Below are 57,671 nucleotides of genomic sequence, written 5' to 3'. Positions count from 1 at the left end.
TACCAATCGTCAACGAAAATGGAATTAACGATGAAGGCAACATAAAATTCAATAAAGGAATAAGAATAAGGCTTGCTACCCCTCCACATATGGCACTGATCCAAAAAGCGACTATGGTACTTAAAAACAGGACAACTAAATTTATCATAGGATTTCAACAAAAAAACTACTTCACTGTAGCCTCTGACAAAAATGCACCGACTTTCTGTAGAAATTTAGAATTGATATCCCTAGCCTCTCCATATAATCTACACCATTCATCTGCTCAATGCTCAACCTTGTTTTTGTATAAAAACTAAATGCTTTCGTATAATATAGGTTGCGTGAAGCAATGAAGAATATAGATTTGTAACGATATCCCATACGTTAAGGGTATCAAATAATTTTGAACACATATAAATTAGTCGGGATGAAAGTTAGGCAAGTGTTGATTTTTAAAAGTTCTGTAAAGACCAAAAGCAAGAAAGAGTTTTTGATGCAATTGGTCAAAACCCATCTTCCACAAGTACAAGATGCTACTGTCGATCTAGATGATGAGGATGCCATATTCAGGTTCGAAACAGAAGAGTGCTCCATCGACTACCTGACGAAGTTCCTACATGGTTATGGTATCCAAGTTGATTTCCTGGATCGCTTTGTAGTTGCCTAAGCCGCCAGTAGATTACAGCAGTCCTCCCGTGTATTGTTTAAAGAAAGCTTCTCGATAGATTTCACCGATCGGAATTTCAAATTTGTCGATGTAAACAGTATGGTTGTCAAATGAATCAATAAAGGACAAATTAATCAGATAGGATTTACTGGTGCGTGCAAAGAGGCTCACCGGAAGTTTCTGGTGAATTGTCTTCAAATTCATTGCAGTAATCAGTTTATTGTTCCGGGTATAAATAACCACATAATCTTTGAGTGCTTCTATAAAGCGAATATCAGTAAATGCAATTTTATAGTATTTCCTATCCGATTTAATAAAAAGTGCATCCTCACTGGCGTTCTCAACCGTACTTTGATTTTCTTTTAACGCTAGTAATTTTTTATAGGCTATTGCTTTATCGATCGCTTTGGCTAAGCGGTCTTTATTGATCGGCTTCAACAGATAATCTATTGCATCCAATTCGTAACTTTTCAGTGCATATTGCGCATAGGCAGTCGTCAGGATAACCAGCTTGTCATTGGGAAGAGACTGTGCAAAATCGAGTCCATTAACCGTTGGCATCTCAATATCCAGAAAAAGCAAATCCACCGAATTTGTTTTAATACATTCTAATGCTGATATCGCGTTGGAAAATGTACCGACTATCTGAATGGACGAAATTTCTTCGATTAAATTTTTCATTTCTTCCCTAGCCAGGGGTTCATCGTCTACAATAATGCAATTCATAATGGAATAGTAAGTTTAACGCTATACAATGTTTCAGTCGTTGACACCGACAGTTCATAATCATTTCTATATAGGAGATCCAGTCGTCTTTTGGCATTAGCCAATCCCAGTCCGCTGTATTTGCTTCGGACAAATAAGCTGTCGGGATCTTTCGAATTTTCACATTCAAAACAAAGCTGCTGATTAGCTTCAGAAAAATGAATTGTAATAGAGGTATCACCAGCGCCTGCGCTTAGACTATGTTTAATTGCGTTTTCAACAAAGGCTGTAAAAAGATGTGGTGGTAGGAATATACCTTTCTTTTCCAATTCTGCTGGGCAGGATATACGCGTTGTGAGGTTATCACGGCGTATTTCCTCCAATTTTAGAAAATTGGAGATAAAGTTGATTTCAGACCTCAAAAGCGTCCTATCATCATTATTTTCATAGAGCTGATATCTTAGAAAGTCTGATAGTTTCATGATGACCTCCGTAGCCATATTCGGATCTTTTCGAATTAAAGCCTTAACATTGTTCAGCATATTGAATAAAAAATGTGGCTGAATCTGGTTCTTCAAGGATATAAGCTCTGTGGTCAGCGCCAAATTTTTCAGTTCAGAAATGCGCTTATTGTCTTCCAACCAACGCTTAAAAAGCTTAAATGTCGTCGTCGTCAGAATAATCGGAATACAGATAAATAATGCGGCGACTAGCCCCATAGAGTCCGACTCCGGTTTTTTTATAGCGGGAATATGAATGGAATAGATGTAATTTGCAATGTACATGACCACCAGCAAACTGGCCGTTACCAGCAGTATCAATGCTAAGACATATAGCTCATATTTAGCCTTAAAGAAAAACTTGGGTATCAGTACATACATATTAGCGTAAAACATGCATACAAATACAAGCCACAAGATAATAGAAAAATAAAACCGATAACTACCCTGAAAATGAGAACTCGAATTTGCATTTGCAAAAAGTAAAAGTAAACCGATCAGAAAAAACACATGTCGCAGTGGCCTGAATTTATTTTCTGTAAAATACCTTAAAACAACGCTATTATTGAAGTCCTGCATACTTTAGAACAATTTTTAACCTGAATAACAAAAATAGCGCTTTTCTTGGCAAGTACCCGATCTCTTATACGAAGGCCTGTTTTTTTTATACCAAAACTAATGGATGATTTTTAACTTTTCTTTCCGCTGTTCCCCCAAAATGGACTTTTGTATAAAAAGAAGACCTGTTGGTCTAAAAAAAGAATCCCACCTACAAATTTCGGCTATTCTTACAATGATTTTAATCATATATTTATGCAAAAAATACTTTCAATGTTTGTGCTGTTACTTAGCCTATCCACGTCCATCGCACAGACTAAAGATAGCGTGCAGCAAAAAGTGAGGGCTGTGGTTACCGACAAATTTCCCATAACACGGGTCCTCAATTTGACCTATGAATCCAATACAGGATACCGTTATTCATCAAAGCTCCAAGGTCAGGATTTACCTAAAACAAAAGTAGAATCGATGTACCAAGCCGGAGGTAGTATCAACATTAATTTTTTAAAGAGCAGAACCTGGAACTTGGGTACCAATATTGGCTATCAGTTCACTTCTGTAAACTCCAATCGTTTAGACCCCATCGCACAATCCACCATACAGTCAACCCATCAATATCATTATCATTACGAATCACTTAATCTTACCCGTTATTCACGTTTGTGGGGCAAGGTAGCATTTTATACCGCAACGGTTGCTGCCAATGGGAGTGAAAAAGCAATAGAACGCATTAATGGGATATTATCTGCTACTGTGGTACTAAAAGCTACGCGGGAGATTCAAATGGCGGTGGGCCTCATCGGCTTTATAGATCCGGCAGCAATTATTCCGGTTTTACCAACCTTTGCCTACAAGCAACAATTTGCCAATGGGATGATACTTGATGTCATCTTACCTAAAGGAGCCTACCTTCGAAAAGAGGTCTTGCGGAATGGCCGCGTTTCAATAGGTTCCGATTTAAATAGTACGATCTTTTACCTCTATAACTTTCAGGGCGCTGAAAAAGTATATACCTTCAGTCAGATGGAGATCAATTCGGGTCTGACTTATGAACATAACCTGGGCCGATCTTTTATTGCCACCCTTAAATCAGGACTAAAAACCATACCCCGTGCACGCGTATTTGAAAAAAACAAAACCCAGCGCGATTATGTATGGGAAGCAAATCCCGGTCCTTCGTTTTATATTAATGCGGGGCTTTCCTTCAATCCCTTTGCTAAGAAAAGGAAATAATATCTTTTTTTCGGGTTATCCACCCCATATAAATCGATGATTGAAAGAATCGAACAGGAGGTTCAAATCCGGCTTCTTCACAGAGCTCGACTAATCGTTCTTCCGAGACATGCAACAATTCGTGCTCGATTCTTCGCAATCTTTGAGCGACCTGTGTTTCATCTATCCCCTTGGGCAGAAGAAGCCGCAACAACTGCAAGTTTTGTTGAATCTGCTCCTTATTGCCCGTAATATCTAATAATAACAAGGGTGCTTGCGACATCATTCTCTTGGAAATATCTTGGAGCATAACCAATTTTTCGCCATTGTCTTCTAAAAAGTGTAATACAAGCAAAAGCGTCGCAGCACCAAATTGTTTCTCTTCGTCCAAATCACCTACCACACCTTCGACAAGATGAACATTCTCATCCGCTTCAAATTTTTCCAGGGCCTGGCTAATCATCTCAGGCGACGGATCTACCCCGGTTATTGTCCAAGATTCTGCTGTGTCGACAAAACGTTCTATTTCATTTCCAGTACCACATCCTACCACCAGTAAATCCTTGTTTTCAGTTTCTCGGAGGAGCTTTGGCAACTGATCTAAAAAATAATGGTAATTGGGAATCCAGCTCTCAACAAATTGATCATAGCCACTTGCACGCTCATTTTCAAACAGTTCTACTTTATTCATTTATATAACAATAATCATTCAATATAAAATTAGCATTCAATTGAAAGGGTGCCCTTCTGTATTTCAAATATACATGGAAAACCAGTAATTTAAAACAATTCTAAATAACATACTAATATTCTGACAATCCCGTTACTAATTTCACCCCTTTGATGCGTGAGCAAGTTTTATCTTTAGACTATCAGTGCTGTTTTTTTGAAAGTCTATCAATTACTTTTTCAGATCAATTCCTTTCACCACCCCAGGTTTAAAGATATTACCCAGCGTATGCATGCGTTCAATTGCATTCAAGTTAAGCCTACTCTTTTTTTGATGCTTTTTCAGTATTGATTTCGGTATAAAATTAAACCTTTTAGGTATTATTAAAATCAAGCACTCTGCTCATTGTTAATTATATCATGCATAGTGACTATGATTGTTCCTCAACTATACTGTTCTTTTACCATGACATCTTTGCGATGACTCTTTGAAATTTTCGGAATCATAAAGATGATCTTCGACCATCATGATTAAGCGTTTTAGGGATAGATTTCTATATTTTTAATAGCGCGATTGATGAAGGCTTATAACCGTATCTTGATAACATCTGGCAAATCAGTATAAAAAAGGCCAGAAAATTAATTCTGGCCTTCGAAAAATACAATATCTAACCTACATTACTTACTTTTTTAACCGATGCCGATCACAAATGGTTTTAAATATTTTTAGGAAATTCGTCTTTCCACCAAGTAAAACGCCAGTCGTCGCCTTCTTCTTCGGTCAATAGGCATTCTTCAAGCTCCGACAGATATTTTTCTTTATCTAGATGCTGACCTATAAATACCAATTCATTTTTTCGATCTTCCCACTCCGGGTGCCAACGTTTAAGAAGTTCAGCGCTGATTTCGGCATAACTGGGATACTGATAACGCTGCTCTTCGGGCATGCTACTCCACCATGAGCCTGCACTTTCCAATCTTACGCTGCCACCTGCCTGACTAAAACTAATCGCAAGATTCGGCCGGGATGCCAACCAGAGGAGACCTTTAGCGCGTATGATATTATGTGGGTACCGCTCATTGAGATAACTGTGCAGTCGCTGGGGATGGAAAGGCCGTTGCGATCGAAAGACAAAAGATGAAATACCATACTCCTCTGTTTCGGGGCTATGTTCATTTTCAAGTTCTCTGATCCATCCAGCCGAAGAGGAAGCTTCATCAAAGTCAAATGAGCTCGTACCCATAATTTCCTTTGGATCAACACGTCCAAATTGTGTACGGATTAATTTGGCTCCAGGATTGAGCCGCCCAATAGCAGACTCGAGAGTGCCCAAAGTTTCCTCAGATACCAGATCGGCCTTATTCAAAAGGATAACATTGGCAAATTCGATCTGATCAGTCAACAGATTTACAATTGCCCTATTGTCATAGTCGTCATCCGTCAGTTTCCGATCTAATAAGGTATCGGCGCTTCCAAAATCTTTAGCAAAATTGAAACAGTCCACCACAGTTACCATAGTATCAATGTAACTGAACGTAGACAGATCAATCCCATTGTCAGCACTACTATAACTGAATGTCTGCGCTACTGGAATAGGCTCCGAAATACCAGTACTCTCGATAAGAAGATAATCAAAGCGATTTTCTTTCGCTAGTCGCTCCACCTCCACCATCAAATCCTCCCTTAAGGTACAACAAATACATCCGTTGCTCATCTCCACTAACTTTTCTTCTGTTCGCGAAAGCACATTTTCACGTTCAACAGCTTGTGCATCAATGTTCACTTCACTCATATCATTAACAATAACAGCAACTTTCTTGCCTTCCTTATTGTGTAGAATATGATTCAATAGTGTGGTTTTTCCCGCACCTAAAAATCCACTTAAAACAGTGACAGGTAATTTAACTTTTTTGGAAATGCTGCTCATAGTAATTTCGTTTAAACAAATGTAAAAACAAAACAACACAAATGCAACATTGTTGCTATATAAAGATATACGCTAAAACAATAACAGGTGAACTTCCTTAAAAACTTTCGCATGATGAAGTACAAACCTCGTTTAACATGATCAGCATCCCCTTGTCGTAACGTACGTTCACGATCAGCATCCCGGTATTTGCAGTCTAGTTTGATAAACGGGGAAAATCCTTCAGCCCTATAGGAGCTCCATCCTCCATCAGCCCGTTACAAGTACATCGATTGGTGTATCGAGCTAGTCCTGCAAATATCCATGATATCCAGCAATAAACATCTCCACAACAAATCGTAAATCATTAATAAAATTAAAGCCGCCTGATGTAGCAAAATCAGAGCGGCTCAGCTTACAGCACAGGAAAGTCTGTAAAGGTTACCTACCAGTGGAACTATTAGCTTAAAACAAACGCACTTTAAATCCCAGTTGATACTGGTCAATATGTGCATCCCAATTGTCTACAATTTTATTATTCTTTTTGAATTGTCGGTATCTAAAATACAGCGCGCCAAGATCTATCCCTAATGCGTAACCTATCCGTGTACGACTGTTGAACGCTGGTTTTCCATCATTAAGTTTATACCTGTCGTCGTTGAGCAACATATTCAAGTCTAGGCCACCCAAGATTGAAAATTTTCTCGTAAAATTAATTTTTAGGTATACGGGTGTATTGAGATATTTCAGCGAACGGGTCCCCTTGGATAAGCCTTCAGCAAGAGATGCCGTGTTACCATTGACACGAATTCTGGTTAAGTTGTAACTAGGCTCAACTTGAATATCCATCTTGCTATTAAGTCCAAAAATCAAATCCCCTCCCAATTGATATCCCATTCTATTGGCGCCAAATGCATTGCCACTTGCACGCGAAATATTACCACCCACCCGAAGTCCAAACCCCATTTGTCCGTAACATGCGGTCTCGAAACATAACAATCCCATGATCAAAAAACTAACTAGTGTACAATGCTTCAACTTTAATCGATCTATCTTTATCATTTTTATCATAAAACACACCATTACATTAGACCGATGACTGTTTTCCTGCAATTTGCAACTTCACAAAATAGGCAATATTATTCTTCTTTATACCTTCCTTCAATAGGCGTGCTTCCTCTGTAAAGTACGTATGGTTTCGTAAGAAGACCAGGGTCAGTGCATACCATATGCGTTCATCGATCACCTGATTCTTTCTATAATTTACCTCCAGATACATCCTTTGGTTAAGGTCAACAAAGCTTTTACTTCCCAAATGAAATGAGACCGCATCCGAAACCACAAATCTATCCTCGGCCGTCAAGGCATATTTTTCACTTAGGGTCATTACTGCGTTTACAATATCTCGAACCCTTTCAATGGTGTGAAAATATAGCTGTGGGTTGTGGTTCTTGCGGTAACTATGCACTAAAAAAAGATCTGCCTGCTCAAGTAAGTTTGTGTAATCCATTTAAACAAAGCTAAAATTTCGTAAAAAATAGATTTAACATATTATACCAAAGGGCTTATTTTTTATACCAAAAGCCCCCTTTAAACAAAAAAGGCTAGGTGTGATTACCTAGCCTTTATCCTTAATTTTCCTTTTTCTATCAATTATCCTAAGCGCCAAATCGCTTTAGATCGTTAATTGCTTTTATTTATTAAACTATTTGATCGTTACAGCAAAAGCATATTCATCTGGAGGAAGACATTGTGAAGCGTCACAAGCTTGCCATTCCACGGTACCTTTTACTGTTGCTGTTCCTTTCTTGAGCGAAACCTTTTGCTGAAAGATCACTTCATTGGTGAAGTATCCCACATCCATTTTGAAAACCTCTTCGTGTTTGATCTTCGGTTTTGGTTCAGCCGTCTTACCGACCAAAACGTAGTCAGCAGCTTTACCGAAATTGAAAGATGTTGGAATTGGGCCACCGTCTTTTACATTTTGGGAGTAAATGTGCCAACCATCTTGAATAGTGGCCTTCACATAGACCATAGCTTCCTTGTTGTTCAATTTTTTGCTGGCCACAGTCCATTTAACAGGCTTATGAATCTGAGCGAATGCGCCCGAAACGACGAACATAACCACGGTTAGTAACAATAAAATCTTTTTCATCTTTGTATCAATTTTTCAGTTTATTATTTCATTGGCAGTACATCTTAGACAGTATTTCCCCTATGAAAGATCCTGTCTAAATACTTACAACAATATTCGTTATAAACAGAATAAAATACAACACCACTTTAATAAAACAATAAATTTTACCAAAAAACACACATAAAACCATATTTTTTACAATTTAAAGTTTATTGTTTTTTCAATTACAATAATATATTCAAAAACCCTATCAGACTAAAACAAAAGGCGTTGTCAAACATTGTCTGCTGTGGGCTTGTGAACACGTTCTGCTCTACAACTTCCATCCCAAGCTAATCAATTATACATAATTATCTGTATCTTATGTATAATTCACATTTATGCCATGGCTATACCAACCACAAAAGACGAACTCCTTCAAGCTATCCGTATAAATTACAGCAAGCTTGTCTGTGAACTTTCCGATATTCCGAACGATCAAACTAATCTTCTTATACTCCAGGGTCATGCTAAAGGAACAGTAATGAGTATAAATAACCTAATTTCCTATTTAATTGGCTGGGGTGAGCTGGTTCTCAAATGGAATAAGAAAAGTGAAGATGGCAAAGAGGTTGATTTTCCGGAGACTGGTTTTAAATGGAATGAGCTAGGCAAACTGGCTCAAAAATTTTATCAGGATTATAACAATCTAGATTTTAATACTTTGTGCGCAAAACTAGACCAAACTGTTTTAAAAATTGTGGAACTCATTGAGCAAAAGACAGACATGCAGCTTTATGGTGTATCGTGGTATGAAAAATGGACCTTAGGCAGAATGATTCAATTTAACACCGCTTCACCTTATCAAAATGCAGTCGGGAGGATCCGTAAGTGGAAAAAAGAGAAAAAATACTAAACCATCGCTGGATAAGTATTGTTATTCAATAAACACATATATATTTATTACTATGGGAAATCTATTATATACTATCGCTGTTATTTTGGTCCTGATATGGGCAATCAGTTTTTTTGGAGGCTTTGTTGGCGGAGGGCTAATTCATATTCTTTTGGTAATTGCAATCATCGCAGTACTTTTACGTGTGATCAAAGGAAACGCGTAACAGATTTTTTCGATAAAAGTTTGGTTAGAAAAAAGGTCCTCATTTTGGAAAAGAGGACCTTTTTAGGGTGCTAATTACTGTGTTGATATTATAGATTCCGTTTATATTAAATATTAAGATCTCCTTCTTTACCTATATCTTGTGTATTGCCTGTAACAGCCGCTTTCAACATTTTAAACAAGTTGATGACCATATTTGAGTTTGAATCCCAATAATGCGCTTCTTCAGGTGTGATCTGTAGCAATTGGATATTGGGATCTTCTTTTCCTTTCTTAAACCAGCCTTCCATCATTTTGTTCCAATAACGGTCTATCCTTTCCTGATCCCGCGAAAGACTTGCTTTACCGTTTATACTCAAAAAGGTGTAGGTTTTGGGATCGGCATAAAATAGGGAAACTTTGGGATCCTGTGAAATATTTTTAAACGTCTCACTTTCTGCCGAACAGATGTACCAAATGTCACCATTTGCATCCACTTCCTGTCTGCTCATCGGAACACCATGGGGATAGTCAGAATCCGATGGAAATGAACAGACTGTTCCCACATCAATTTGATCGACGATCCCTTTTAGCTTTTCTAGCGCTTCTTTATTATTCAAATTATTCTCTGCCATAATATGTAGTTTATTCATGAACAAAATCCCGTCACAAATCGTTTATTTTTTTAGCAAATTTGGGCATCCTCCCGCAGTTGAAGATGAATAGTACGAACCTAAAAAAGGCAAATCAAGTAATTTTACGGGTATTTATTACTAATAATATTAGTAATTTTACAGCAAATTATTGGAGAACATATCATGTTTGGTTTTGATGATAAATTGCAAATATTAGCTGATGCCGCTAAATACGACGTAAGTTGCAGTTCAAGTGGAAGTAAACGAAAAAATAGTGGTGGAATAGGCGATTCATCGGCTAGTGGCATTTGTCATACCTACACCGAAGATGGCCGTTGCGTCTCTCTACTAAAAATTTTAATGACCAATTACTGCATCTACGACTGTTCCTTTTGTGTTAGCCGACGTAGCAACGACGTGCAACGCGCAGCATTTTCGGTGAAGGAAGTTGTCGAATTGACCATGAATTTCTACCGTCGAAATTACATCGAAGGTCTTTTTTTAAGTTCGGGTATTTTCAAATCTGCAGACTACACCATGGAACGCTTAATGTTAGTCGTCAAGAAACTTCGGACGGAAGAACGTTTTAATGGTTATATCCACCTCAAAGCCATCCCCGGAGCAAGTGAATCATTATTAAAAGAAGCAGGTTTATATGTTGACCGAATGAGTGTAAACCTCGAAATTCCTACTGAGGAGGGACTCAAACTTGTTGCTCCGGAAAAGGATCATCAGTCCGTTCGCGAGCCTCTGGGGATTATTAAAAATGAAATTCTCAATCTTCGTCAGGATCGAAAAAAAGACAAGAAAGCACCCTTATTTGTACCAGCAGGCCAAAGTACGCAGCTGGTTATTGGAGCAACTCCAGAGAGCGACCTACAGATTATGCAGGCGGCCAATACATTCTATAAAGATTACAATCTCAAACGGGTGTATTATTCGGGTTATATTCCCATCAACGCGACCGATTCCAACCTTCCCCAAATTGGAACAACACCGCCTCTTGTACGTGAAAACAGACTTTATCAGACAGATTGGCTACTTCGATTTTATGGTTTTTCGCTTCATGAAATACTCAACAGCACGCATCAACATCTCGATCTAGAAATAGACCCTAAGCTTGCTTGGGCGCTACGCAACCCGCAATTCTTTCCTATCGACATCAACAGCGCTACTTATGAGTGGATTATCCGAATCCCGGGTATTGGCAGGCAATCTGCCAACAAAATTGTACAGTCGCGCAAATATGGAAAATTAAAGGAATATCAACTTCGAAAAATGGGAATTGCCTATAATCGCGCCAAATATTTTATGGTTTGCCAGGATACACTCATCGCTGGAGGCTTCCACTATCCCGAAAACATCAGAAAGTCTATTCTTGAAAGTAATCCTCGTACACAAGCCAAGGCTTCCAATACACAGCTAACACTTTTCTAATGGACTATATTTTTGACGGAAGTTATTCCGGTTACCTCTGTTGTGTATTTGAAGCTTTTGAACGGAAAGAATTTGATAGCATTCCCACAACAGAAAAGTCTATGGCAATTAGTATTTTTTCGGAAAAGCGACAGGTTCATACTGAGGTTAAAAAAGCCATGCGCATTTTAGTGGGAATGGAAAAAATACTTGGAGCACAAGAAACAAAAATCTTTTATCATAATTTTTTGTCCGATAATCAATCTGAATGGCTCAATGGATTTCAATTGATTGTTGAACTTTTTCGAAGGGGAAAATTAGATATACGCAATTATGGATACCCACCCATACTCCGTATCCATCAGACAGTCAAAAAGATAAGCCGCGAACGACACCGCATGAAAGCTTTTATCCGATTTGTCAAGTCTAACGATAATCTCTACACGGCCATCGTTGAACCCGATTTCAATGTGATTCCCCTGGTTGTAGACTTCTTTAAAAACCGATTCGCCGACCAGTGCTGGTTAATTTATGATATACGGCGAAACTATGGCTTCCATTATGATGGCAAAAATATCTTGGAGGTATACAACAACAATAAAGACGAGGTTCAAGATCCATATCAGCTAGAAGTGGATCTCGATCCTCAAGAAAAAGATTATCAGCATCTCTGGAAGACTTATTTTAAAAGTACCTCTATTGAATCACGCAAAAACCTGAAGCTTCATTTAAGACATGTTCCCAAACGTTACTGGAAATATCTCGTCGAAAAACAATAAGTACCTAAATACAATAAGTCCCAAAATAGCGAAAACCCCGTTCATAAAATCATTTTGATCCACCAAACAACTTGCTGATCAACCAAATGACAATTGCGACTACGACAACAACCAATAGGATACCCGACCATACGCCTGCTTTAAATATACCTTCAATTGCTGCACAACTCGACACGAGCATCAATAAACTCGACATGAGCGCAAATGGAATTATCTTTTTCATAAATACCTGTTTTTATTATTAATCGTAAGTATGACAATGCTGGCATAGAAAATGTTTTACAGCAAAGACGTTCATGTACTTTTTACTTCTCATTGCCGATTCATCTGATATTTTCACTGTATTAAATACCTGAGCAGTCCGTATTTTTTTGTCAAATAATGAACGCTCTACGTTATTTATGCCCTAAAAATACGGTTAGCGAGCCTCGGGAAAGTTTTGGGTACAGCATTTGATTCTGTTTACACAAATAGCAAAATAAAATTTAAACAACAATTGACTAAAGATATGGATACGATACACCAAAAAGCACAAAAAATGGGATTGGAAAAAGGTTATTATCTATTACTAATGGCTATATTGGATTTACCTGTTGATGATAAGGAAAAATCGGAAAAGAAAAAATAAGGTTGCGTAGGCTACAGGACATTTTTTTTGAAAAGTAAAGCCTTTTTCAACTACATGAAAAAGGCTTTTAATCATATTTACATCAACAATTTTTCCTAAACTCCTCAGGACTCATTCCTTTATTTGCTTTAAAAAAAGTACTGAAATATGGTACATTTTCAAAACCGAGTTCAAAGGCAATTTCTTTTACCGTTTTAAAGGTATGATAAAGCAATCGCTCGGCCTCCAATAGTATCCGTCCGCGGATAATAGTGCCGCAGCTCGTCGATCTGTTTTTTCGACAAATCCGATTAAGATAGTTGATCGATATATTCAATTGCTCTGCGTAAAATGACGGATAACGCTGCTGTGCATAATGACTATCAACCAAAGATTCGAAACTCCGGATTTTATCGTCATCTTCCTCCTGCTTTGCAGCCACATGATCGACCACGATTTGCCGTCCCAAAATCTGGAGCAGCATGGTTAAATAGCGGCTCAATACACCGTGAGCACTCAATTTAACTGAATTATAAGCTGTTTCCATCAAACTTACTATATGTAGACAACTGATGATATCTTCTTTCGATAGCACAAAAGCGTGTTTACATCTACTCCTTAAAAAATGAAAGAAGTTTCTTACAGCAGTGTTCTGACTTTCCATGAGAAAGGATGCTGTAAATAAGACACTGTATCCTTCTACAGACGAACCTGCATGAAAACTACACACACAATTTGAATTTATGCTGATTATATCATGGGCAGCTATAATCTGTACGCTCTGATCCGCTACCATAGACAGTTCACCACTATTGATAAGCAAAAGGGTATAAAAAGACCTTAGGTGGAGCGTATTTTGATTTGCTTTAGCTTGTAAAAAAGCTGCTATAGGCATAATAACGATTCCCTGCGAAGTGGAATCAATATCTTCTAATTTTAGAAAATCTAGTTTCTCTTTTCGTATTACCATTTCTTTATGATTATTCTGTGAAAAAATATTTGTGGAATAATCAAATGATTGGCGGTCTAAAAACTTCAGGCAGTATACCTCCGAAGGTATCGGAGACAAAGTCTTTCGGATAGACAGTTTTCACATCAGGTACTATTGGAGAGTACAGCAAGACTCCCTTCACATACTGCACAAAGACCAATATTTCCATCCCCTTCATTTTGGCGAGCACATTGTTCACATCCTTTTGTTCAACCGTCTTTTCGCTAAGGAAACAGAAGCCTTTACAGCTCACTGCCGGTTCAAAACGATTGACACAGAGGTTTTGCTCGATATAGGTACGATTGCACTCAAATTCAATAAATGCCCACAACAGATTGGTTGCCTGCACACATATTGCCCAAGCCATTGTCATACAAAACCACCATCTACAGTGTTGAGACTTCATTGATCCGATCTATTTTGTAGTGCTATTACGTTCGCGCAAATATTCTAAAATGGCACGTGCCTCTTCTTGCTTCAAGCCCAAGCTAATCATTGGCGACCCATACTCCTTACTCAGTGCTTTCGCGTCGGCATCTTTCTCCAGCATGGTTGCCGGATCTAGCATCATGTTCATAATCCACTCCGGGGTACGACGTTTGATGACAGCGTCCAACGATGGACCTACCAATGTACGATCAAAACTATGGCACATTGCACATTTCGACACAAATAGTTCTACGCCCCTATTTGCAAGCTGCGCATCAAAAGGTTTGTGTTCGAAGGAAGAAATAGTTCCCACCCCTTTGGGCCCCTCGGTTTTATAATCGAGCATGGTCCCAGACTCCGCTGCGGAAGGTTGCTGGGCACTATTTTCCTTCTTGACTTTTGTCGCCTCATTTCCGCTACACGCCAGTATAACTACAAAACCGAAACAGCCTAGGATTACGTTGATTCTCTTTTTCATTTTTATTGTTTAAGTATATTGGTAAAATAAATTCTGTTTGTATTAAGTGACCTGCACTAGATATTTTATATCATCCTGATTTGATTTTTTGCCCGCTTTCCATAGTTCGACAATGACTTCCCAACGACCAGGCATAGAAAAATTAACAGTGCCTTCATAGTAACCATTACCTGTACTTTCAGCAGCAAAATTTTCCGAAGACCCCGTTTCCGTAGTAGGCCTATTGGTCTTTAGTTTAATGACATAATGATCTAATACCGGAAAATGATGACCATCCATTTTATTCATTAAAAATCGGATGGGATGCCTTCCCTGCTTTACGCTATCAGGCAATAGGCAGGAAATAAATACGCGGCTATCGTCTCTGGTTCCAGAGCTCATTGTTCGCATGGTTGCTGCTGCAGTAACCGGAATCTTGATGGCAAGTGTATCTTTTATGCGATTGTGACTACGTATCGTATGTAATTGCCAGCCCTTCCCCATCTGCGGGATATCCGCCATAATAAAAACCATTGGGCTGCTATACCAGCCTTCGCCGAGCGCGACGGGATGCTCAAAGGGGCCTCCATGCTTCATACGTCCCATACTCATTTCTGGATAGAAATCAAGGGATTTGTCATTGATCGGAATTCCCGAGGTATCTCTTAAACGCAGATAAATGGTATGGTATTTATTGTTGAGTTTGGCATCCGCATATATGGTATAATTGGTAACATCCCAAACAGTATCCGCTATACGGACCAGATCGGATTCCTTAGGCAAGATAAAATCCGTAGCTTTCTTACCGTTCTTTTTTGAATGATCGGCAGTACAGGATGAAGTTGAAAAAGCAACTGAAAATGCGAGTAGCAGTAAGATTACGCCCCCGACAGTCCCGACACGGGAATATAAATTCATATGTATTAATTTAAATCTTTTGAAAATAGACAGTACCTGCCATCAGTCAATATGCCGACAGCCCGTACGAAAAGCAAAATGACTTAAACCAAAGGTGGATGAAAAATAGTAAAGATTGGTCTATAGCTATAGTTTGCCTGATATGCTGGAAGTAAGGTCTCCGCAGCCGCTTCTTCAAAAAAAGCGATATCAAGGTTAAAACGTTGCTGATTATTGATAAATACAACGTCGATTATACGAGATTCCAGGTTCTTTTGTTCCTTCTCCTCATGTTCACGCATTTTCTTCATCAAGATACATTGTCCTCTACAGGAAAGTGCCTTTTCGTTGAATCGATTGATACACTCATTCTTAGCAATATAATCTCTGTTAAATTCAAAAACAGTCCATAGCCATACCGACGAGAAGCTCTGCAGGAGCATCAGCGGCAGTAGAATCCATATCAATTGTTTCGCTTTCATGTATCGCTAGTGCAGCAAATATACTAATTATTGACATACCAGCAACGAACTGCCTCTTTTCAAAACGCTCAAATGTTTTCTAAAACATCAAGAAGTTTTAGTACATTTAGCTAAAAATCACGCGCTTTGAACAAATGAAGTTTAATCCTCTTTTAGTCATTAAATTATTACTTGGGCTGTTTATCTGTATCGGAATAGCTTTGACAATATTCATGATGGTTCATGGCAGCAAAATTGTGGGGGCTTATGTCGTTTCTGTACTTTTCATACTATTCCCCGGTATTATCCTGTACGGTATGACCCTTGGATTTCGAGTATCCGAGAAAACCATAACACGACAGATTGCCCAACAGGAAAGTGTAACATCCGATCATAAAGGCATATCCTATCAAATCCCCTTGCTAAAAACAACCCAATTTATCTCCTGGGAAATTATCGAGACCATTATCTACAGCAACTACCACAGCGACGACCAGGCGCAGTTTAGCTTTTATCTGACACAACCGGCAATTCAAATCGCGTCAGAAAAGCCAGGATGGTTAGCGAAAGTTCTCCTACCCTTGATTAAAACAAGTAAAAAGGTCGTTATTTACGAAAATTGCATCAATTTTCGCGAAATCCCGAAAATGCTAGAAAAACATTTTTCCTCCATCAACCCTGTTGACATAAACGAAGTCCATGGAAAAGGTACACTACTGAGATCAAAGACCATCTTAAAGGAAAATACGATTCAGATCGAAGAATATTGGAAACCTAATCCAAATTTTGAACCTGAAAAAGTTATTTATGATCGATACAACCGGACGATTGATGAACTAAAACAATCAAAAAACAGCTAAAATTTGTTTTCCTGGGCAAATTCACACACGTCGTCGTGCAACATTCAATAGGTATTGCTTATTATTTAATATTACGTTTGTGGATTGGCTGGGTGATATTTATGTCCGCAGCTGAGGCAAGCAGAATAAAAATCCAAAATAAGCTGATCAGAGATATGACATAAATTCCAGCAATTGTTGCTGATAAAATGGATAAATTTGTACCTGTTAACACTATTGCGATGATTAAAAGAATAACAGCATATTGGAATGACCGTAGTAGCTCCTGGCGCAAGGAAAGGGATGAAGCTTGGTCCAGGCCGGAGACCGAACGCTGGCTAGCGTTTTTCAAGTCCGTCCGTAGCCAGGCTTCGGGCAATAAGGTACTTGAAGTCGGTACTGCTACGGGATATTTCGCCAACATTATGACCCTTGCGGGTTTTGAGGTTACTGCCGTTGACCTCTCCCCGCAGATGATTGAATATGCAAAACTCGTCAGCCAAGAACTAGAACTTCGCGTAGACTATCGGGTCATGGATGCGCAAGTACTACAGTTTGAAGCCAACACCTTTGACTTCGTCTTCACCAGGTTGATGACGTGGACCATCCCCGATCTCGAAAAATGCTACCGCGAGATGGAACGTGTGCTCAAGCCGGGCGGAAAAATGATCAACCTAGATGCCGATTTTGGGAAAACGGTCTTTAGTACCGAAAGGCACGATGAATGTCCATCGGGCGCTATAGATCAGATCAATGACATCAAATCGGCATTAGACATCAGTGCACATCAACGTCCTGCCAAAGACATCGAACTATTGGAAGCAGTTGGATTTGGTTCTATTAAAGTCGATATGGATGCCCAAAATCGTATTCTTGAACTCCCTTTCGAAACTGAAGGACTTTTTATGCTAGAAGCTCTCAAAAAGTAAAGCTTTTTTAAGACCTTTGAGGTGTTTTTCGTCTGGAAAAGCCGCAAAATGATTGATTTACGGATCTTTCATACCAACTGATCATTCATAAAAAACTAAGTTTGTCATTTAATTCTTCATAAAAAAAGCCCGATATAGATCGGGCTTTTATAGTAGATTGATTGTTATCAAGAGACAGCCTGATAAGCCTTCCGCGGAAACGAGATCCGAACAGAAACGCCTATACCATGCTGATTCTCGAACTGCATTTTTCCATCAATCCGTTTGATCAAATCCTTACAGAGGGAGATACCCAACCCTGCACCATTTTTGTTTTCAGATCTTTTACGGTCCCAGCTATTAACAAAATTTAAATTGTGGAGGACTTCCGATGAAAGTTCTTCCCCATCATTGCTAACGATAAGCTCCCATCGATCGCTTTGGTCATCGATCAATTGCAGCACGATGCTACCGCCGACTCGTCCATATTTAATGGCGTTGCTAATCACATTTCTTAGCACAAAAGCGAGAATTCCTTTATGTGTATCCGCGCAAAAATCCGGATTCACCGAATTTATGATCTGTATATTGAAACGTTGGATTTCTAGCGCATAGATTCCCAATACCGCATCAATTTGATCGCGAATATTACAGTTCTCGGTATTTTCAAGCTTATCTCGAAGTTGTGATTCTGTCCAAAGTAAGACCTCTTCCAACATCGTCCGCGATCTGGCCACCTGGCCTTTTAGATTTAAAAAAATGAGTTTAAGCTCCTCCTTATCAACGAGAGAAATATCATCAATCGCCAGCAAAATTTCGACCCATGCAAATGGTGCCCTGAGATCATGCGATGCAATGGATAGGACTTTAGTCTTGAAACTCTCAGCAATTTTTAACTCCTCATTATAATGATGAATACGAATTGCCTGTTCACTGAGAATACTGTTGGCAGTCGTTAATTTGAGCTGTTCGACCTTTAGCAACCGGTTCTTTCGTATTAAAAAGTAGATCAGTACACCTATCAGCGTTTTACTGATGACTATTCCAACAATAAGTAAAGTAATAATAGTTTGGCTTTGCACAATTTTTAGGTAATAAATTAATAATAATGACTAATGGATTATCAAAGCTAAACAATCACGTGCTAATTAAAAAATTTACCTTAAAACGAATCTCACTAATTTCGATCAATCGTTGACCTTATTCACAAAAACTTAATCATTTGAAAATATAGTATAAATAAACTTTGTTTAGTATTGCATAACTTATGTATTTTTATGCAAAATGAAACAACTAGCAACATATTACGTTTTTGATCAAGCTAATACGGCGCTCGCTAAAGTGAGCAAACCTATTCCACCTTTGAAAGATGGCGAAATTTTGGTCAACATACGCTATACCACTCTTTGTGGTAGTGATCTTCATACCTATTGTGGGTTGCGAAACGAACCATGTCCTACGATTTTAGGTCATGAGATTGTGGGCGTTATCGCAGCGATTTCTTCTGATCATAGCGGACTTGATGCACGAGGCAATCAGCTACAGATTGGCGACCTAATTACCTGGACTGTTTTTTCCAGTGATCCCAATAGTGCCAATTATCAGCCGGAGATTCCGCAGAAAAACGATAAGATCTACAAATATGGTCACCGTCAGATAACCGAAATGGATGACCTTCATGGTGGATTGGCAACCCATATCATCTTACGGCCAAATACCTGCATACGAGTACTTCCAAAAGATATCTCTCCTGCAGTAGCTGCCACCATCAATTGTGCTGTTGCTACTTCGGCAGGAGCCCTTCGCCTGGCAGAGACCATTACGAAAAAAAACATTCATGTTGCAGGCATTGGATTATTGGGACTGGTTAGCATTGCCATGTGCAAGGAAATGGGTGCTAAAAGTATCATCGCTTCTGACATTAATCCTGCACGTTTAGAACTCGCTAAAAAATTTGGCGCGACAGCTACAATAGATCTACGTGAAACCACATCCAGCACAGCATTAGAAGCTACAGTTATAGACCGATTTATCGACATGAGCGGCTCGCCAGAGGCGATGGAGCTTGGCATCGATACATTGGGGCTCCATGGGAATGCTGTTCTCGTAGGTGCCGTGTTTAAGCAGCGCGCTACTGGGATAGACGCCGAAAAAGTAATTCGAAAGATGCTCACGATCAAAGGACTGCATAATTACAACTATACCGATTTCTCTGTCGCTGTAGACTTTATCATTGAAAACTGGCAAAAGTATCCCTTTGAATCATTGATCGAACGTGAATTCCCACTTGCTGAAGTCAATGATGCAATAAGCTATGCGTTAACGCACAAACCAATACGAGCAGGTTTATTCGTCCACCCCTCAACGGAGCAGCTTTAATGGAAAGAAAATTTAGAAAAGATCAGTGGAAAATGTTGTCTGTAACCATGTTTTGTTACTTATTCTTTTACACAGGTCGACACAATTTTGGATGGGCAGCAAGAGGTATTGCCAAAGAGCTAGACATCAGTTTTCAGCAAGTAGGCTGGATCAGTTTTGCAATGTTAATGGGCTATGCGATCGGCCAGCTCATCAATGGAAATCTAGCCGATCGATGGAGTCCCAAAATTATGATTGTCGCTGGAGGAGGCTTGTCCATTCTCTGTAATCTCGCCATCAGTTTCGCTGGTTCTTATACAGCTATTTTGGTTCTTTGGACGCTGAACGGTTATTTCCAATCCATGGCATGGGGCTCAGGAGGTAAGCTTATTTCCAATTGGTGGAGCAGCTCCGAACGTGGCAAGGCTTTTGGCTTTTATACCATGGCTGCCGGAAGCTCCTCCGTTTTGACCTTTCTGATGGCTTTGGTACTCGTCCAACAGGAACAAAGCTGGCGCACCCTATTTCGCTATCCTATCCTATTTCTCGCTGGCGCATTATTGGTCTTTCTTTTTGTCGCATACAGCGACCCTAAAAAAAAAGGCTATACTCCTGCTGACGAAAAAGAAGGAATCGCGGAACCGGAAGACACACAAGAACAAGTTGCAGCATCCGAAAAACAAGAAAACTGGAAGCAGTCCTATCTGCATGTATTTCAGCATCGCAACTTTATGATCGCTTCGCTCGCCATTGGTTTTCAAAGTATGGCACGGTATGGCTTAATCTTTTGGGTACCGATCCACTTTTTAGGGAACAACTACAAAGAATCATCAGGCAATATGTGGTTAACCTTACTCATCCCCATTGGGATGGCCCTTGGTGCTGTTTCTTTCGGATACATTTCAGACCTCGTCTTTAACAAAAACAGAAGTAAATCGATCGCTGCGGGTATGATGATCAGCTGCATTATTGCCCTTCTCATTTATTTGGTACCTGTTCACAATCACCTCCTGATGGGCATACTCATGTTTACCTCAGGATTCTTTGTGTATGGTCCGCAAGCCAATTTCTGGACCCTGAGCCCAGATCTGCTTGGAACCAAACTTGTTGGAACAGGTATCGGCGTGATGAACATGTTTGCGTATGTATTTGCGGCCGTTGGTGAACCTTTGTTTGGTAAGCTGATAGATTACACAGGCAACACGGCCAATATATTTCTTTTTGTTGCATTGATATGTGCGATATGTGCAACAATCATTGGTTTTGTCCGAAGTCCAAAATCAATATCAAATAAAAAGCCATGATAAACCGAAAACAATTCTTAAAAACTTGCAAAAATGCGTACCGACTTTGACACAGCTCCAACCGAGAAGTTGATGCTAGACATCAGAACTTAAAATTCGGTGTTATCACCGATCTACATTACGATCTGATGCAGGATGGGAACCGTTGTACCCAACGCTTTATCGATGCAATGAACCACGAACAACCCGACTTTATTATTTCCTTAAGTGATTTTTGTGTTCCCAAAGGAGGACATTCTACCCCATTTCTTCAAAAGTTGACTCTCGTAAACTAATGTGCTGATTCGACCATCAGTCAATACCATGGTAAAATAATCTCCTGATCAACTTTAATGATTGGGTTTCACTTTTGTTTCGCTATTGGTCTGATTGAGGATTACCTGTTGAATCGGCAAAGCCATATCGATACCTTCATCAGCAAACGCGTTATAAATCTTGGTTAATAGTCCGCTCTTGACACTACCACCGTCTTTAGATATTCTGACCCAAAAATAGAGTTCGACCACCACTGCCTGTGAGTTTACCTGTGCAAACTGCACAGCAGTACCCCCAGAAGAGAGAATCTGCTCGTCCTCATCCATTATTTTTTTGAGCAACTGAGTTACCCTTTCAAGATCTACCCCATATTTTACCTCAAGCCGAATGCAGAGACGTTTTTTTGCCCCACCCTGACTCCAGTTCATCACATGCGCATTGAGCAGGTCCCCATTGGGCATAATCAGATCCGCGCCCTCGGCCGTCGCAATGACACTGCTGCGAAACCCTATCGATTTCACTTTTCCCGATCGCCCACCGATCTCAATTAGGTCGTCCACATTCACAGGCTTTTCAAAGGCAATAATCAAACCACTCACCAGATTGTTGACCAGCGTCTGCAGGCCAAAGCCTATTCCTACCCCCAATGCCCCTAAGATAATACCAATCTGTTGAACAGGGATCCCCAGTGCCGAAAAGGCCAGAAAAAATCCAATCACGATAATCGTGATCCGAACGAGTAAAATCCAGCTTCCCAGTCGAAATTTGTTCTGAGCTGCCCCATCCTTTTTCTCCCATTGGGAATCTGCTGCGAAATAGGAAACAATCTTTGAAAGCACCGTTGCACAGACCATAATGAATAGAAATACCAGGAGGTTATTGACGGAGAACTGATAGTTACCCAAGCGGTGTCCGGTTTCCAAAAAATCTCGCAAGGGGTCTGCGAGGAATCTGAATTCGTAGAAATTTCGGCCAAAGAGCACAAACCATCCAACAATCAATACCGCATAAAAAAAAGCTGGAGCTCTTTTGCCTACCCTATTATAATTAATATAAAATAGTCTTCTTTCCTGCTTCTGATAGACCGAAGAAGCCAATTGCAATCCCTCATTGACCAATCGAATCACCCACAAAAACAAAATAAAGACTACAGCATTTGTTAACCCTGCTACCAGAAGAACTTTACTGAGGTTAAAACGGCCGAAAAGATTCAGTATAATGGACGCAAATTCCAGGAAAACCATAAATGCGATCGGAAAAAGTATCCAACGTTCTTTTATCTCATCGCGACGTTTCTTATGACAGAGCGCAAGCAGACCCACCAGGCAGGCAAGGGCGGCAATGACAAGAATCAGCCAGCGTTCCAACCGTGAAGGTTGAAGCACCAGGTTATCCAATCCGGCAAAAATAAAAAGGGTTAAAATGGAAAGCCAAACCTTCATCCAGTACCCCGTTATTGCCGGTCTAAAAACAAGAGATAAAAAGATTGACGCAATCGTCAAAATTGTGATCGTGAACACAAAAGGTGGCGTCGGGAATATAAATTGCATAACACACAATCCAATCGTCAATCCGCTCAATAGCGGTCTATGCAGTAACAGACTTGCCTGAATCACATTTTCATCGTTGATCTTTCTACGCAAGACATGGACATAGATGACCACAATCAAAGTCCCCAAGAAAAAGAAAAACAGCTTTCCAAGATGCGCCCTTAAATAATAGAAGTAGAGCAATTTGGCTTTCACGAATGAGAAGTAAAGGATTTCATTCATGGGTCGTTCAAACTTACTAGGGACCCAAATATTGACAAAGTTGCGGCCTATCGTTCGGTTTGAGAGTCGGTTCTGGTAATATAATACCTCCTCCATATCCGATTCCAGCCGTGCTAGCTCTAAATTAATTTTATTTTGTAATTCATGCACACCGTTAATCCGTTCTGCCAATTTCAAGGTGATGGGTGCGATCTCCAAAGCAATCACCCGAATCCTGCCCAGATAACGGGCAAGGTTAGCAGAATCTTTGGAAATAACAAAAAGTGCAGGATCATTACTTAATGAATCAAGTTCCAGCTGATAGTTTGTGAGCCGATCCTGATAGCGGTCTATGTCACGTTTTAAGCTCCTTACTTCAATGGACAAAGCATTCAAAATATTAAATGTTACGGTAAGATTGCGCGAAGACTGTGCCGACCCTTTATTCTCAAAAACACCGTCCTTAGCTATATCGTGTAAGGCGACCAATTCTTTCAACCCTTGGTCCACACTCAACGAATCGAAACCTTTATGCAGGAAAGAGCGCGATTGACTCGCCAATAACTTAACATCTTCCAATACCCGATTCTGGCGGATGGCCGCACGATCCATCTCCAAATCCTGGACACTCTTTTTTGCCGATTCTTTAAAAAATCGGTCCATCTTGGCGACGAAACCCGATTGGACCGAATCTTGCGAATTGCCTAGAAGCATTTTCGAACACAGCATGATGAAAAAACACGCTAAAACTTTGCTGTTCATTACAATTGAAGTTTATTTTTTCCTTTAGGTATTTAAATTGTACGCTAAACATCTAAATGTACATATATTACTTCAAAAAACACGCGTTAGATTATGTGGAAATGTAGCACACCGCCATCGTTTTAAAACGCAATCAATAGCCTAAAAACTCGTCCAGGATCATTTAACCAGGCTTCTAAAGCGAATTGCGCATCTTCCGCCCGATAAATAGCTGTTATCAGATCTTCCAATGGACAGGTCTTCATTTCCAGGTAATTCATTACTGCGACAAAGTCTTTTGACGTAGCGTTGCGCGACCCCCTGATATCGAGCTCCTTTTTGACAAAAAACTGTGTATCAAAGGGAATAGCATCTTTTGCATAGCCTATATATAGCACTCTACCCGTATAGGCCGCTGCAGCAATAGCAGCTAAGTACGTTTCTTTTCGGCCAACGGCTTCGATCACGACATCAGCCCCCATGGCCTGGGTCAACATTGCCAACTTCGCATGCAGATCTTCTTCAACACTGTTAATTGTAAACTTTGCACCGAGTTTTCTTGCAAGAGCAAGCTTTTCAACACTGACGTCAACTGCAATGACTGTGGCCCCTCGTAATGCCGCCCGAATGATTGCCCCCACCCCGATCATACCGCATCCAAATACCAATACAACGTCGCTGTCCGTTACCGAAGCTCGATCAACAGCATGAAATCCCACACTCATAGGCTCCACCAAAGCCAATTGTTTGGATGATAGTTGTCCCCCAGCGATAACCTTTTCAATCGGTACAACAATATATTCCGCCATAGCACCATCGCGCTGCACCCCCATGGTCTCATTGTAACGGCAGGCATTAGGCCTATTATTTTTACAGGCCGTACAAACACCACAATTGGAATATGGATTGACGGTAACTTTTGTACCGATCGTAAGATCAGTCACCACATTAGCGCCCAATTCCGCCACCGTTGCCCCAATTTCATGCCCCGGTATCACCGGTAAATTGACCAATGGATTCAATCCCTTAAAAGTATTCAGATCCGAACCACAGAATCCAACATAATCAATTTTTAACAGGACATGTCCCTCTTTAACAGTGGGGCGTGGTATATCCGTGATTTCCACACTCCCCGCTTTAATAATTCTTATTGCTTTCATTTATAAATGGTATCAAGATTTAAACAGCAACTGCTATGGGTTATTGTGATACCAAAGATCATATCAGAATTCAGAAGGTTTCCTATTTCAAAATCTTTGCATTATCATATAGCCAAAAATAATTATATAGCATGGAGAAAGAAACTACATTAGCGATAAAAAATAATACGATATCGACCCATCTCCACTAAGCATCACAAAATGCTCCGTTTAAAAAACACAATTAATTTCCTAGAGATACATCGATTGCGCCAAAAAGAAACATTATCAATAATTGTACGTAAAAACGCTATTTTTTTTTAGAGAAAACGAGTATTATTGTATCTGGGATTAATATTGTATCTAATTATTTTCCGCTTCGCATAATGATAAATAACGAAAAGAATAAACTTGATTTTACACTATTGAATATTGGCTATGCGGAACATCAGGCAGATTGGAATTTTAAAGATATTAAGAGTCCTTTTGCCAGAATACACTATGTCTCTGAAGGAGAAGCAGCTATTATTGTAAATGACGAGGTCATTAAACTCCGACCTGGCCATCTCTATCTCACCCCAGCCTATATCCATCACAGCTATGACTGTTCCGATAAATTATCCCTCTATTATATCCATATTTATGAAAACCCCGAAATAAGATCAAGTATTTTCGACCGTTACACTTTTCCGAAGGAAATCAAATCGGATCAGCTATTGGAGACAGTTATCCAACATCTATATGCTATAAATCCAGGTCGTGAATTAAAAATATACGATCCAAAGGGCTACGATAATTCAACAGAGTTAATGAAAAACATGGCACTGCAGACGGCTTCACCTTTCGCCAGAGCTTCCGAAAACCAAGCGATCATTCATTTATTGATGAGCAGATTCCTTGCGGAAGCAACCAACAAGATACCACAAGTCGAAAAACGCCTTCTACGTGTACTCGATTACATAGACGAAAATATCCATCATCCGATTGCTATCGAACAACTCGCCAATCTAATTTTTATCTCCAAAGATCACCTGATCCGACTCTTTAAAAAGCATATAAATATCACGCCAGTGAATTACATCAACCAGAAGAAAATAGAAAAAGCACAACTAATGATGTTAGTTGATGAAGACAATATTCAACAACTGTGTTTTAGACTGGGCTTTGAAAATATATCTTACTTTAATAGACTATTTAAAAAACTAACAGGCGAGACACCGATGAGTTACAAACGTCGGATAAGCAGATGAAGTAATCCATTTATGAATAAGACCTTGAAGTTGCTAATTATGATGCCCCATCGGCAACTTGATTTTCTTTAGCTCCTCTAAATTATGTATTGGCCGCTCCAACTCATAAGGAATCGGCTGACGTGAAAAACACTGAAAGTACTGCAGACAAGCATCTTTCCACCAAACTGCATCTCTAGTTTGGATTCTAAGTTTAGCTTGAACAGCTGAAAAACGTGATCGATCAATATATCTTTCCATACGATCCCAAATTTTTTGAAACGCTCTCACTTTTTGGACACCGTGATCATAACGGAAACATAATTCGCTCCAAAGCGTATTTCCGCTATTCATTCGATGATTCCAGGAAACATGATGAAACCACAATAAAAGATTTTCCGGACAAGTGGCTCTATTTCCATATATTTCGTTCAATGGTGGATTGTACTGTGATACTGCATTACTTCCCTTGGCTGTTCGGTCAAAACCCAATCCCACGCTATCCGCATTATGGTAGTACCAGGGCATCCAGTCTGGACGCCCCCCCGGAATATCGCCCCAAGGTTCCGGACCGTAATGATGCTCAAAAGCAAAAAGGTGATGTAGACCTAATGGCATCATATAATCGACCGCTGCCTCCCGAGATTCCAACATCAGCTTCTTGACTGGCTCGAGAAACTCCTGCGCTCCCGTAAACGTCAACCGTATCCATTCATCCGCTATTTGTGCTGAAGACAGGCTATTGTTCCAGGCCAAACGGCCGAAAGCATACCAGTTGGCTTGCGCGAAGTGGTGCCCCGTCCAATTGGTATCCAAACCAATATTAGCTACTGCAGCGATTGCCGTTTTACGCCCCGAATGCCTACTACTGTCGGTCTGCTTTGCCACCGTTCCGCCCTTTCCAGTGGCATAGGTTTCACTATCCAATACTTCCTTAAACAAAGGTGCCAAATAGACCAAATGGTTGGAAAATCCCAGATACTCTTGTGTCAACTGAAATTCGAGCATCTTCGCTGTGTTTGGCATCGCCCCCAATAAAGGATTGAAAGGTTCCCGGGGTTGAAAATCTATCGGGCCATTTTTTACTTGAAGAATAACATTGTCACGAAACTGACCATCGAGTGGAACAAATTCTTGATAGGCTTGTTTGGCACGGTCATCTTTAGTCGGATGATAGACAAAAGCACGCCAAAACACGGTACCGCCATAGAGGCTGAGCGCATCGGCAAGCATATTGGCTCCGTCCGCATGGGTTCGTCCATAATCTTGGGGGCCTGGCTGTCCTTCAGAATTTGCTTTGACCAAAAATCCGCCGAAATCCGGAATTAACGCATAAATCTCCTTCACCTTGGATCTCCACCAGTGCTGAACATCCTTATTTAAGGGATCCGAGTTAGCTAAGCCATCTAAATTTTTCGGCGCAGAGAAATTGATCGACACATATATTTTTATACCATATTTACGGAAGACATCCGCCAGAGCTTTAACTTTTATCAGATACTCCTTCTTCAATAGATCCGAAGAAGCATTCACGTTATTCAACACGGTAGCATTAATTCCAATCGAAGCATTGGCCCGTCCATATTGTTCATATCGGGGTGAAAGTTTATTCGGCAATTCCTCCCAGTTCCATAGCGAATGCCCTGCATATCCACGTTCTATTGTCCCATCCAAATTATCCCAATGATTCAAGACCCTAATATCGTAAGACGGTATTTCAATGAATCCTGTAGGAGGTATCCCTGCTCCTGTCTTCTGAAGCCGCAATAAATGATAAACAGCATATAATATACCCGCTGATCGGCCGGCGACCACATAAACCCGATTTTCGCGTTGGCTTATTTGATAGCCATCTTTTAAATCCTTTCTTCTATGATCAAGTTTTAAAATGACATCCCCACCCTTCCAGTAATATTCCAGTTCCTGTTTTGCCAATGCCAATGTAACATCAGTTGATTTTCCTTTTATAATCTGGACGGTGCCTACTGGTTTCTCCTGTTTTGAAAACCGCAGCCATAACTGACTACCGTCCTCAGCTCGTAAAGCAGTGGGAACACAATACAGTATGATCACCAAATAGAAATGAAAACGCATGATATATCTCATCTTGAACTAAAATATATCATTACGAAGACAATCCATCAATCGGCTTAATATGACCATTTTCATCATAGCTCAACTCAATAACTTTCATGCTTCTAAGCCAGGTCTTTCCTCCAGAAGGTACCGAATCATGATAAAATAGGTACCACTTCCCCTTGAATTCGACAATGCTGTGGTGCGTGGTCCAGCCAACTACGGGCGATAGAATCACACCCTGATAGGTAAATGGTCCATATGGATTGTCTCCTATGGCGTAACAAATCAAATGGCTGTCGCCTGTAGAATAGGAAAAATAATACTTACCTTGGTATTTATGCATCCAGGAAGCTTCAAAAAATCGCTTTTCCGTATCCCCATGCGTTAATGGTTTGCCCTCTTTATCTAAAATAACAAGATCCCTTGGTTGTTCCGAAAACTCCATCATATCAGCAGACAGCTTGACAACCTTTGGAGACAATGCGGGTTCATCAGATGTTGGCAATTCATTGGGCGAAATAATTTTATTATTCCGATAAAATTGAAGTTGTCCACCCCATATACCACCAAAATATAAATAATAGGAACCGTCTGTATCTTTAAAAGCACATGGATCAATACTGTAACTTCCTTTGATAGGATGCTCCTGCGGAACAAATGGTCCATAAGGATGGCTTGCCACAGCAACACCGAGTTTAAAAATATCGTTTCTATCCTTCATGGAGAAATACATATAGTATTTTCCGTCTTTCTCAGTCACATCAGAATCCCAAAGCTGACGACCAGCCCAAGGAATATCTTTCACATCCAGTACCTTTCCATGGTTAACAATGTCCGCATTGATATCTTCAAGAGAAAACACGTGGTAATCCTGCATATCGAAATGGTCGCCGTTATCATTTTCGGGAATACCGCTCTCCCTGTCGTGAGAGGGATAAATATAAATTTTGTTTTCAAACACATGAGCTGAAGGATCAGCCATGTAATCTTCGGAATATAAATACCTACTTTTGCTCATATTTCTTATTTCTTTTTTTTTTGAGTCAACGCAATAATATCTTTTACAAATGGTTTGGGCTGGTAATTCCGATCAAATAACAACGGATAGTCTGTACGTCCCGGAATAGGCCAACCATTCTTCCATGAATCTCCATCGCCTACACCCCACAATGTCACACGCGATATTTTATCTCGATGTTTGAGATATAATTTAAAAAACGCTACATATCTCTTTCCTAGCTCGTCCATTTTCTCCGCTGGAAGCCCTTTTTCGTAGGGATTCATTGCTTTGCTGTAAGCATGACGTTCCCCAACTTCGGCTCCCATATTGGGGCGTACATGTGGCAGGACCGAAATATCCATTTCCGTTACCATTACCTTTGCTCCAAGGCCCGCAAATCCGAGTATAGTTTTTTCAACTTCTTCAATAGGTGGATTGTCCAGCGCATTATGTTCTTGCATGCCAATCCCACTGACCTGACCACCGGCAGCCTTTACCTGTTGCACCATGTGCATAATCCCCTTTCTTTTTTCGGGGATTGCTGTCGAATAATCGTTATAATATAATTCAGCTTTTGGGTCTGCTTCATGAGCAAATTTAAATGCTAATTCAATAAATTGCGGTCCAATAATCTGGTAGAATTTGCTTTTACGCCATTCACCATTATCCAGTATAGCCTCGTTCACCACATCCCAACCAAACACCCTTCCCTTATAGCGCGACACTACGGTTTGTATATGCTTCCGCATGCGTGCGATAAGTACTTCCCGGGTGACCTCTTTCCCGTTTTTATCAATAAAAAACCAAGCTGGAGTCTGCGAATGCCAAATCAGCGTGTGACCGATAATTTGCATTTTATTTTTTTCTCCAAACGCCACAAAACGGTCCGCATCCTTAAAATCGAACTCACCTTCCCTTGGTTGTAAAAACATACTTTTCATACAATTCTCGGCAACAATGGAATTGAACTGCTTTTTGACCACCGCTACCGCAGCCTCATCCCGCTCCCATATCTGATCAAGGTTTAATGCTGTTCCTATATAAAACTTACCTTCAAATGCATCTTTCAAGGTCAATGAATCCGGGGCTCGCTTCGGATTTTGCAAAGTGCCTGAAGCAGTAGGACCAAATAATAATGTTGATACAGCTACAACAATAGTTTTTAACATCTTCATGGTTTATTTTTGATTAATATGTATGTCTTGATTCTATATCCCGGTTAATTTTATCGATCGTTACATCATCCAGTTCATATCTGGAGATAACAACCATGGCGAGTACCAAAAGTACTGCAGGAATAACGGCCACCAACCATAAAATTCCTTTTTCAGCCAGTGCAGATTGTATTATGGCATTATCTTTATCAAATTCAACATAGGCGAGTACCAACCCGGGCACTACACCTCCCAGTGCCATGCCACCCTTATAAAAAATACCTGTCAGTGCATTGACAATCCCCGAAATACGCTTACCGGTTTTATACTCGCCATAGGATATGACTTCGGGCACAAGCGCCCACATATACCCCGTAGCAACGATTACGCCCGTTGATTTAATAAACTGAGCTGTCAATACCAATCCAATATTGCCCTTAAGTGTCTCGTTGGATGAAATCATATATAACATGAGCATTCCAAGGATAGCGACACCCAGAAAAACATAGAACATTTGCTTCTTACCTATTGCACGTTTGATAGCTGGCACCAATGGCATAAAGATGAAAGCAGGTAAAGACCCCAGTGCCATGAAATAAGGCAACATATCCGGAGCATGTACATTGTAGATCATGTAATAGGATCCTGCCGAATTACCAATGGCCATCATCGCAAATGCTGTAATGAAAAAAAAGGCCAAAATGCGTAAAGGCCGATTGTGCTTAAATTCTCGCCATAGATCAGATACACGCACATTATCAGTATCCTTTTCATCCATAATAACCCGCTCTTTTGTTTGTGAAAAACAAAAAATTAGAAGGGCCAATCCGACTAAAGCGTAAATCAGCATCGTTATAAACCAAGCTTCTGCCGAATCTTTTGAGTTTATCTTTCCATCCGGAGAGAAATACTGTACAACCAACGGAACGCCATACCCGACCGCAAGCCCACCAACGTTGGCCATGAACATACGCGTCGATGTTAGTTTCGTCACCTCGTCTGTATCCCTCGTCAAGGAAGCATTTAAAGCACCATAGGGGACATTCACCAGGGTATAAAGCATGGATAGCCCAACATAAGTGACATAGGCATAGACCAAAGAACCCGAAAATCCATTCCAAAAACACAGAATTGCAAAACCCGTCAACGGAATTCCTCCCAACACCAAATAAGATCTGTACTTTCCCATCCGTGGATTTCTTTTATCAACAAATGCGCCTACAATGGGATCCCACAGTACATCCACGATTCGGACAATAAGAAACATCACTCCTGCCGAAGCAGCAGAAATTCCATAAACATTGGTATAAAAAATCAGGAGGTACATCGAAACAGTCTGGTAAATAAGATTCTGGGCAAGATCACCAGCACCAAACCCCACCCGTTGTTTCATTGAAAGTTTGTAAAAACCTTTAATAGGCTTTACCTCGGTCATACTTTGATCCATATAATTGGTTATTCGATTAGTTGAATTACAAGGGTAAAAATACAAGTAGCTTTGGACCGGGAACCAATACAAATGTTTTATATTCCAATAAAAATGTTTAAAAAAGGCCGTCTATTTTTTAGACAGCCTTTTTCTACATGATTGGTAAAGCCACTTACCGGCTAAAGGTTCAATTCTTTACATACTTTACAAGATAGCTTTTGGTTTGTCCTCTGTAAACACAATCTATCTGTGCGTAACCGGTCAACGAACTGCCTTGTTTAACTTTGATTTTAACTTCAGCATTATTTGCCACAGCCTTCACTACTGGAATCTTCTTGTCGTTGCTTTCCATTGGAAAAGTAACTTCATAATAGTTGTAACCAACGATGCCATTCTCATCAGTCGATCGCACAGGAATCGAAGGCAACATTAGTTTTTTGCCATTCACTGTAATCGTAACCGAAGGTGGTACTGGACGTTCAATTTTTTTGTCTTTCGAACTAAATCCCAATCCTATAAAATCAAAAAGCGGCTTGCCTTCTTCACCCTCAGCGACCAGAAACAAGGCATGTTTGCCATCCAGTTGATCCACATAGTTAGAAACATCGACCGTAAATTGCTTTACTGTTGTCGCAGTATTTTCCGGAACGGTTATTTGGGCAATCCGCTTTCCTTTCCAGGTATCATTATCCCAAGGGCCATCCAGCCACACGTTGACCTTAAATGAAGTCTGTGTCTTTGGTGCAATAAACAGATTAAAAGCTGTGCGGTTTCCCTTTTTCGTTCCCTCAAAAGCCTTTAACCCAAACTTATCCTGTTTCAGACCACCGAATCCGAAATATTTAAAACCCGCGATAGTTCCATTTTTCATATTTGTCACAGGCATATGGTTATCCCATACATCCCATGAATCCTGTTGCAAACTGATATCTGAAAGGTAACAGGCATATCCAGCAGAATAGTACCGATAAGGGTCTAATCCATAAAAATGAAATCCTTCTGATGTTACCTCTGCACCTTTATATTCTTTTCCTTGTTTATCTTTGATGGTTAAATTTTCTTGAAAAGGGTCAAAAGCCCGGATAGAAACCATTCCCCCTTCTTTGACACTTTTTTCATCCCATGCAACTTTGATAGGTTCGACCACAGCCTGACGTGCAAAACCAAATCCGCGCGGTGGTCTATGGTAAAATACGTACCATTGTCCGTTAATCAGTTCGATACTCCCATGGGTATTATGCCCTGCATTACTGGTTTCGATAGCCGATCCGTCTTTATTTAATACTGGAGCACGGGAATCGACCAGGACACCGCCGCTCTTCCAAGGCCCCAAGGGTGAATCTGCGACCGCATACCGTAAGGTTGAATTTGAGCTCCCTACCCCATATTCTGGACCTGAATAGCCACTGTATACCGATACATATTTGTTGCCGACTTTACGAATTGACGACGCTTCAAAAAAATTAAAAGTTCCTAAATCCTCCCCTTCAAAAATATTAGGGTACGCAGTACCTTTTGGATCTCGCAATTCACCATATCGTGCACTTGCCGGCAATAGATAATTAATAATTTCGGTACCCGGTCGCAGCGAATACATCGTTTTCTGATCTAACTGTGCCGCCATCGAGCGTTGAAACCCCCAAAAACCGTATGCCCGGAATCCAATTTCGTAATCAGGATCTTTGGGATCCGTCACATATTCAATGTAAACGGCCGGATCAAATCCAAGGATACTTCCAGGCAGGGTACGCTTGCCATCTTCCGTGAGATTTATAGGTTTAAAGGGCCCATTCGGCCGATCGCCTTTGACTACCATTGCTTCACGTTTATCTCCTCTGCTGTGTGGAAACAAGTAGTATTCTTTTTTCCCACCTTTACGTTTGACCTCGACCAGATCTGGGGCATACATCACATCCCATTTTCCATCGATCGGATAGGTAAAAATAGCTCCCTCATCGCGCCAACTCGTTAAGTTTTCAATCGGCGCTGACCACATCCGAATGTCAGGCCCACAATAACTGGTAAAACGTAGATCATGGGAACCAATAATATAAGCGCGATATTTGCCGGGTTGGTCAGGATCTTCAAAAACACGGGGTTCACCATCAGGGAGATGCTCCCAAAGTGGTAGGTATGGATTACCGATAGACTGGTGCACAAACCCCTTACTGAGATCTTTCACCATATTTTGCTGCTGCCCCAGTATCCTTGTTGTTGATAAAATTCCCGTAACGGATAATAACAATACCATTGTCCGTTTTTTTAAGACAATATTTAGTCCCTTCATAAATTGATTAAATTAATTAAATTGCTGAATTATATTTTATGCTGTTCATTTGATTTCTTTGGCTTCAATTACGCATGCTTACCAATTATCGGTACGAAATGGTACCGCTAACATTCCTTCTTTATTGATTAAATTTGCATCTTCAGGATTGTTGCTCCACGCGTAGCGGACTGCCTTTGGATTGCTGATCTTTGGATGACTCAACACGACCTCATTCCCACGTATGACGGCATTCGCCCACAAGAATTTTTGATCTGAACCGGCAATTGCAAAATGCTGTAGTTTTTTTCCCTGACGGATTGCCAGCCCCTTTCCAATTTCGTCGAATGAAATAATAATCCGATCCCCATCAACCCGCATCTGCTTATACTGAGGACCTGAAGCAACGACTTGGTCTTTATACAACATCTTGCGTGCGCATACAAATAGTCGCTTGGCCATATCCTTTTTATTGAGCGGATGAATATCGTTCCACTCACCAAGATCATATGTTACCGCTAGTGCTGTAAATGGTATTTCTTTGCTGACCTGAAACTGAGCTTCTCTGATCCGTGCCCAATTGGATTCTGCTGGTACTGTATCCTTGACCATAAAATTCGGCAACTGTACCATCAGAAAGGGGAGCTGCGGTTGACCAAAATGCGCGCGCCAACTATGGACCAACGACGTAAGATACCGCTGATAACGTAATGGATTGGCGGTATTGGCCTCCCCTTGATACCAAATTACTCCCTTTAACCCGTAGTCATGCAACGGATAGATCATTCCATTATAGAGGCCTGAGCCAACCTGTCCCAAGTTCTGTAGGCGGCTTTTATAGCGATCAACTTTATCTTGGTCCACGGCAACTTGCCAATGCCATTCGCCTGTGAGATCAATGCGTACGTCGTCGAGCTTGATCTCATAGGATTTATCAGGTGTGAATCCACCATCCTTGTCGTCCATTCGCAGACGTACAGTTAAATTATTTCTTCCAGCGCGGAGTACCCCCGCTGGTATATCGTAAATCCGTGGTGGATACCGATAGGCCGTAGAACCGACAAAATGACCATTTACATAAACGGAATCACTATCAATCAACGTTCCCAAATACAACTTGGCATGCCGCCCCTCTTTAGCCGTCGGAACAGCAAAATCCTTCCGAAAATAACTGACACCTCTGTTTAATCGATGCGGTTTGCTCCAGTATTCGGGAACCGGCACTGTTGGCCAATGCAAATCATTATAATTTTCTGCGGTCCACAGATCTACCCCGTCAGCTTTTTCGGCCAACCTAAGGCTATCGATCGCATGTTGATCTAGCAACAGCTCTGGAAATTGCTTTAGAGACTTCTGGTCGACCCAGCGTTCTATTCCCGATCCACCAAGGCTAGATACGATCATTCCGACCGGAATACCGTTATGTTGGTAGGACTCCAATGCATAGAAATAGGCTAATGCCGTCCAATTCATCACATCTGAAGCTATGCCCGAATGCCAACGTTCACCAGGCGGTATCTCTTCCTTTACCTCAATGGGACTATTTTGTGTCGGAACCTTGAAATAACGGATCATATGATTATTAGATTCATTTATTTCAGGAAAACGTTCGACAAGACGCTTAATTGGCGTTTCCATATTAGACTGACCCGAACAAAGCCAGACATCGCCGATTAACACATCACGAATAACAATGTCATTAATCTCCATCGTATAGGGTCCCCCATAACGCTGTGGCGGGATCTGCACATTCCACTTGCCATCCTGTCCGGCTTCTGTATAATAGTATGCCCCTCTAAAACGAAGGGTAACCTTCTCACCTTTCGATGCCCATCCCCAAATATGGAGTTCGATATCCCGCTGTAGAACCATCTGGTCTCCCATGACTGCTGGCAGCCGTACACGGGCAGCGCATGGCAGCAGTCCGATAAGACAAACAAAAACCAGTGTTAGACGACTAAAAAAAGATGAAAAGCAAAAGAAATTTTCTATTCTAAAAAACATATTCTACCACTTTACCTTCCAAATTTCCAACAATCGAAAAACAGGATATTTGACGGAGCCTTGCCTTTAAAAACAAAGTATAAATCATGTACTCCCTTCACTTTATTGGCTAGTATAGTCTCCACTGTAGTCCAACGGTCATCGCCTCCTGTCATGGGAACTTGTATCGTAGCTAGTAAAGCCCCATCGATCGCTCCCGAACGTACCTCCATACTGACACCACCGTTATGTGTTGTTCCCACTCGCGCAAAAAAATTGCTTGCACCTCTCTCACCAAAGTCAACGTTTTTCACACAGGTATAGGCTCCATCTTTCTTTGCCTTTATAAAAACGCCTACTTTTTCATTCTGATAGGATTTAACATATTCGGACCACGCAATCATTTCGGCCTGATGGAGCTCGTAGGGATTCACCGCTGCTAGCGCACGAGTAATTCCAGCTGTCATTTTCATCGGCGGGATACTGCCATCTGGATTAAAGCTTAACTCCTGAACAGCAACAGAGCGCGTAAAACCTCCACCGCCGGGCAAAGCTCCATTGTGGTAAAAGAAGTAACTCTTTCCTTTAAAATCAACAACACCTGGATGGTTTGTGAATGCTTTTCCTTCCGCAGGCATGATTACTCCGCCATACTTCCAGGGACCTTCGACTTTTTCGCTGGTCGAATAACCGATAAATTCAGGTAGAGGACCTCCCGGCCAAAAGAGATAATACAAGCCGTTTCTTTTATACAACCAGGGACCCTCCTCATAGCTTGTCGGTCGTTTCGGGTCGCCCGCTCGTTTTCCGAAAGAAGCTGCCGTCATTGGAACCTCAACGATATCACCTGCATAGGAGATCATATCTTCATTCAGCTTGACATATTTCAATTGGGGATTACCCCAGTACATATGCGCCTGACCATCGTCGTCAATAAATACTGTCGGATCGATATCGCCCCATTCACTCTGCAGCAACGGTTTGCCCAAAGGATCATGAAATGGACCTAATGGGCTATCCCCGACAGCAACGCCGATCGCACCGCGGTTGTTCTGTTTAGAAATAACAGGCACGTATAGATAAAATTTACCGTTTTTTTCAACACATTGTGCCGCCCAGGCATCACCTTTTGCCCAATCAAAATCAGTATAAGAGAGAATCGCACCATGATCCGTCCAGTTCACCATGTCAATGGTTGAATATACCCGCCAATTATTCATAGTAAACCAGGTGGACTCTTCTTGATCCTGTGTGGTATAAAGATAAAGACGGTTATTATACACCATAGGCGCCGGATCCGCCGTATAGGCGGTCTGTACAATCGGATTTTGTGCCTTCAATGCACTTATCGTAACAAAAAACATGATCAGAAACCCGACCGGTAATAGCGTAAAAAATTGTTTTCTCATATCATTTTAATTGCTGGTCAAATGGAAGTAATCAAAGTCTACATAGCCGCCAGCTGCTTTACTCGCATAGTTAAAAAGTCCGAACCGATACCCCATAAAATGAGGAATGGTATAACTCATTTTTAACACGTTACCTATTCTGTTCCAATTGTGTCCATCCGCACTATAAAAAAATTGGGCCGTATCTTTTTTGTTTGAAAAATCACAGCTCGCTTTAAAAAATACACGTTGCTGTTTGAGGTCGATCTTGGCCAGTTCTTGTGGTGCCCCCGTCATCGCATTGATCATTACCAATGATTTTGTGTTTCCTTCCATCCGAACTCCTACTAAACCATAGTTTTTTTGCAATAGCGATAATCCGGCAAAATCACCATCTTTCATGTTAGAAACCTCTACAGCAATAGCGGCGCTGCAGCTCGGGCCGATGGTGCGTTGCGTCAATGTATTTTTAGCCGACAGAAAGTCATCAGTAAGGTCGCCGGTTCGCAGTCTCAAAAAGCCACTGCGTTCGGTCACTGACCATAGATCAACAGCTGGGTTATGGTTCCATTGCCATACTAGGGGAAGGGCGGGTTCGCCAGCTTTCCGCTCAAAATCATCTGAGCTAACAATTCCAGGGCTTAAGCTTTTATTTGCGGCAAGATCCAATGTGGTTGCTACCTTTCCATCAATTCCAAGCACAGGCCAGCCATCCTCCCAGTAGACCGGAACCAAAAACGGAATTCGGCCTACAGCACCATAATCCTGAAAAAGATAAGCATACCATTTTCCATTGGGCATATCGATCAGCCCTCCCTGTGCCACACCCTGATCCTGCAAAACCACTTTCCCCTCATACGGACCTTCCAATTGGCTGGCCCGATGTACAATTACTGTGCGCATCCCTCCCGCTGGCCATGAAATATTAAAAAGATAATACATACCATTGATCTTAAACATTTGGGATCCTTCAGCAGGTAAACCGGCTTTGCCTTCTTTAGGATTGGCGGGTAAAGAGGCATTCTCTATCAATACCCGTTGTGTTCCTGCTTTAACACCTGAAAAATCTGGCGATAATTCAGCAATATAGATGCGCCCCCCACCCCAGATCATATAAATTTTCCCCTCGTCAAAGAATAAGCTATGATCGTGCATCATCGGTTGAAATTCTTTCGAAGTCCAGGGTCCATGTTCAATATCTGCTGTCTGGTAAATATGCGTTTTTCCTGTATTGGCCGAAAATGTGCTGACATAGTAACGCCCCTCATGAAAGCGCAAACTGCTTGCCCAGGAGCCGTGCCCATACGCATTTTTATGGTTTGACAGATTGAGTTCATCCTGATCGCCAAGATGATCGTAAGCATAATTAATCATCGTCCAATTGACCAGATCTTTGGACTTCATAATCGGGACACCGGGGTTCATATGCATGGTCGTGCTGCTCATATAATAGGTATCACCGACGCGTATCATGGACATATCGGGCACGTCAGCAAAGATGATTGGATTATGGGCCTGTTGCGCTGTCGCTCCCAAAAACGTGATCATCAAGGAGAAGACAAAAGCGCTGATTTTCATTCTTAACATATTGACAGTTTTTATGAGTCGCATTAATTTAGTAAACCTTAAATGTATAGTATTTTCCAGGCAAGGTTCGTACATCGTATTCATAATAGCTTGGTAATTCAATTCCTTTCAGGTGTGAATCTGCCGAATGAATACTCGCTGGTGTTATTACAGGAGCTAAAAGGGCATTAGTCTGATCGCCTTTTGCTAGTTGAAGTTCAGGTCCTTTCAATGGCGAAGCCATTCGCAGCCGCAAATTACCGCCTAAAGATGAAAAGACCATAACTTCCTTTATCTTTCCTTTTTGCCATTGCATTTCAATTTCAAATCCACCGCGCGCCTTGATCCCCTTTACCCAGCCCTCTTTCCATTGATCGGGAATAGCTGGCAGTAAATGCACAGCACCATCGTAGCTTTGAATCAGCATCTCCGCAATTCCGGCCGTTAAGCCAAAATTACCATCAATCTGAAATGGAGGATGTGCCGTAAACAGATTGGGATAGGTACGTCCCTCGGGATGGTTTTCATCGGAAACCGTCAACATCTTTTTTATAATTTCGTAGGCATGGTTTCCGTCCAATAAACGGGCCCATAAATTTATTTTCCATCCAATTGACCATCCCGTCGCAAAATCACCTCGATAGATCAACGAATTACGTGCTGCCTCAAACAATTCAGGCGTGCGGAACGGTGAAATTTGACTACCTGGAAACAATCCATATAAATGGGATACATGCCGATGTTGATTGTGCGGATCATCCACGTCTTCCAGCCATTCTTGTAACTGATTATAACGACCTATATGCATTGGTGGAATCCGCCGTGCCGTTGCCAATAATGTGTCCCTATACATTGCATCAACACCGAGGGCTTCTGCCGCCAAAGCAGTACGTGTCAGCATGTCGTAGCATAGCTGATTATCCATGGTTACTCCTGCCGCAAGTGGCCCTTGCTCGGGCGAAATTGAAGGACTCAGAACGAGCCATTGTTTAGTCGGATAACCACGATGCTCGACAAGCACAGACAAAAGAAAGTCGCAAGCTCCCCGCATTACTGGGTAATATTGCCTTAAAAAGACCTTATCTCCCGTAAAAAGGTAATGTTCCCACAAATGTTGAGACAACCACAGCCCTCCACTCGGCCACATTCCGGCAGCCGCAAAATCAATCGGACTCGTCACGCGCCAGATATCGGTATTGTGATGCGCTACCCAGCCGCGCGCATGATACAATGTCTTCGCTGTCTCTTCTCCGCTTTCACTGAGCTCTTTAATCATCGAAAATAACGGCTGGAGCGTGCCAGAAAGGTTGGTAACCTCTGCTGGCCAATAGTTCATTTCGGTATTGATATTGATCGTATATTTACTGTCCCAGGCTGGTTGCATGGAGCGGTTCCAGATGCCTTGCAGATTAGCAGGTTGACCATCTGCCTGTGAAGAACAGATAAGCAAATAGCGGCCGAATTGAGCCAACAAAGTCACGAGCGCCGGGTCCTGTGTACGGGCAAAATTTGCGATACGCTTTGCAATAGGCTCCTGATGTTCACTGCTCAAACTGCCCAAATGGAGCTGGAAGCGGTTAAATTGTTTGCCATAAGAAGCGATGTGCTGCCGCAAAGCAAGCTGATAATCCTTATCCATCGCTTTTCGCAACCTTTGAGCGGCCACCTTATGGGGATCAGCCCCCAATTGCTTGTAATTTTGGAAATTGCTCGCTATGGAAATGTAAAGACAAATGGAACTTGCACCTTTTATATCAATCGATTGGTCTTTCACAACAAGCTGTCCATCGGTATGCTTTACTCCCGTATGAATCTGATAAACAACCTGCCCTTTAATACCCTCATGATCGGATCCTCGTCCTGCTAATATAAGTTTATCACCGTTTTTGTGAATAGTATGCTTCGACTCATTCTCATAAGTTAATGTGCAGTTGAGTTTCCCCTTCTTGCTCGACTTTATTTTCATGACAATGACATCATCAGCAAACGAAGTAAAAACTTCTCTGGTAAATGCTACCCCATCTACTGTATAACGGGACAGTGCTACCGCCCGTTCAATATCCAGTTCGCGATAATAATCCTGATACTGTTCGTGCCCAGGAAATCGCAGCAGTATATTTCCTGCGGTCTGATAGGGCATACCATGGGTTTTGGTGAAGAAGGTTTCATTCGCAAGTCTATCGGCTTCAGCTGATTTTCCATCGAATATATAATGCTGAATAGTTTTTAATGCAGCCCCACCTTTCTTATTATCGTTGCGATAAGGTCCACCCGCCCAAATAGTTTCCTCATTGAGCTGCATGCGTTCACAAGATGGAATTCCATAAACCATCGAGCCCAACCGACCATTTCCCAGTGGTAAAGCTTGTTCCCATACCCTTTCGTCTGCAGGCCGATCATACCATAGGGTCAATGCCGATCGCTTTTGGGCAAACAACAATGTCATATTCAGTGACAAGATCACAATGAATATACTTATGTACTTCCAAATAAAGTTTTCAATCATTTTTCTTGATACCATTTTTTGCAGTTTCGGGATTAATGCAGAGGACCAACAAACTCATTGTAAGATAGGCCAAGGCAAACCGTCGAATAGTTTATTGCTATGATCAACTTATTAAGGTCTTTTATTTCTTATCCTTAAATAACAATTGCGAAACATTATAGAGGTCATTTCTCCACACATTGAAGTCATGTCCTCCAGGCTCCAGATAATAAATATGAGGCACTCCGTGTTCTAAAAGGTACTCATGTGTACGCTTACTGATATTGAGCAAACCGTCCTGGTCACCACAGGAGATCCACAGCATTTTTAGGCTATCTTTAGCTTCTTTTGGAACAGGCAGTAATTCCTGTGGCATCTTGGTGTTGGGCGCAGAAGAAAAGCCCCCGACCCAGGAGAAGGTATCCATATGGCCCAGTCCAAAATTCAGCGCCTGGCCTCCTCCCATAGACAGCCCAAAAATCGCGCGGTGTTCACGATCCTTGATAACGGGAAACTGCTTTTCAACAAATGGAATCAGGTCATTGAGCAGATCTTTTTCAAAAGTTGAAAACGCCGCTACCCGATCCGGTGCCATCACATTTCCACCAGCACGGTCATCTTCCATGGCACGGCCATTAGGCATGATTACCAGCATGGGTTCCATTTTTTCTTCCGCATACAGGTTATCGAAAATAACCTGTGGATTTCCATGTCTGAACCATTCCCGTTCATCACCGCCGATTCCATGCAGCAGGTACAGTACAGGGTATTTTTTTGCGGTACTATATCCCGGCGGCGTATAGATTAAGGCTTTCCTATTAACCCCTACAGTTTTCGAAGGATAAACTACAGAGTCGATTTTTCCAGTGGACGCCAATTTTCGCTCCACATCGAATCCTTGTGGAGCAGCCTGCTGCGCCCGAGCGATTAAGCTGACAGAAAACACGCACAATAACGTGTAGATCATTTTTCTCATCATATAATTGGTTTAACAGTACATCAATTTTAGGTAAGCAACCGATAAAAGCAACAGCGCACATCCAATCTAGAAACAGTTGCCTAATTTCATAATAGAACAATAGCCCATGGCAATTAGGTCGCCACTTTCCTTTTTAGTACTCTTAACACCGCAGCTACAATAGCGTTGGCGTTTAGGCCATATTTATCCATCAGCGCACTTGGCGGTCCCGATTCACCGAAACTGTCGTTTACAGCCACATACTCTTGCGGAGTAGGCAATTGTTTTGCTAACAGTTGTGCGACACTATCTCCGAGTCCACCGATACGGTTATGTTCTTCGGCTGTAACAACGCAGCCCGTCTTAGCGACAGAAGTCAGTACCGCTTTCTCGTCTAGGGGTTTGATGGTATGGATATTAATGATTTCGGCATCAATACCCAATGTTTCCAATTCTTCCCCCGCACGTATAGCTTCCCAAACGAGATGCCCTGTTGCCAAAATGGTCACTGCATTACCCGGGTTGAGCATCACGGCTTCACCGATCACAAATTCCTGATCTTCCGGCGTGAAAACCGGTACTACAGGTCGTCCAAACCGCAGATAGACCGGCCCTTTGTGTTTGGCGGCAGCTAGGGTTGCAGCCTTCGTCTGATTATAATCGCAAGGGTTAATAACTGTCATGCCAGGAAGCATTTTCATCAATCCAATATCTTCCAATATCTGATGGGTCGCTCCATCTTCACCCAATGTAAGGCCGGCATGCGAAGCTGCGATTTTCACATTTTTATCTGAATAGGCGATAGACTGTCGGATCTGATCATATACCCGACCCGTTGAAAAATTGGCAAATGTACCTGTAAACGGTATTTTTCCACCAACGGTAAGTCCAGCCGCAATACCCATCATATTTGCTTCGGCAATGCCGATCTGAAAAAAACGCTCCGGAAAGGCCTTGATGAAATCGTTCATTTTGAGGGAACCGATCAGATCTGCACAGAGTGCAACCACATTTTCGTCTTCCTTTCCCGCTTCCAGCAAACCGGCACCAAATCCAGAACGTGTGTCTTTCGATTCTGTGTATGTATATTTTTTCATGTTAATCTATTTCAAAATCACCCAACGATTAGGCAATATAATCTCCCAATGTTTCTGCATTCTGGTTTAAGGCCAAACTTAGTTGCTCATCGCTGGGCGCTATGCCATGCCATTTATGCGAGCCCATCATAAAATCGACGCCATTACCCATTTCCGTATGGAGCAACACCATTACTGGCAAGCCAACTCCGGTTGAAGCCTGAGCCTTTTGAAGTCCTGAAATCACAGAACTAATATCATTACCACGCATAATCTCAATAACCTTCCAGCCAAATGCCATCCATTTGCGAGGTAGGTCGCCCAGCGAAAGGACATCGTTGGTAGCACCATCAATCTGCGCACCATTGTAATCTACAATAGCAATCAAATTGTCCATTTCGTTGTGGGCTGCATACATGGCCGCTTCCCATACCTGCCCTTCCTGCAATTCACCATCGCCCATCAGCACATAAACAAAGCGGTTATCTTTATTTAGTTTTTTTGCTTGAGCAGCACCAATAGCGACAGAAAGCCCTTGTCCCAAGGATCCCGAAGCGACCCGGATACCTGGCAGTCCTTCATGCGTTGTCGGATGTCCCTGCAACCGTGAGTTGAGTTTTCTGAAAGTAGCAAGTTCATCGATTGGAAAATACCCCGATCGCGCCAACACACTATAAAATACCGGAGAGATATGACCATTGGAAAGGAAAAACAGATCTTCCCCCATACCATTCAAGTCAAAATGATCGTTTCGCTGCATCAACTCGAAGTACAAAGAGACCAACAATTCAGTACAACCCAACGATCCTCCCGGATGCCCCGACTGGCAACCATGTACCATGCGGAGTATATCCCTTCGGACTTGCTTAACAATCGCTTCTAAATTATGTATACTATGTTTTGTCATGACCATCTCAATTGTTACTTTGTGCAGCAACGCGTTTATGATCAGCTAAAAATTGAGCGAGCCCACTGTCCGTCAGCGGATGTTTTAAGAGGGAGAAGATCGCCTGCAAAGGTCCCGTCATAACATCCGCACCAATCTTGGCACAACCTAGTATATGCGCACTATGACGTACCGAAGCCGCAAGAATTTGGGTTTCAAAAGCATAATTATCATAAATGGTCCGTATTTCACGGATCAGCGCCAATCCATCAACAGATATATCATCAAGCCTGCCCACGAAAGGCGACACATAAGTAGCTCCAGCTTTCGCGGCCAAGAGTGCCTGGCCTGCGGAAAATACCAACGTACAATTGGTTTTAATATGTTTCGTACTAAAATATTTGATCGCTTTAACGCCGTCTTCAGTCATCGGAACCTTAACAACAATCTTAGTGTCCAAGGCTGCCAGGAGCAAGCCCTCCTCAATCATTGCGTTATAATCTGTCGAAATTACTTCAGCACTGACATCACCCTCCACAATATCACAGATAGCTTTGTAATGGGCATGTACATGAGTTGTTCCTGTAATGCCCTCTTTGGCCATGAGCGAAGGATTGGTCGTCACTCCATCTAGGACACCTAAATTTTGAGCCATACGAATCTCAGTGAGACTTGCTGTATCGATAAAAAATTTCATTTTTTTAGTTGATTAGTTTTGTATTCGCTAGATCTCTAGCGATTGGTTATAAGGCAAAACTATAGTTTTCAACCAGATAGGATTGCAACAAATAAAAAAAAGAAGGGTAAAAATGTTTAAAACAGATTACCCTTCCAAAAAACTGATCTAAAACAACCTTTTTAAACAACAATTTTGTGCTTATTACACGGATGTGCTTTTTTGCAATTGGATATATTCACTTGGTGTCATTTGATATTTCGCTTTAAAGACTTTTGTAAAATAGTTTGGATTGGCAAATCCCGTCTCGTAAGCAATTTCAGAAATGGACTTATCACTTTTTTCAAGCAAGCCTGCAGCCTTTTCTAGTTTTACCGAGCGTATAAAATCTACGGGTGACATTCCCGTAAGTTCCAGCAACTTATTGTATAGGGAGGCTCGGCTCATCGATGTGTGGGCACTCAGCGCTTCTACCGAAAGTTGTGGATTATCGATATTATCGTGCACATATTTGAGCACTTTTTGTAAAAATTTATCTTTTTCGGATTTAATCGTCATTTCGGGAGCTACAATAGATACCTGTTTACTATAGACTTCCTTGAATGCTTGGTTCAGCTGGAGCAGGCTGTTAACCTTCGCCACCAGTACATCCATATCAAAGGGTTTGGTCAGGTAACCCACCGCCCCAGACTCAAGGCCACAGACAAGACCATTATCGACTTGCGAAGCCGTTAGCAAAACAACAGGGATATGTTTTGTCCGCTTATCCTGTGCAAGCTTCTGTGAAAATTCCATACCATTCATATACGGCATCTGTACATCGCTCACCACAAGGTCAGGATGATGGAAAAGTGCTTTTTGCCAGCCATCCTTCCCGTTGGTAGCCTCGATAACCTGATAATACTCTTTTAAAGACTCGCTGAGGTAATACCTAAAATCTTCATCATCTTCAATAATCAACACAAGTGGACATTGTCTAAGCTCGGCAGGTTGTGCCAAAGCGACCCCTTCTGGTTCAGGCACACCTTCGTAAACTGGATCAGCTTGATCCAACCATAGATCAAACTTAAAGACACTTCCGCTGTCAGGTTGACTGCTTACCGAAATCTCGCCATGATACATCTGAACAAATGATTGTGCAATTGACAGTCCGATTCCTGAACCTTGGCTCGCCACTTTACCCTCAGTATCATGCTGAAAAAAGCTCTCAAATATCGATTGTTGCAACTGCTCGGGAATTCCGATACCAGTATCCCGCACTTCAAAGTAAACATGCAGCTTTTTATTGACCATATTTACCGAAGATATACTTACGGCGATGTCCCCACCTTTTTTCGTGAATTTGAAAGCATTATAGATCAAATTAAACAAAATACGCTCAACCTTGTTACGGTCAAATCGACAATATAATTTCTCCTGGCAAGGGTAAAAAGAATAATCGATTCCTTTTTGCAAGGCCATGTCCTGAAAAGAGCGGTATACTTCCTGTACAAAAGATACCAATTCACCTTCTTCATCCTGCACTTTCAGTTCATGGTATTCCATTTTTCGAAAATCAAGTAACTGATTGACTAAATTCAACAGGCGGCGCGCGTTACGACTGATCAAATTAAGCTGTTCCCCCAGCTTACTATCTTTATTTTTAGCAACCAATGCATCTATAGGGCCCATGATCAAAGAGATTGGTGTGCGGAATTCATGACTTAAATTAGTTAAAAACCTAATCTTCATTGCATCCAATTGATGTTTGGTCTCTGCATCCCTTTTCTGTTGCTCAATAAGCTGCCGCGCCTGGATACGTTCCTGCTCAATCGCAAATTTTTGCTTTAACTTTTGAATGCCACGGTGCCTGATCCATAGAAGTACACCCAACACTGCAAGCACATAAAATAGATAGGCATAAATGGTACGCCAAAACGGCGGAGCAACGTGTATAGCAATTGATTTGATCTCCTTGTTCCAAATGCCATCATTATTGCTTGCGCGTACCTCAAAGACATAGTCTCCGGGATCCAAATTTGTATAATAGGCACTGTTTTCCTTGCCATTGCGAATCCAATTTTTGTCAAAACCGACAAGTCGGTACTCGTATTGGTTATCCTCAGGCACAGTTAGATTTAGAGCCGCAAAAGAAATAGAAAAATTTTGTTTGTACTTCAGGTTGATACGATCGGCAGTCAACAGAGACTGCTGAATTGGACCTTTCTCCGTGGGCTGCACGATCACATTGTCAATTTTTAAATCCGTCAGTGCGACCTTGGCAGGATTGCTATTTGTTTTTAAATGTGCCGGATAAAAATGGTTAAAGCCCTTCTGACCGCCAAAGTAAATTTCTCCATCGTCCGTTTTTAACGACGCACCCAGCATAAAAGCACCTTCTTGCAATCCCACGGCATTTGAATAGTTTTTAAACGTATGATGTGCCGGAGAATAACAGCTCAATCCTTTGTTTGTTGAAAACCAGACTCTTCCTTTGTCGTCTTCCACAATACTCTGGATAGCACCATTTACCAGTCCATCTTTCTCGGAAAGTGTTTCAAATAGTACTTTCCCTCTTCGTAGCAAGCCTACCCCATTGCCATTTGTTCCAACCCATAAATTCCCATTTTTATCCATATGTATGGCCAATACATAATTGCTTGGAAGCTTATTTTTCGCTTTATCATATTGTGTAGTCCGTTGTTTCAAAGGGTCATACATCACCAGACCCGAGCCGTACGTTCCTACCCACATATTGTGCTCCTGATCTTCCGTTAGCGCACGTATAAAATTCCCCGGCAGCTCGATCCCATCGTCTGAGTGTTCTTCCCGTTTGTATTTTTTGACAGTTCCACTTCCCTTTTGGATGATATTCACACCGCCTCCATTTGTCCCAACCCATGTATTTCCCTGAAAGTCGACTTTCAAACAAAAAATATCGTTATTATTCAAGTTGTCTGTTCTATTCCCAACGGTGTATCTTTTGAGATTTCCTGAAGTGAGATCGTAATTCATCACCCCTTGCTGATAAGTTCCGATCCAAAGTTGATCGAGTTTTCTTTCCAAGGTCAGCACCGTAAGATCTTTAGGCAGGCTCGCAGATAGTACAACAGGCGACAATCGATCCGTCGTTCGATCGTATTTCCAAATACCACCACCATCGACCCCCAGAAAGATCTTATTTTGATAGGCCGCAAACGAAGTCACTATAGCTGGGTCCCCAGTCATTCCTTCCAGGAAATCCAGGCTTTTCAAACTAAATTGACTTAAATTGGTATCGAACTTATTTAAGCCGCCCTGAAATGTACCTATCCAATAGATTCCACTTTTGTCCATAAAAATAGACCGTATCGATTTATGAGAAAGGCTATGTACATTACTTGGATCAGGCTTAAAGGTCCGAACTGTAAAATCGCTGGTATTAAGTACATCGAGACCATTATCCGTTCCGATCCATAAGTCCCGCTTTTGATTGTAACACAACGTATAAATGCGTGGGCTGCTCAAAGCACCTTTTCCTAATCCCGTACCAAATTTTTTGAACTGAACGTCGCCAGGACTCAAATATTTAAGTCCAAGCATAGACCCAATCCAGATTCTCCCCTCATCGTCTTCAACAATGGAGGTAACTTCAATCCCATTCCCATACCTCTCCTGCTCCGAAAGGACTTCAAAACGTTTAATAGTCTTTAAATCTGCTGAGATACGAAAAATTCCATTCTCTGAGGATACCCACATGTTACCTCGTCGATCACGAAAGACACAGCCCGTCACTTTACCCGCAAACGTTTCCACAATATGTCGATAGGTGGGATCCATCTTCTTTTGTAGATCATTCACATCCACGATAAACAAAGCACCATAGGAAGCGATCCAAATATTTCCGTTTGCGTCGTTATCAATTGCATTAATAGCGGTGCTGAGCCATTTACCGTCGGGAGTAAGATTATACGAGCGGATGCGGTCAGCTTCCCGATCATAATAACTTAATCCACCTCCATTAGTACCAATCCATATCCTTCCCTTTCTGTCTTCACTTAAGGCCGATATATGATTTGCCATTAAACTGTTTGCTTTATTGGCATCATAGCGATACACATTGTAATGACGTCCGTCGAAGCGGTTAAGTCCATCCTCTGTTCCTAACCAAAGAAAACCATAGCTATCGCGATAGATACTATAGATGGTATTCGAAGAAAGCCCGTCTTTTGAATAATAGCGTTGAAATGTTACAGGCTGGTTTTGCCCGTACGAAAAAAAGGTCAGCAATATCCAGCTTAATGCCAGTAAAATCCGTATCATATCTTTAGGTATATCATCTCACCATAAAAACTTGAAGTGAGCTGTCAACTAAATTATCAAATTAATCCCTACTAAACTAGTCTCCACTATCATTTACACCATGTAAGGGGTAATTTTTGACATTCTTATCCTTCATTTAAACATTCTTGCTATCCACTAAATTCTCCAATGGCTAGCTTTGATTTACAATTATAAACGGCTTTGAAAGGCGTTCCCAATATAGGGAAAACTATATGCAACCAATGCAACCGGTTGCTATGTCATTATAAAAGAAAATTTAACCAATTATTATACAGCATATGACAGTACCTGATGATCCATGACTGTCCCTTGATTTTTTATCAAAATAATCAAAGGGAATACGGATACAAACGTATCTAGCCAATTAGAGAAAATTTAACCACGAATTCTTCAACCTATTTATCAATCCAAAAATGCGATGATGATTACATGTACAATCACACGAGTAAGGTATTGGAAAAAGCTATGGGGTATAGCTAAGCCACTCACTTTACTGCTGTTCCTGCTTTATGTGGGACAGGCAACACTCTATGCTCAGGCCAAAAGGCAGATAAGGGGCATTGTCGTCGATAATAACCATAAAAAGGTGAGCGGCGCCTCCATCAGGGTAAAGGGCACCTCGCTAGCCACGGCTACCGATGACAATGGAGTTTTCACGATCCAAGTCCCTGCAGATAATAATTTATTGACCATCTCCAAACTAGGATATGGTCAACTCGAAGTGGATATCCGCAATAAGAACACGGTAGAAGTACAGTTAACCGATAAGTCTATCGAAATCGAGGAAACCGTTGTCGTCGGTTACGGTCGTCAGAAAAAAGAAACCGTTGTTGGCGCCATTGCGCAAACTTCCGGTAAAATCCTCGAGCGCGCAGGTGGTGTTTCTAGTGTAGGAGCGGCATTGACCGGTAACGTACCCGGGGTCATTACCACGGCAAGTACCGGTATGCCGGGGGAGGAAGACCCTCGTATTGTGATCCGCGGGCGCAGTACCTGGAATAATACCGACCCATTAGTCATGGTCGATGGGGTCGAACGACCATTATCCGCGGTTGATATCAGTTCCATCGAAACTGTTTCCGTCCTCAAAGACGCATCAGCAACCGCCGTGTATGGTGTCAGAGGAGCCAACGGCGTTATTTTAATCACCACCAAGCGGGGGAAAGAAGGGCAGATGCTGATACGCGGTACCGTCAACAACATTGTTAAGACCGTGTCCCAGCTTCCGGGCAAAATGGATTCATACGATGCATTGATGCTACGCAATAAAGTGATTGAGTATGAATTAGGCATTAACCCCGCAAGTTGGGCCGATTATTCACCACAGGATATTATCAATAAATACCGTTTCCCGGCCGACCAAACGGAACGGGAGCGCTATGTAAATACCGATTGGGCAAAAGAACTCTTTAAAAGCCAAGCATTTTCGCAAAATAGCAGTGTTAATATTGCCGGCGGTACACCATTTGTCAAATACTTTGCCAATGCAGATTATCTCTACGAAGGTGATATGTTCCGCCAGTTTGAAAACGCCAGAGGTTATAAAGCGGGTTATGGATTTAACCGACTCAATGTACGTTCGAATCTGGATTTCCAGCTTACGCCAACAACAAAATTTTCAACGAATCTAGCGGGCTCCCGTGGTGTCCGAAAAAGTCCATTTGGTGGCGGCAATAATTATTCCTATTGGATTGCAGCCTATACCGTAGCACCGGATGTTATTTACCCACGTTATTCCGATGGTACCTGGGGATTTAATGCGCCAAATCCGAATGCCGGAATAAACTCCGCGCGTGTACTGGCCATCAGTGGAACGGAATATACAACTACAAGTCGCATTACAAGCGATTTCACACTGGAACAGGATCTTAAGTTTTTAGCAAAAGGGCTTAATATACGTGGAACACTCTCGCTGGATAACACTTTTGTTGAAGCCAATCGTGGTATCAACGACGCGAATAATAACACACAGAGCAAGTGGATAGATCCCAAAACTGGACTTCCTACGTATCAGATCCCTTTCGATGGCACCAATAGATTTGATTTTGTGGAGGGTATTGACTGGACAACAGGAGCAGGATTTGTCGACGACAGAGCCACTTACAGAAGATTATTTTATCAGCTACAATTAAATTATGCAACAACCATTGCGCAACACCACAATATTTCGGCAATGGGACTTGTCAACCGAAATCAATACGGTAGGGGAAGCACCGTTCCCTCCTATCGCGAAGACTGGGTATTCCGCACGACCTACAACTATAAAAACAAATATATGCTGGAGTATAACGGCGCATATACAGGATCGGAGAAATTTGCCCCCGAAAACAGATTTGCCTTTTTTAATTCAGGTGGTATTGGCTGGTTAGTTTCGGAAGAAGAGTTTATGAAACCTTTATCCTTTTTGAACACCTTAAAGCTGCGTGGCTCTTATGGGGATATTGGCGACGATAGTGGTGGTGGACAGTTTCTTTATTTAACGCAATGGGCTTATGGCGGTACTTCAGGAATGGGGGTAGACGGCCGGTTTTCCTACTCGGATGGAAATACCAGTCCTTACATCTGGTATAAAGAAAATGTGCTTGGAAACCCCAATATCCGTTGGGAAAAAGTGAAGAAATTAAACTTCGGCGTGGATTTCGGACTGTTCAATGGACAGATTTCCGGAAAGGTAGACTTCTTTAAAGATCATCGGACGAATGTGCTTATCACAGGTGGCGGTCGGTCTATTCCATCCTATTTTGGGGTCGAGGCTCCAACGGCCAACCTTGGAGAGGTAGAAAATAAAGGTTATGAGGTCGAACTGAAATTCAATAAACAACTTAACCCCGATTGGCGGATATGGGCCGATGTCAATTTTACTCATGCCAAGGATAAAGTCATTAATGCCGATGCACCTGAGTTGCTACCCGAATATCAAAAACCGGATAACAAACAGGTGAGTCAAACCTATTCCTATGTTAGCTCCGGATATTATAATACCTGGGATGAACTGTATGGCAGCACCATACATGAAAGCAATGACCTTGCTAAGCTTCCCGGCAATTACCACATCCTGGACTATAACGGAGATGGTATTATCGATGCCAAAGACAATATTCCTTATGCCTTTCCCTCCGTTCCACAAAACACCTACAATTGTACAATTGGGTTTGACTGGAAGAATTTCAGTGTCATGACACAATGGTATGCCGTCAACAATGTGACGCGTCAGGTTGTCTTCAATAGTTTCTCGGGGCAACTAAATTTAGCCTACGATGAAGGTTCTTATTGGTCCAAGGACAATATCAATGCGGATGTACCACTCCCCCGGTGGTTATCCCAGTCAAGCAGCTACGCCCCTGGCAACAGATATATGTTTGACGGTTCATACATTCGATTAAAGACAGCAGAAATTGCTTACAATTTTAATCGCGAATCCGGCATAATCAAACGCCTAGGCCTTCAAAACCTCCGCCTATTCCTGAATGGCAACAACCTGGTCTTCTGGTCGAAAATGCCGGATGACCGAGAATCCAATTACGCCGGTACCGGTTGGGCTTCTCAAGGAGCCTATCCTACGGTAAAGCGTTTCAATCTAGGTGCAAACATTACTTTTTAAGCAATTAGACAGATGAAAAAATATTTTAAGGTAATCTTTATAACAGGTGTACTGTGGTCCACTGCCTCACTACTATCCTGCAATAAATATCTAGACAAAGAGGAACAGTCCAATGTATCATCCAAAGAAGCATTTAAAAACTTTATCAACTTTCAGGGTTATACTGAAGAACTGTACAACTGTGTAGTCAATTTCAGCAACAACTACTGGACCAACTCCTGGAACTGGGGTGAAGATGAAATAACCTCCACAGCGAACAACTTTCATTATGTAAACAAGATCGATCAAGGCAATTTTTGGGGTTGGCAAAGGGAATTCGACGGCTGGGGTGCTGGTTGGATGGATCAGGGCGATTTTACCACCAGAAACGACGATGTATTTGCCAACCGTGCCTTCCGAGATCTATGGAGTGCCTCCTGGTTTGGCCTTCGTAAAATAAGCCTTGGCCTAGAGAATATCGATAAACTGACCGAAGCTACGCAGGAGGAAAGAAACCTGATCAAAGGGCAATTGTTATTTTTCAGGGGTTGGTTTCACCACCGGTTGATGGAATACTTTGGCGGTATGCCGTACATCAATTATGTACTCCCAAGTGACGAAAAGCTCCGGTTGCCAAGACTTAGCTACCAGGCTTGTGCAGACCTTGCCGCGGCCGATTTTAGAGAAGCGGCCAACCTCTTGCCGATCGACTGGGACAATACAACCGCTGGAAAGCGTACACTCGGTAAAAACCAGTTGCGCATCAATAAAATCATGGCACTGGCCTATCTTGGCAAAAACTACCTTTGGGCAGGAAGTCCACTGATGAATTTTCAGTCCACCGGAAGTAAAACCTATCAGGCTGATTACTGCAAAAAAGCTGCCCAGGCCTTTGGCGAATTGCTGTCCCTTGTGGAGAGCGGCCAGACAAATTATGCACTGGTACCCCTGGCCAATATTCATTTAAACTTTTACACCACGGGACAAAACTGGGCCATGCCAGGTAGTACAGAGGCTATATTCAGAGGCCCTTATATTGACGCTTGGGTGTCTAACTGGGGAACAAGCAAACAATATATTCCACTGGAGGTTGGCGATGGCGACCTTAAGTTTAATCCAACGGCAAATTATGTCGATTACTATGGCATGAAAAGCGGCTTACCGATCAAGGACATTACCCAGTCCGATGCGGAGTCGGGATACAATGCCGAATACCCCTGGAAAGATCGCGACCCACGCTTTTATAAGGACATTATTTTTGACGGCACAAAAGTCGTACAGGGAAATATGTCGGCATCAGAAGAAAAAAACCGCTATGCCAATCTATTCACAGGCGGAAGCTATCGGGATACCCGTACCGGAAGTCAGACAGGCTACGTCTTACGCAAATTTATCCCTTTAACGTCCAATAAATATGATCAAGCCTACAGTTACGGTACCAATCTTCATATTTACGTCCCTTACATGCGTCTTGCTGATGTTTATCTGATGTATGCCGAGTCTGCCCTAATGGCTTCCAATTCGGCTACGGGCAAAGCAGACAATTACGGTAAAACAGCTGTCGATGCCATCAATATCGTACGCGATCGCGCCGGTGTGGGCCATGTAGACAGCAAATTTCTCAGCTCCGCGGCCGCCCTGCTTCCCGAGCTACGTCGCGAACGTGCTGTGGAACTTGCCTTCGAAGGTCACCGTTTTAATGATCTGCGCCGTTGGTTGTTATTGACCGAAGCGCCTTACACCTTAAAGAAGGCAGTTTCGTTTGATCGAGCAGGTATCTTTAACAACCAAGATCCGTCTCAAAATCGCGTAGTCAATATTCAAGAGAACGTTATTCTGGAACGCAAATTTACGAGCAAGCATTATTGGCTGCCACTAAAGGTCAGAGATGTCAATATGTATCCCGAGTTCTATCAGAACCCAGGCTGGTAACGAGTTTTTCATTTAATCATTTAAAAAATGAAGTACAAAAAATTAAGTATAGCACTATGTCTTGGATTAAGCTGGATCGCCACCACGGAAGGAATGGCCAAAGAATCGCTTAATCCAACCATTGGACAACATAAAAATACACATTCAACATGTTCGAAAACTGGTCTTCAGGATAGTATCGGCAAAGACAGTACAACACTTGTACAAGTTGCTTTCCGGAAAGTTCAGAAAAAAGACCTCATGGGCAATGTCCAGTCCATCAACATCCCACAATTGCTCGACAAGAGCTACAACACCTACAGTCTGGAAAATCTCGATGCCTTTATTTCCGGATATAACGGTAATATCTGGGGGATGAGCGGTTATCTGGTCTTAGTGGATGGATTTCCGCGCGACGCCAATAACGTTATGCCAACCGAGATCGATCAGATCAGTGTCCTAAAAGGAGTCAATGCCATTGCACTCTATGGTAGCCGTGCGGCAAAAGGTGTAATCAGCATTAACACCAAACGCGGAAAAGCTGGCGGTCAGCAGATAAAAATCAGGGCCAATAGCGGTATCAATACGGCGATCAGTTATCCGCAATACCTGGGCTCTGCCGAATATATGACGTTATACAACGAGGCCCGGCAAAATGACGGTCTCTCGGCACTCTACGGCGCCGAAACCATCTACCAACATGCAGCCGGAACAAACCCTTTCCGCTACCCAAATGTTGATTATTATTCCTCGGACTATATCAAGGATCATTATAATCGCTACGATGCCACCGCCGAAATCTCAGGCGGAAATCAGCGGGCACAATATTATACCAACTTTGGTTTTTGGTCCGAAGGGTCTATGCTCAATTTTGGACAGGCCAAGAAAAATGGGGGTGCCAATCGATTTAATATGCGTGGTAACATCGACGTCAAAGTCAATGAAATGATCTCGCTCAATGTGGACGCTTCGGCCAGCTTTTACATGTTAAAAGGAGTCAACGCAGATTATTGGGGAGCAGCCGCCATCGCTAGGCCGCATCGCTTCTCCCCACTCATCCCGATCGATATGATCGAAGAAGGTGACATCAATTCGATGGTGTATGTCAACAATAGTAATTTTCTCATCGATGGTAAATACCTTCTGGGGGGAAGTCAGCTGGATCAGACCAATGCCTTTGCTAACATTTATGCCGGTGGCACCAACCGCTATCTTAACCGCCAGTTTCAATTTAATACAGGTTTGAATTTTGACTTGAAAAATATCCTGGAAGGATTGGTTTTCAAAACCAACCTCGCCGTGGACTATCAGTCCAATTACAACCAGGCCTACAACAACAATTATGCAGTATATCAAGCTTCATGGAACAACTATGACGGAAAAGATCGAATCAGTAGCCTTACAAAATATGGGGATGACCGCATTTCGGGCTTGCAAAACATCAGCGGCAGCACCTATCGGCAGACCATCGGACTCAATGGATCCTTAAACTTTAATCGCACCTACGATAACAACCACCATGTTTCGGCAATCCTATTGGCCAATGCATTTCAGATCGCTGCCTCCGGCAGTTACCATAAACTCAGTAATGCCAACCTAGGGCTCCAGTTAGGCTATAACTATTCCGATAAATATTATGTTGATTTTAGTAGCGCCTATAGCCATTCGGCGAAATTACCGCAGGGGAACAGACAGGCCCTCTCCCCGACATTAGCCCTTGCCTGGCGCCTGTCAAAAGAAAACTTTCTTGTCAATAGCAAAGTTGTCAATGACCTAAGATTGTCCGCTTCGGCGGGGATCTTAAACACAGATCTGGACATTAGCGATTATTTCCTGTATCAAGGCTATTATACCTACAACAATGGGGCCTGGTATAGCTGGGCGGATGGCGCATTGGTGCACTCTTTCGACCGACGGAGAGGCGACAATCCAAACATGAAATTTCCAAAACGCAAGGAACTTAACATCAGCCTTGAAGGTGGACTTTACAATAATTTGATCACTTTCAATACATCCTACTTTTTTAACCGCATGAGCGGTGGTTTGGTGCAAGCGGCAACGCAATACCCGATGTATTTTACGACAGGTTGGCCTGTTTATTCGGATCTTCCCTTTATCAATTACAACAGTGACGAACGGCGGGGTGTAGACTTTGGAGTCAATCTGAACAAACAGTTAAACCAAACTTTTGTATCACTGGGACTCAATGGGATGTACTATACGACAAAGGCCGCAAAAAGGGACGAACTTTATCAATTTAGCTATCAAAATAAAGCCGGGAAACCGCTCGATGCATTATGGGGTTTACAGCATGATGGTTT

General features: G+C 41.8%; 46 protein-coding genes (2 of these 46 cut by a window edge). 14 read left to right on the top strand and 32 right to left on the bottom strand.

What is annotated here, in order from left to right:
- Positions 1 to 148, bottom strand: the start of a protein-coding gene (locus B3600_RS15700) for a sulfite exporter TauE/SafE family protein (protein WP_286753616.1). 881 nt of this gene lie to the left of the window's left edge; the window shows 148 of its 1,029 coding nt (coding positions 1-148); the start codon lies at positions 146 to 148; the stop codon falls past the left edge of the window.
- 261 nt (positions 149 to 409) lie between these two features.
- Between B3600_RS15700 and B3600_RS15695 the strand changes: the two genes are divergently transcribed.
- Positions 410 to 649, top strand: coding sequence for a hypothetical protein (locus B3600_RS15695; RefSeq protein ID WP_286753615.1), 240 nt, complete (start codon positions 410 to 412; stop codon positions 647 to 649).
- A 12-nt stretch (positions 650 to 661) separates the two neighbouring features.
- On the opposite strand, the gene B3600_RS15690 is transcribed toward B3600_RS15695, so the two are convergent.
- Entirely contained in the window at positions 662 to 1,375 is a 714-nt protein-coding gene (locus B3600_RS15690; RefSeq protein WP_286753614.1) for a LytR/AlgR family response regulator transcription factor, read from the bottom strand.
- Positions 1,372 to 2,433, bottom strand: a complete 1,062-nt coding sequence (locus tag B3600_RS15685) for a sensor histidine kinase (RefSeq protein ID WP_286753613.1) — start codon at positions 2,431 to 2,433, stop codon at positions 1,372 to 1,374. Before B3600_RS15685 ends, B3600_RS15690 begins: the two co-directional genes overlap by 4 nt.
- Positions 2,434 to 2,667: 234 nt before the next feature.
- Here B3600_RS15685 and B3600_RS15680 point away from each other — a divergent pair, with 234 nt between their 5' ends.
- A complete protein-coding gene (locus B3600_RS15680; protein WP_286753612.1) occupies positions 2,668 to 3,645 on the top strand; it encodes a hypothetical protein in 978 nt (325 codons plus the stop codon).
- Here B3600_RS15680 and B3600_RS15675 read toward each other — a convergent pair.
- The 5 genes from B3600_RS15675 to B3600_RS15655 all read right to left on the bottom strand — a co-directional run bounded on the left by B3600_RS15675 (position 3,629) and on the right by B3600_RS15655 (position 8,355).
- Positions 3,629 to 4,315 (bottom strand): class I SAM-dependent methyltransferase, encoded by a 687-nt coding sequence (locus B3600_RS15675; RefSeq protein ID WP_112376012.1) that lies wholly within the window; start codon positions 4,313 to 4,315, stop codon positions 3,629 to 3,631. The genes B3600_RS15680 and B3600_RS15675 overlap by 17 nt on opposite strands.
- A 694-nt stretch (positions 4,316 to 5,009) precedes the next feature.
- The gene (locus tag B3600_RS15670; protein WP_286753611.1) at positions 5,010 to 6,221 is read right to left on the bottom strand and encodes a GTP-binding protein; all 1,212 of its coding nucleotides are present in this window, start codon (positions 6,219 to 6,221) and stop codon (positions 5,010 to 5,012) included.
- 444 nt (positions 6,222 to 6,665) lie between these two features.
- A complete protein-coding gene (locus B3600_RS15665) occupies positions 6,666 to 7,262 on the bottom strand; it encodes an outer membrane beta-barrel protein (RefSeq protein WP_286753610.1) in 597 nt (198 codons plus the stop codon).
- 25 nt (positions 7,263 to 7,287) lie between these two features.
- Positions 7,288 to 7,710, bottom strand: coding sequence for a hypothetical protein (locus B3600_RS15660; protein WP_286753609.1), 423 nt, complete (start codon positions 7,708 to 7,710; stop codon positions 7,288 to 7,290).
- Positions 7,711 to 7,905: 195 nt separating this feature from the next.
- Positions 7,906 to 8,355 (bottom strand): protein-disulfide reductase DsbD N-terminal domain-containing protein, encoded by a 450-nt coding sequence (locus B3600_RS15655; RefSeq protein ID WP_286753608.1) that lies wholly within the window; start codon positions 8,353 to 8,355, stop codon positions 7,906 to 7,908.
- Between the two features lie 367 nt (positions 8,356 to 8,722).
- On the opposite strand from B3600_RS15655, the gene B3600_RS15650 reads away from it, so the two are divergent.
- Both B3600_RS15650 and B3600_RS15645 read left to right on the top strand, forming a co-directional pair.
- The gene (locus B3600_RS15650) at positions 8,723 to 9,232 is read left to right on the top strand and encodes a ClbS/DfsB family four-helix bundle protein (RefSeq protein WP_201638913.1); all 510 of its coding nucleotides are present in this window, start codon (positions 8,723 to 8,725) and stop codon (positions 9,230 to 9,232) included.
- Between the two features lie 52 nt (positions 9,233 to 9,284).
- On the top strand, positions 9,285 to 9,437 hold the full coding sequence (locus B3600_RS15645) for a lmo0937 family membrane protein (protein WP_112376008.1): 153 nt from the start codon (positions 9,285 to 9,287) through the stop codon (positions 9,435 to 9,437).
- A 106-nt stretch (positions 9,438 to 9,543) separates the two neighbouring features.
- Here the strand turns inward: B3600_RS15645 and B3600_RS15640 are convergent, their stop codons facing one another.
- A complete protein-coding gene (locus B3600_RS15640) occupies positions 9,544 to 10,050 on the bottom strand; it encodes a pyridoxamine 5'-phosphate oxidase family protein (protein ID WP_070568092.1) in 507 nt (168 codons plus the stop codon).
- Between the two features lie 183 nt (positions 10,051 to 10,233).
- On the opposite strand from B3600_RS15640, the gene B3600_RS15635 reads away from it, so the two are divergent.
- The gene (locus B3600_RS15635) at positions 10,234 to 11,487 is read left to right on the top strand and encodes a putative DNA modification/repair radical SAM protein (protein ID WP_070568095.1); all 1,254 of its coding nucleotides are present in this window, start codon (positions 10,234 to 10,236) and stop codon (positions 11,485 to 11,487) included.
- Positions 11,487 to 12,245, top strand: a complete 759-nt coding sequence (locus tag B3600_RS15630; RefSeq protein ID WP_286753607.1) for a TIGR03915 family putative DNA repair protein — start codon at positions 11,487 to 11,489, stop codon at positions 12,243 to 12,245. Before B3600_RS15635 ends, B3600_RS15630 begins: the two co-directional genes overlap by 1 nt.
- 49 nt (positions 12,246 to 12,294) lie before the next feature.
- Here B3600_RS15630 and B3600_RS15625 read toward each other — a convergent pair whose 3' ends face one another.
- From B3600_RS15625 to B3600_RS15600, 6 genes are all read right to left on the bottom strand, one after another.
- Complete coding sequence (locus B3600_RS15625) at positions 12,295 to 12,468, bottom strand: hypothetical protein (RefSeq protein WP_167450493.1); 174 nt, start codon at positions 12,466 to 12,468, stop codon at positions 12,295 to 12,297.
- Between the two features lie 487 nt (positions 12,469 to 12,955).
- A complete protein-coding gene (locus B3600_RS15620) occupies positions 12,956 to 13,822 on the bottom strand; it encodes an AraC family transcriptional regulator (protein ID WP_286753606.1) in 867 nt (288 codons plus the stop codon).
- A 40-nt stretch (positions 13,823 to 13,862) separates the two neighbouring features.
- Positions 13,863 to 14,249 carry a hypothetical protein gene (locus tag B3600_RS15615; protein ID WP_139145044.1) on the bottom strand — a complete coding sequence of 129 codons (387 nt, stop codon included), beginning with the start codon at positions 14,247 to 14,249 and terminating at the stop codon, positions 13,863 to 13,865.
- 9 nt (positions 14,250 to 14,258) lie between these two features.
- Entirely contained in the window at positions 14,259 to 14,750 is a 492-nt protein-coding gene (locus tag B3600_RS15610; RefSeq protein ID WP_286753605.1) for a c-type cytochrome, read from the bottom strand.
- A gap of 42 nt (positions 14,751 to 14,792) precedes the next feature.
- Positions 14,793 to 15,647 (bottom strand): FixH family protein, encoded by an 855-nt coding sequence (locus tag B3600_RS15605; RefSeq protein WP_286753604.1) that lies wholly within the window; start codon positions 15,645 to 15,647, stop codon positions 14,793 to 14,795.
- An 83-nt stretch (positions 15,648 to 15,730) separates the two neighbouring features.
- Complete coding sequence (locus B3600_RS15600) at positions 15,731 to 16,108, bottom strand: hypothetical protein (RefSeq protein ID WP_115050395.1); 378 nt, start codon at positions 16,106 to 16,108, stop codon at positions 15,731 to 15,733.
- A gap of 134 nt (positions 16,109 to 16,242) precedes the next feature.
- On the opposite strand from B3600_RS15600, the gene B3600_RS15595 reads away from it, so the two are divergent.
- Positions 16,243 to 16,947 carry a hypothetical protein gene (locus tag B3600_RS15595; protein ID WP_286753603.1) on the top strand — a complete coding sequence of 235 codons (705 nt, stop codon included), beginning with the start codon at positions 16,243 to 16,245 and terminating at the stop codon, positions 16,945 to 16,947.
- Between the two features lie 221 nt (positions 16,948 to 17,168).
- The gene (locus B3600_RS15590) at positions 17,169 to 17,855 is read left to right on the top strand and encodes a class I SAM-dependent methyltransferase (RefSeq protein ID WP_167450492.1); all 687 of its coding nucleotides are present in this window, start codon (positions 17,169 to 17,171) and stop codon (positions 17,853 to 17,855) included.
- A 167-nt stretch (positions 17,856 to 18,022) separates the two neighbouring features.
- Here B3600_RS15590 and B3600_RS15585 read toward each other — a convergent pair whose 3' ends face one another.
- Positions 18,023 to 18,916, bottom strand: coding sequence for a sensor histidine kinase (locus tag B3600_RS15585; RefSeq protein WP_286753602.1), 894 nt, complete (start codon positions 18,914 to 18,916; stop codon positions 18,023 to 18,025).
- Positions 18,917 to 19,118: 202 nt separating this feature from the next.
- Here B3600_RS15585 and B3600_RS15580 point away from each other — a divergent pair, with 202 nt between their 5' ends.
- Complete coding sequence (locus B3600_RS15580) at positions 19,119 to 20,213, top strand: zinc-binding dehydrogenase (RefSeq protein ID WP_159333143.1); 1,095 nt, start codon at positions 19,119 to 19,121, stop codon at positions 20,211 to 20,213.
- The gene (locus B3600_RS15575) at positions 20,213 to 21,496 is read left to right on the top strand and encodes an MFS transporter (protein WP_286753601.1); all 1,284 of its coding nucleotides are present in this window, start codon (positions 20,213 to 20,215) and stop codon (positions 21,494 to 21,496) included. The genes B3600_RS15580 and B3600_RS15575 overlap by 1 nt, the downstream gene beginning before the upstream one ends.
- A gap of 329 nt (positions 21,497 to 21,825) precedes the next feature.
- Here the strand turns inward: B3600_RS15575 and B3600_RS15570 are convergent, their stop codons facing one another.
- Both B3600_RS15570 and B3600_RS15565 read right to left on the bottom strand, forming a co-directional pair.
- Positions 21,826 to 24,264 (bottom strand): mechanosensitive ion channel family protein, encoded by a 2,439-nt coding sequence (locus B3600_RS15570; RefSeq protein ID WP_286753600.1) that lies wholly within the window; start codon positions 24,262 to 24,264, stop codon positions 21,826 to 21,828.
- 122 nt (positions 24,265 to 24,386) lie between these two features.
- Positions 24,387 to 25,403: a zinc-binding alcohol dehydrogenase family protein gene (locus B3600_RS15565; RefSeq protein WP_286753599.1), complete on the bottom strand. Its 1,017-nt coding sequence runs from the start codon at positions 25,401 to 25,403 to the stop codon at positions 24,387 to 24,389.
- A gap of 365 nt (positions 25,404 to 25,768) precedes the next feature.
- Here B3600_RS15565 and B3600_RS15560 point away from each other — a divergent pair, with 365 nt between their 5' ends.
- Entirely contained in the window at positions 25,769 to 26,632 is an 864-nt protein-coding gene (locus B3600_RS15560; RefSeq protein ID WP_286753598.1) for a helix-turn-helix transcriptional regulator, read from the top strand.
- 33 nt (positions 26,633 to 26,665) lie between these two features.
- On the opposite strand, the gene B3600_RS15555 is transcribed toward B3600_RS15560, so the two are convergent.
- From B3600_RS15555 to B3600_RS15490, 14 genes are all read right to left on the bottom strand, one after another.
- Entirely contained in the window at positions 26,666 to 28,717 is a 2,052-nt protein-coding gene (locus B3600_RS15555; protein WP_286753597.1) for an alpha-glucuronidase, read from the bottom strand.
- Positions 28,718 to 28,736: 19 nt separating this feature from the next.
- On the bottom strand, positions 28,737 to 29,708 hold the full coding sequence (locus B3600_RS15550) for a glycoside hydrolase family 43 protein (RefSeq protein WP_286753596.1): 972 nt from the start codon (positions 29,706 to 29,708) through the stop codon (positions 28,737 to 28,739).
- A 5-nt stretch (positions 29,709 to 29,713) separates the two neighbouring features.
- Positions 29,714 to 30,859: an endo-1,4-beta-xylanase gene (locus B3600_RS15545; RefSeq protein ID WP_286753595.1), complete on the bottom strand. Its 1,146-nt coding sequence runs from the start codon at positions 30,857 to 30,859 to the stop codon at positions 29,714 to 29,716.
- A 19-nt stretch (positions 30,860 to 30,878) separates the two neighbouring features.
- Positions 30,879 to 32,291, bottom strand: coding sequence for an MFS transporter (locus B3600_RS15540; protein WP_286753594.1), 1,413 nt, complete (start codon positions 32,289 to 32,291; stop codon positions 30,879 to 30,881).
- A 169-nt stretch (positions 32,292 to 32,460) separates the two neighbouring features.
- Positions 32,461 to 34,560 (bottom strand): hypothetical protein, encoded by a 2,100-nt coding sequence (locus B3600_RS15535; protein ID WP_286753593.1) that lies wholly within the window; start codon positions 34,558 to 34,560, stop codon positions 32,461 to 32,463.
- A gap of 78 nt (positions 34,561 to 34,638) precedes the next feature.
- On the bottom strand, positions 34,639 to 36,543 hold the full coding sequence (locus B3600_RS15530) for a sialate O-acetylesterase (RefSeq protein ID WP_286753592.1): 1,905 nt from the start codon (positions 36,541 to 36,543) through the stop codon (positions 34,639 to 34,641).
- 11 nt (positions 36,544 to 36,554) lie between these two features.
- The gene (locus B3600_RS15525) at positions 36,555 to 37,931 is read right to left on the bottom strand and encodes a glycoside hydrolase family 43 protein (RefSeq protein WP_286753591.1); all 1,377 of its coding nucleotides are present in this window, start codon (positions 37,929 to 37,931) and stop codon (positions 36,555 to 36,557) included.
- A gap of 6 nt (positions 37,932 to 37,937) precedes the next feature.
- Positions 37,938 to 39,497, bottom strand: a complete 1,560-nt coding sequence (locus tag B3600_RS15520) for a glycoside hydrolase 43 family protein (RefSeq protein WP_286753590.1) — start codon at positions 39,495 to 39,497, stop codon at positions 37,938 to 37,940.
- A 28-nt stretch (positions 39,498 to 39,525) separates the two neighbouring features.
- The gene (locus tag B3600_RS15515; protein ID WP_286753589.1) at positions 39,526 to 41,997 is read right to left on the bottom strand and encodes a glycoside hydrolase family 95 protein; all 2,472 of its coding nucleotides are present in this window, start codon (positions 41,995 to 41,997) and stop codon (positions 39,526 to 39,528) included.
- A 106-nt stretch (positions 41,998 to 42,103) separates the two neighbouring features.
- Entirely contained in the window at positions 42,104 to 42,940 is an 837-nt protein-coding gene (locus B3600_RS15510) for an alpha/beta hydrolase (RefSeq protein WP_286753588.1), read from the bottom strand.
- 113 nt (positions 42,941 to 43,053) lie between these two features.
- A complete protein-coding gene (locus B3600_RS15505) occupies positions 43,054 to 44,016 on the bottom strand; it encodes a transketolase family protein (protein ID WP_286753587.1) in 963 nt (320 codons plus the stop codon).
- Between the two features lie 28 nt (positions 44,017 to 44,044).
- Complete coding sequence (locus B3600_RS15500; protein WP_236560248.1) at positions 44,045 to 44,902, bottom strand: transketolase; 858 nt, start codon at positions 44,900 to 44,902, stop codon at positions 44,045 to 44,047.
- Between the two features lie 7 nt (positions 44,903 to 44,909).
- Entirely contained in the window at positions 44,910 to 45,578 is a 669-nt protein-coding gene (gene fsa, locus B3600_RS15495; RefSeq protein ID WP_286753586.1) for a fructose-6-phosphate aldolase, read from the bottom strand.
- Positions 45,579 to 45,761: 183 nt separating this feature from the next.
- Positions 45,762 to 49,838, bottom strand: a complete 4,077-nt coding sequence (locus B3600_RS15490) for a hybrid sensor histidine kinase/response regulator transcription factor (RefSeq protein ID WP_286753585.1) — start codon at positions 49,836 to 49,838, stop codon at positions 45,762 to 45,764.
- A gap of 439 nt (positions 49,839 to 50,277) precedes the next feature.
- Here B3600_RS15490 and B3600_RS15485 point away from each other — a divergent pair, with 439 nt between their 5' ends.
- The 3 genes in view from B3600_RS15485 to B3600_RS15475 are tightly spaced (at most 27 nt apart) and all read left to right on the top strand, a layout consistent with a single transcriptional unit that may run on beyond the window.
- Positions 50,278 to 53,460: a SusC/RagA family TonB-linked outer membrane protein gene (locus B3600_RS15485; protein WP_286753584.1), complete on the top strand. Its 3,183-nt coding sequence runs from the start codon at positions 50,278 to 50,280 to the stop codon at positions 53,458 to 53,460.
- 12 nt (positions 53,461 to 53,472) lie between these two features.
- Positions 53,473 to 55,371, top strand: coding sequence for a RagB/SusD family nutrient uptake outer membrane protein (locus tag B3600_RS15480; RefSeq protein WP_286753583.1), 1,899 nt, complete (start codon positions 53,473 to 53,475; stop codon positions 55,369 to 55,371).
- 27 nt (positions 55,372 to 55,398) lie between these two features.
- A protein-coding gene (locus tag B3600_RS15475; RefSeq protein ID WP_286753582.1) for a SusC/RagA family TonB-linked outer membrane protein crosses the window boundary here: on the top strand, positions 55,399 to 57,671 show its 5' portion. Its footprint extends 607 nt past the window's final position; 2,273 of the gene's 2,880 nt are visible here — the first part of the coding sequence; it begins with the start codon at positions 55,399 to 55,401; its stop codon lies beyond the right edge, outside the window.

This window comes from Sphingobacterium sp. UBA2480 (genome assembly GCF_002341965.1).
In the GTDB taxonomy this organism is placed as follows: Bacteria; Bacteroidota; Bacteroidia; order Sphingobacteriales; family Sphingobacteriaceae; genus Sphingobacterium; species Sphingobacterium multivorum.
Note: the sequence above shows the minus strand (reverse complement) of the source record. Positions and strands in the feature narration are given on the sequence as shown.

What these genes read in the sequence shown, in the direction of transcription:
- B3600_RS15695 (WP_286753615.1), top strand. Translation starts at nt 410, where the DNA reads ATGAAAGTTAGGCAAGTGTTGATTTTTAAAAGTTCTGTAAAGACCAAA.
- B3600_RS15690 (WP_286753614.1), bottom strand. Translation starts at nt 1,375, where the DNA reads ATGAATTGCATTATTGTAGACGATGAACCCCTGGCTAGGGAAGAAATG.
- B3600_RS15685 (WP_286753613.1), bottom strand. Translation starts at nt 2,433, where the DNA reads ATGCAGGACTTCAATAATAGCGTTGTTTTAAGGTATTTTACAGAAAAT.
- B3600_RS15680 (WP_286753612.1), top strand. Translation starts at nt 2,668, where the DNA reads ATGCAAAAAATACTTTCAATGTTTGTGCTGTTACTTAGCCTATCCACG.
- B3600_RS15675 (WP_112376012.1), bottom strand. Translation starts at nt 4,315, where the DNA reads ATGAATAAAGTAGAACTGTTTGAAAATGAGCGTGCAAGTGGCTATGAT.
- B3600_RS15670 (WP_286753611.1), bottom strand. Translation starts at nt 6,221, where the DNA reads ATGAGCAGCATTTCCAAAAAAGTTAAATTACCTGTCACTGTTTTAAGT.
- B3600_RS15665 (WP_286753610.1), bottom strand. Translation starts at nt 7,262, where the DNA reads ATGATAAAGATAGATCGATTAAAGTTGAAGCATTGTACACTAGTTAGT.
- B3600_RS15660 (WP_286753609.1), bottom strand. Translation starts at nt 7,710, where the DNA reads ATGGATTACACAAACTTACTTGAGCAGGCAGATCTTTTTTTAGTGCAT.
- B3600_RS15655 (WP_286753608.1), bottom strand. Translation starts at nt 8,355, where the DNA reads ATGAAAAAGATTTTATTGTTACTAACCGTGGTTATGTTCGTCGTTTCG.
- B3600_RS15650 (WP_201638913.1), top strand. Translation starts at nt 8,723, where the DNA reads ATGGCTATACCAACCACAAAAGACGAACTCCTTCAAGCTATCCGTATA.
- B3600_RS15645 (WP_112376008.1), top strand. Translation starts at nt 9,285, where the DNA reads ATGGGAAATCTATTATATACTATCGCTGTTATTTTGGTCCTGATATGG.
- B3600_RS15640 (WP_070568092.1), bottom strand. Translation starts at nt 10,050, where the DNA reads ATGGCAGAGAATAATTTGAATAATAAAGAAGCGCTAGAAAAGCTAAAA.
- B3600_RS15635 (WP_070568095.1), top strand. Translation starts at nt 10,234, where the DNA reads ATGTTTGGTTTTGATGATAAATTGCAAATATTAGCTGATGCCGCTAAA.
- B3600_RS15630 (WP_286753607.1), top strand. Translation starts at nt 11,487, where the DNA reads ATGGACTATATTTTTGACGGAAGTTATTCCGGTTACCTCTGTTGTGTA.
- B3600_RS15625 (WP_167450493.1), bottom strand. Translation starts at nt 12,468, where the DNA reads ATGAAAAAGATAATTCCATTTGCGCTCATGTCGAGTTTATTGATGCTC.
- B3600_RS15620 (WP_286753606.1), bottom strand. Translation starts at nt 13,822, where the DNA reads ATGGTAATACGAAAAGAGAAACTAGATTTTCTAAAATTAGAAGATATT.
- B3600_RS15615 (WP_139145044.1), bottom strand. Translation starts at nt 14,249, where the DNA reads ATGAAGTCTCAACACTGTAGATGGTGGTTTTGTATGACAATGGCTTGG.
- B3600_RS15610 (WP_286753605.1), bottom strand. Translation starts at nt 14,750, where the DNA reads ATGAAAAAGAGAATCAACGTAATCCTAGGCTGTTTCGGTTTTGTAGTT.
- B3600_RS15605 (WP_286753604.1), bottom strand. Translation starts at nt 15,647, where the DNA reads ATGAATTTATATTCCCGTGTCGGGACTGTCGGGGGCGTAATCTTACTG.
- B3600_RS15600 (WP_115050395.1), bottom strand. Translation starts at nt 16,108, where the DNA reads ATGAAAGCGAAACAATTGATATGGATTCTACTGCCGCTGATGCTCCTG.
- B3600_RS15595 (WP_286753603.1), top strand. Translation starts at nt 16,243, where the DNA reads ATGAAGTTTAATCCTCTTTTAGTCATTAAATTATTACTTGGGCTGTTT.
- B3600_RS15590 (WP_167450492.1), top strand. Translation starts at nt 17,169, where the DNA reads ATGATTAAAAGAATAACAGCATATTGGAATGACCGTAGTAGCTCCTGG.
- B3600_RS15580 (WP_159333143.1), top strand. Translation starts at nt 19,119, where the DNA reads ATGAAACAACTAGCAACATATTACGTTTTTGATCAAGCTAATACGGCG.
- B3600_RS15575 (WP_286753601.1), top strand. Translation starts at nt 20,213, where the DNA reads ATGGAAAGAAAATTTAGAAAAGATCAGTGGAAAATGTTGTCTGTAACC.
- B3600_RS15570 (WP_286753600.1), bottom strand. Translation starts at nt 24,264, where the DNA reads ATGAACAGCAAAGTTTTAGCGTGTTTTTTCATCATGCTGTGTTCGAAA.
- B3600_RS15565 (WP_286753599.1), bottom strand. Translation starts at nt 25,403, where the DNA reads ATGAAAGCAATAAGAATTATTAAAGCGGGGAGTGTGGAAATCACGGAT.
- B3600_RS15560 (WP_286753598.1), top strand. Translation starts at nt 25,769, where the DNA reads ATGATAAATAACGAAAAGAATAAACTTGATTTTACACTATTGAATATT.
- B3600_RS15555 (WP_286753597.1), bottom strand. Translation starts at nt 28,717, where the DNA reads ATGAGATATATCATGCGTTTTCATTTCTATTTGGTGATCATACTGTAT.
- B3600_RS15550 (WP_286753596.1), bottom strand. Translation starts at nt 29,708, where the DNA reads ATGAGCAAAAGTAGGTATTTATATTCCGAAGATTACATGGCTGATCCT.
- B3600_RS15545 (WP_286753595.1), bottom strand. Translation starts at nt 30,859, where the DNA reads ATGTTAAAAACTATTGTTGTAGCTGTATCAACATTATTATTTGGTCCT.
- B3600_RS15540 (WP_286753594.1), bottom strand. Translation starts at nt 32,291, where the DNA reads ATGGATCAAAGTATGACCGAGGTAAAGCCTATTAAAGGTTTTTACAAA.
- B3600_RS15535 (WP_286753593.1), bottom strand. Translation starts at nt 34,560, where the DNA reads ATGAAGGGACTAAATATTGTCTTAAAAAAACGGACAATGGTATTGTTA.
- B3600_RS15530 (WP_286753592.1), bottom strand. Translation starts at nt 36,543, where the DNA reads ATGTTTTTTAGAATAGAAAATTTCTTTTGCTTTTCATCTTTTTTTAGT.
- B3600_RS15525 (WP_286753591.1), bottom strand. Translation starts at nt 37,931, where the DNA reads ATGAGAAAACAATTTTTTACGCTATTACCGGTCGGGTTTCTGATCATG.
- B3600_RS15520 (WP_286753590.1), bottom strand. Translation starts at nt 39,497, where the DNA reads ATGTTAAGAATGAAAATCAGCGCTTTTGTCTTCTCCTTGATGATCACG.
- B3600_RS15515 (WP_286753589.1), bottom strand. Translation starts at nt 41,997, where the DNA reads ATGGTATCAAGAAAAATGATTGAAAACTTTATTTGGAAGTACATAAGT.
- B3600_RS15510 (WP_286753588.1), bottom strand. Translation starts at nt 42,940, where the DNA reads ATGATGAGAAAAATGATCTACACGTTATTGTGCGTGTTTTCTGTCAGC.
- B3600_RS15505 (WP_286753587.1), bottom strand. Translation starts at nt 44,016, where the DNA reads ATGAAAAAATATACATACACAGAATCGAAAGACACACGTTCTGGATTT.
- B3600_RS15500 (WP_236560248.1), bottom strand. Translation starts at nt 44,902, where the DNA reads ATGACAAAACATAGTATACATAATTTAGAAGCGATTGTTAAGCAAGTC.
- fsa (WP_286753586.1), bottom strand. Translation starts at nt 45,578, where the DNA reads ATGAAATTTTTTATCGATACAGCAAGTCTCACTGAGATTCGTATGGCT.
- B3600_RS15490 (WP_286753585.1), bottom strand. Translation starts at nt 49,838, where the DNA reads ATGATACGGATTTTACTGGCATTAAGCTGGATATTGCTGACCTTTTTT.
- B3600_RS15485 (WP_286753584.1), top strand. Translation starts at nt 50,278, where the DNA reads ATGATGATTACATGTACAATCACACGAGTAAGGTATTGGAAAAAGCTA.
- B3600_RS15480 (WP_286753583.1), top strand. Translation starts at nt 53,473, where the DNA reads ATGAAAAAATATTTTAAGGTAATCTTTATAACAGGTGTACTGTGGTCC.